The organism is Erythrobacter sp. S267, assembly GCF_057365045.1.
Window position 1 is genome coordinate 279,243 of record NZ_CP200298.1, and the last position, 57,671, is coordinate 336,913.

Genomic DNA, 57,671 nt, shown 5'->3' on the forward strand with positions numbered 1-57,671 from the left:
GATCTCGCCGAAAATGGCGGAGAACCCCTACCGGAGGCGCAAGCCCAATGAACGCTAGCATTGCAGGTAGTGCTGACGCAGTGGCTTCCTCTGAACAAAAGCTCCCCTTCGGACTGAAGCTGGGCTGGGCTACCGGAGCCTTTGGCGTAGCTGTTCTTATGAACGGTATCTCTGGCGTGATCCTGCTGTTCGCAGTGAGCATCCTTCGGATCGATCCGTGGCTTGCCGGTGCGGTGATCCTTGTCAGCAAGCTGTTCGATGTGGCGACCGACCCGATTGTCGGCCTGTGGAGCGACAGGCACAAGTCTGCCAAAGGTCGCCGCCGACCATTCCTAACCTGGGGAGCATTTGCCAGTGCGGCAAGCTTCGCCGCGATCTTTACAGCGCCGCAATTCGACAATCAGTATGTGACCGCAGCCTATCTGTTCGGCGCGCTTTGCCTCTATGCGTTCGGCTATACGCTCTACAACATTCCTTACCTTTCCATGCCTGCCGAAATGACCGACAATTACCATGAGCGGTCCTCGATCCATGCATTCCGCATGGTGTTCGTGGCGCTCGGCTCAATGGCTGCGGGCGCAGGCAGCAAAGCGCTGCTCGACTATCTTGGTATTGGTGAGGCAAGCAGTTGGGCGACCGTCGGTGTCATTGGCGGATCGATCATCTTCGTCAGCATGATGGTGAGCTATATCACCACTGCTAAGGCTCGCTTTACTGAGGCCGAAGAGGCTAGCACGGGGAGCAAGTTCGAACAGCTTGGCGGAGAGTTTGGCGCGGTCGTTGGCAATGCCCACTTCCTGCGCCTGATCGGTGTAAAGTTCTCGCAGCTAATGGGCGTGCAGACGATGGGCGCAGGCATGGCCTACTTCTTCCTGCAATATCTGGAGCGCGACTTCACCTATTTGGCGATGTTCTTCGTGGTCGTGTCGATCTCGACCATCATATTCTCGCCGATACTTGTCGCCTTCTCGAAGCGCTATGGGAAGAAAGCTGCCTATTACGTCGCCGCTGGCGTCAACATCCTTTATGCTTTGAGCTGGACGCTGGCAGGCCCGGAAGAGCCGCTGTGGTCGATCCTCGCCCGCGCTTCGATTGTCGGCATCGCCTTTGGCGGCAATGTCATCATGGCCATGAGCATGCTGACCGACATTATCAACGAAGACGCCAATAGAACCGGCGTGCGACGTGAAGGGGCGTTCACGGCGCTATACAGCTTCGTCGAAAAACTGACTGGAGCCGTTGGCCCGTTGATCGTCGGCGTGGCGCTCAGCTTTGTGGGCTTCAACAAGGATCTGCCGCCCGATGTCCCGCAAGGTGACGATGTTAGCACCGCTCTGCTGCTTGCCGTGTCGTGGCTGCCAGCGGTGTTTTACATCATCGCAGTCTTGTTGCTGTCCGGATACAAACTAACTGAAGAACAGATTAGACAATCGAAACCTGAAGAGACTTTTGCATGAATCAGCACATCAATGCCCCCGAATTGCGCCAGCGTGGCCGAGCCTCGGTCGATTTTCTGGTCCAAATGCTCAAATCGTCAGGCCCAATTTTGGCGCAGGTGAATGCGGAGATTGCGGAGAAACTGCCTGATCCTGCTGCACTACCTGACGATCTGGATGAGCGGCATGCAGCTATGGATGAGATATTGGCTGGCAGCGACGCCTTCGCCACCCAACGCCTGCTGGGCGATTGGCACGGTCGCATGCACGGGCGCGTTTCTGCCGAAGCGTTCGAGGAAATTGCCGATGACCTAGCACCGGTCATGGAAGCAACTTCCCAAGGGCCTGCCACCCTAGAACGCAATCCCGATATCGAATTTCCGGACTATTATGACGGCGTCAATTTCCACCGCACCACTGGCGGCTGGACCGAAAACGCGAACCAGGGCTTCATCCATGGCGAGCTGATCCACCGCAAGATGCTGGGAGTGACCTTCCCGGGCGGCATCTTCCAACAGCGTCTCAATGTCGCAGCGATGGCGCCAAAGGACAAATACGAGAACATTCTCGACATGGGCTGCTCGTCGGGCCACTTCACTTACGCGCTGCAAAAAACCTACCCCGATGCGCAGATCACCGGGATCGACTATGCCGCAGAGATGATGGAGCACGCCTGGCGCACCGCCAATGCCAATGGTTGGGGGTGGAAACTCTATCAACGCGGCGCTGAAGACACCGGGTTCGAGGAGGGCAGCTTTGACCTGGTGGCCAGCTATATCGTTCTCCACGAAATGCCTGAAGACGCCATCCGCCGCATGTTCGCAGAGGCCTTCCGCGTCTGTGCACCGGGCGGTGATGTGCTGATGTCTGACGTCACGCGCTATGCTGATCTCGATAAGCTGTCGGTCTGGAAAGCGGATCGCGGCGCGAAGTTTGGCGGAGAGCCGCATTGGCGCGAATCCGCGATGCTTGATCTGGCTGAAATTGCTCGCAGTGCCGGCTTCGTCGACGTCACCGCAGAGGGACAGTACCCCCATGTTGTGATGGGCCGGAAGCCCCAATGAGCACGTCTGATCCCAAGAGCTTCAATCTGCCCGAAGGGACCTTGCTGACTGAGGCGCAGATCGACAATCTGGGCCGTGCGCTGATCACCTTGATGCGCGAAGTGGTCGTCCTCAACGACAGGGTGCAGGTTATGGAGACCTTGCTCGACCAACAAGGCGTGGTGGCATCCGAAGCGATTGACACTTTCCAGCCTGATGAGGCCTTCAAGGCCGCAAGCGAGAAATCGATGAGCGCAATCATCGGCAATGTCATGGCTGCGCTGCAAGGCGCTGACGGCGAGACCTCAAAGTAGGGCGTAGGCGATTGCGCCCGCTACCAGAGCCAGCACTCCAAGTCCGATCAGCCGCATATTGCGTTCAGACCGGAGTTTTCGGCGCTCTATCTCAATATAGGAAAGCTCTAGATTTTGCGTCAGCAAGAAGGCGGGCTTGTCGACCAGAGACGGTGCGATTGTGTAGAGCAAGCGCTGAATGATGAACAGGATCGTCCAGCGCCGCGTGGCCCATTTGCGGGTCGCATATTGCTCTGGGAAAACGGTTTGCACGAGCCGGACGAGTGCCTTGGACTGAGGTAGCCGCGCTTTCGCGTAGGTCTCGACAGCTGAGGTCCAGTCATCCTCTTGCTCGAGTTCCTGTGCCAGCAATTCCAGGTCTTCGAGCGCCGAATTGACGCCGAGGCCCAAGTCGGGCGGGAAGGCATGAGCGGCGTCGCCTATCAGGACAAGCTTCGCTGCATTCTCGCCCGATCCCAAATCGGCTGAGAGGTTTGCGGCATATTGTGGCTCCGGGAATTTACCCGGGCGCATTTCGACAAAGTCCTCCGCCTCGCGCTTCGGGATCAGCGTGCGGATGTCGAGCTGGGGGTAAGATTGCTCCAGGAATTCGAGCAGGGCTTCGGGCTGCTTGATCGTCCAGATGTGATGGTCGCCCTCGCGAATGATGTTGAGGCTGCGCGGTTGGTCTTCGCCTGCCACCGGAAAGGCGAAGAGCGACCCGGTCTTTGTGAAGTCGCTAAAGGCGGAAGGGAAGATGTAGGCGCGGGTGGTGTCGTCAATTGCGACTGCTCCGCCTGCCGCCTCGAAAGCCGGAGGGAAGTTCAGCACTCGGTAGCGCATCTGAGCAGAAGGGGAGGGACACTGCGTCATTGCAAAGTGACCCTCCGGCACTTCGGCGCGCGCGCCTGCAGCCTTGCGCATGCTCGACACGAGGCCGTCACAGGCGAGGATCAGGTCGGGAGAAAACTCGCGCGAGCCTCCTGAGATTGCAGCGATAGAGACTTTGATGCGGCCTGTCTCAGCATCTTCGTTAAGCGCGCTAAATTCGTGGCCGTAGAGCAGCTTTATCCGCCCTGACCGCGACGCGCGCGCCGCATCCGCCAGCAGCGTGAGAAGATTGCGGCGCGTCGTCCAATAACATGTCGGTCGATCGGGATCGATGATCGGTGCCTGCATGGTTTTGGAGGTGCCATCCGGACTGACGATAGTGGCAGTGAAAGCATCATTCGCCACCCCGCAGGTCGGAAGCTGGTCGGCAAGACCCAGTCGCCGCAGAAGCATCTGACCGCGCCCGTCTATCTGATAGTTGAAAGACTTGTTCTTTTCGAAGTCGCTGGGCGATGCTCTGCGTTCGGCAAGGATGATTTCGTCCCAACCCAACTGATCGAACAAGAGGGCTGCAGCCAAACCGCTTGGACCACCCCCGGCTATGAAGACGCTGCGTTTTGTCATTCTTGAAGTATGCACTGTGACTTGCCAGGTGCTCGGCCCAACTCCGCTTTTGCCCAGCCTTCGGATAGTCTGGACCCTCGTGGCAGGGGAGCAATCTCCTTACCCAACAGTGTCACTCAGCCATGATTTCGGATCAAACACTCGTGCCGACGCGTTTGGATAATGCGTCTGTAGGGGCTGCTCGATTTCTCTGCACAATGGAGATTCTGGAGAAAATCGAGCGGTCAGGAGGTCTGTCTAACCGCCGACCGGATAAATGGGGGGAATTCCCTAGAGTACCATGCAGGCCACAATTCACGAAAGTGTCATCTGTTTAACCATGGAGGTGCCCACGATGGCAGGTACAATGAAATTCTCAAAAGCGACCCGGTTCTTGGCTACAACTGGAATGACGGTGGCGCTGCTGGGAGGCATGAGCACTGCCGCCTATGCTCAGGACGCAGAAGAAGCGACTGAGGCAGAGGACAGTGGCAACGTCATTATCGTGACCGCACGTTTTCGTGAGGAAAATCTGCAAGATGTTCCGCTGGCGATCACAGCTTTTGACGAAGAGGCCATTCAGGCTCGCGGCATCCAAGAGCTCGACGATGTGGCGCGCTTCACTCCGGGTTTCAGCTTTGAGGATTTCTCTGGCGGTTTCGCCCAACCAACCATTCGCGGTCAGGCGACCACGCGTGTGACGGCGTTGGAATTGAACGTCTCCACCTTCTTTGATGGCATCTACATTCCGCGCTCTTGGGCCGTTGATATTGGAACGACCAACCTGCAACGGGTTGAGATCGTCAAAGGTCCGCAAAGTGCACGTTATGGTCGCAACGCGTTCTCAGGTGCGATCAACTATATTCCGAAGAAGGCCGAAGCCACCGGAGAGATTTCGGGCACGATTGACGGCACCATTGGTACCGATGAGCGGCGCGATTTTGGGGCCTTCATCAACTTCTCGCCCGTGGACTATTTTGCCTTTGCTTTCAGCTATGATTCCTCCGAATTCGATGGCTCTTGGGAAAACCTCCACCCCTTCGCCGATTCGCTCAACCTAAACGGCGATCCCGGCACAGTCGGCAATGTCGGTGGCTGGAATAATGAGGCGGTTTCGGCGTCAGCGATTATCGAGTTCACCGATGGCATCACGCTTGAGGGCTCTTACAACCGTTTCGAAACAGAGAACGAAGCGCGCGCATCGCGCTATTTTGCCGACAGCACAGGCGGTATTCTCGATCCTGAAGCCAGCCTCGGCTTGACGCCGATCACCAATGGCGGCGCGACGCGCTTCGGCGCGTTTTTCCCGCTGGTCGTTGGCGAATTGCCTGACCCAGCGGACGTCGTTCTGACCGATCCTCGCAGTTTCGCAAACCAGGCTCAGACTGATATCTTCCGGTTGGAACTCAACGCAGAGCTGACTGACACGCTTACCTTCAACTACATCTTCGGTAAGGTTCAGGGTGATGTGAATATCGGCACCAGTGGTGAGCCTGATCCCATCAATTGCGGTACGGTGGTCAACATCGTCACGCCGCTCTGCAACTTCCAGCAGACCCCGGTTGGCGACATCGACTATGATACCCACGAAGCGCGATTGACGTTCGACAACGATACGATCCGCGCATCCGTCGGCGGTTTCTTGTCTGATGGCCGTGACCGCAACCGGTTCAGCTCGATTAACTTGGCGCCCATCACCGATGCGAACAATTTCGATCCGCTTATCGGAACGCCGGTTCCCAACCTCGATGTATTTGGCCCGTTCAATATCCTTCTCGCCAATGAAGACACCGAGACTGAGGTGGTCTCTGTCTTTGGTGAGCTGTTCTGGACATCGAGCGATGGCCGCCTGACGCTGGGCGCGGAAGGCCGCTATTCGGAAACCGAGATCACTGCAATCGACAATCGCCGAGCGATTACTTTGAACGACACGTTCAAGGAATTCACTCCGCGGTTCACCGTCGATTATGAGCTCAATCCCGATGTGCTGCTGTTCGGCTCGGTTGCGCGCGGCGCGAAGGCCGGTGGCTTCAACGTGACCGCACGCCAGGTTGAAGACTCGGTGTTCGATCCCGAGCAGAACTGGACCTATGAGCTCGGCTTCAAGAGCACGTTGATGAACGGTGACCTGATCTTCAACGCATCGGTATTCTACACCGATTGGACCGACATTCAGGTCAACGCAGCGGATGAGGATCCGGCAAACCCAGCCGATCCGAACGTGCCTTCGATCACGCTGAACCTAGGCAATGCCGAGGTCTACGGCTTCGAAGTTGCGACGCGCTGGCAAGCGTCCGACAACCTCAGCTTCGATGCGACCTTCAGCCACACTGAAGCTACCTACTCGGACGACACGGTCGACAGCCGCTTCAGCCGCGGTGTGCCAGGTGTGTCTGCTCCGTGCGATGACATTGTCTGCAACACCAACGGCAATATCGGTGGCAACGAGGTGGAGCGTCAGGCCCCGACCCAGGCTTCCTTTGGAGCACAATGGGATGGCGACTTTGGCTCCAACAACACCTACTTCGTGCGCGGTGATGCGAGCTGGCAGAGCGACTTCTTCGCGGATAGCGCCAATTTGGCAATCATCCCGTCGCGTTTCCTCGTCAATGCGAGTGCGGGGATTACCTTTGATGATCGCTACACCGTGCGCATTTGGGCGCGGAACTTGCTGGACGAGGCCTACACCTCGAATGCCTTCGTGGTGCTTCTGCCATTCGGCAACACTTACGGTCAGTTCTTCGGTGAGCGGCGGACCATGGGTGTGAGCGCCTCGGTCGACTTCTAGGGCTTATATCTGAGTTGGCGGGGGCTTCACCGGGACGTGAGCTCCCCCAGCCACCTCACACGAAGGCGCGGCGCACTTTTGTCTAGTGCGCCGCGCCTTTCTGTTGTGGTCGAGAGAGTTAGCTCGCGCGATGCTCATCAAAGCGGGTCTGGACGTGGTCAACCACCGCCGCGTTCTCGATCGTTTGCGGGATCATAAAAGCCGCCCCGTTGGTAATAGCGCGGAGCAAGTTGCGCAGGATCTTGCCCGAACGGGTCTTGGGTAGGGCATCCAGTGCGATGCAATCGCGCGGTGAAGCAATCGCGCTGATCTGAGAGCGCACAGCCTCGACGATCTCACGATCTGGTTGGTTTGTGCTTCCGGCCGCGGCAACGAAGAAGACGACCGGAACCTCTCCCTTCAAATCATCCGAGCCTCCGATAACGGCGCATTCGACAACGCTTGGACAGCCAGCGACGACTTCCTCAATCTGACCGGTCGAGAGGCGGTGTCCGGCGACGTTGATGATGTCATCAGTGCGCCCCATCACGCGGTATGCACCATCAGTGCCTCTCACACCCGCATCACCGGTCGCATACACGCCTTCAAAAGCGGAAAAGTATCCGTCAAATCCTGCCTTGTCCTGCCACAATGTGCGAAAGCTGCCGGGCGCGAGTGGTTTCCGGATAACCAGATTGCCGGTCGTCTCGGCCTCGACAGACTGCCCGCTTTCATCGAGCACATCGAAGGCAAAGCCGGGCACTGGGTATCCCGCTGCACCAATCGCTGCGGGCTCGCTACCAAGCCCAATGCAGGTGGCAAGCGCAGGCCAGCCGAGCTCGGTCTGCCACCAATGGTCGATCACGGGGCGTTCAAGTTGAGCACCGATCCACTCGACAGTGTCCGGATCAGCGCGCTCGCCCGCGAGGAACAGCGCGCGCAAGCAATCAGGCGCGGCCTTGGCCAACAACTCACCCTTCGGGTCGGCTGCGCGGATCGCTCGTATCGCGGTTGGGGCGGTGAAGAGCGTGCGGACATCGTGCTTGGCAACGATCTCCCAAAAGACGCCCGCGTCAGGCGTGCCCACCGGCTTACCCTCAAACAACACGGTCGCATTGCCGTTCAGCAGCGGTCCGTAGACGATGTAGGAATGCCCCACGACCCAGCCAATGTCGGAGGCTGCCCAATAGGTCTCGCCCGATTGCGCGCCGTAAATGTTGGGCATCGACCATGCGAGTGCAACGCCATAGCCACCAGTTTCGCGAACCACGCCTTTCGGCTTTCCGGTCGTGCCTGAGGTGTAGAGGATATAGAGCGGATGGTCGGACGCGACGTCTACGCAAGGAACGGGAGAGGCTTTTTCAAGCGCCGCTTGCCAAGACACATCTCGCTGGTCGGGCAGATCCACTTCGCACTGCTCGCGCTGCCATAACGCCACTTTCGGCCGCGCGCATTCGGCAAGATCCAGTGCCTCATCGATGATCGGTTTATAAGGGATCACACGCGATCCTTCGATCCCGCAAGCTGCGGTGAGGATGAGCACCGGTTCGCAATCGTCGATCCGTTTGGCGAGTTCAGCGGCAGAGAACCCTCCGAAAACGACCGAATGCACTGCACCGATCCGCGCGCAGGCGAGCATGGCAAAGACCGCTTGCGGGATCATCGGCATATAGATGATGACCCGCTCTCCCTTGGAAGCCCCAAGGTTGGTGAGCATTCCGGCGGTGCGCGCAACCTCGTCCTGAAGCTCTGCGAAAGAGTAGGTCGCGGCTGTGGCAGTGACGGGACTCTCATAGATCAGCGCCGTGTCATCTCCGCGACCCGCCGACACATGACGGTCCACCGCGTTGTGGCACAGATTGAGCGTTCCGTCGGCGAACCATGCGGCGTCGTGATGCTCGAGGCCAGTCGCGGGAAATTGGCTCCAGTCCAAAGCCTTGGCAGCGTCGAGCCAGAAGCCGCTCGGGTCATCAAGGCTGGCGCGATAGGTGGTGTCATAATTCATGGGGTTCATCCTCAATCCCGAATTCTCGCTGGATTCAGCTCTGATCTGACTTTGCGCAACATCATGCGGCAGGCCAAGCGGCCCGCGCTATTGTCCACCCCTCGGAGATTTGTCTGCATTGTCTCCCTTCGCAAGGAGGAGGCGGCAATATGCCGATGAGCGTTTTCACGATAAGGCGACCGCATGACCGAAATTGCATTCACCAAACCCGATCACAGCGAAGCCACCGGAGCCTTCCTGGCGCGCCAGAACTACGCCAACTTCATTGACGGCGAGTGGAAGCCGGCAGCCACGGGCGAGAGTTTTGCCACGTTGGACCCTGCGACCGGTGAAACGCTTGGGCACCTGCCGCGCTCGGGCGCTGCTGATATTGACGCCGCCGTCACCGCCGCGCGCCGCGCCTTTGACGATGGCCGCTGGTCGGGCATCACTCCGATGGAGCGTAGCAAGGTTCTCTGGAAAATCGCCGACCTGATCGAGGCCAATATTGATGAGCTGGCAGAGCTCGAAACGCTGGATCAGGGCAAGGCTCTCTATGTCGGGCGCTGGGCCGAGATCCCGGGCGCGGTCAACCAGTTCCGCTATTTCTCGGGCCTGGCGACGAAAATCGAAGGCGCGACGATCCCGACGTCGATCAACTACCAGCCCGAAGGCAAGGAAGTCTTCGCCTTCACGCAGAAAGAACCCATCGGCGTTGTCGGTGCGATTGTTCCTTGGAACTCGCCTTTGGTTCTGACTGCAATGAAGCTCGCACCCGCTCTTGCAGCGGGGTGCGCCGTCGTGCTGAAGCCGGCGGAGAACACCTCTCTAACGGCGGTGCGACTGGTTGAGTTGATGGCGGAAGCCGGGCTTCCCGATGGCGTCATCAACCTCGTTTGCGGTTATGGAGCGGAGGCCGGACAGGCGCTCGCCGAACATCCTCAGGTGGATAAGGTGGCTTTCACCGGATCGACCGCGACAGGCCGGCGGATCCTCGCTGCGGCCAAAGGCAACTTAAAGAAGGTAACTCTGGAGCTGGGCGGAAAATCCCCGGTCATCATCATGGATGACGCCGATGTCGAAGCCGCCATCCAGGGTGCGGCCAATGCCATCTTCTTCAACGGGGGCCAGGTCTGCATCGCCGGCTCGCGTCTCTATTGCCATGCAAACCTGTTCGACCGCGTGGTCGACGGCATCTCTACCATCGCGCAAGGGATCAAGCTTGGCCACGGCCTCGACCAGTCGACGCAGATGGGGCCGCTCGTCTCGAAGGAGCACTCGGCAAAGGTTGGCGAATTCATTCAAGGTGGCCGCAAGGCCGGGGCCAGCGTGCTTTGTGGGGGCAAAGTCGCTGGTCCCAACGACAGCTTTGTCACGCCGACTGTGCTGACCGATGTGGCACCCGACATGGAGATTGTTCGCGAGGAAGTGTTCGGCCCGGTGCTTGTGGCCAGCAAATTCAACGACCTTGATGAAGTGGTCGCAGCTGCAAATGACAGCGACTATGGCCTAGCTGCGGGCGTGTGGAGCGAAAGCCATTCCAACGCACTGCGCCTCGCCAACCGGATCAAGGCAGGGACGGTGTGGATCAACAGCCACGCCATGTATGATGCGTCGCTGCCGATTGGCGGAATGAAGCAGTCAGGCTGGGGCCGGGATAGCGGGCAAGCCGCGCTGGAGAACTATCTCGAGCTGAAGACGGTCTGCTCAATCTACTAGGTCAGGCTGTGCGCGCGCCGTCGATGGGGATCACTGTCCCAATGAGATAGCCAGGCGCATCGGTGAGCAACCAGCGTACAGTCTCGGCGATTTCGTCCATATCGCCGAACCGGCCGATGGGTGTCTCGGCGCGGAGATTCTCGAACACTTCGGGGATGCTCTTCTCGATTGCGACGAACTTTTCGGTCTGAGTGATGCCAGGTGCGATTGCGTTGATCCGAAGGCCTTGCGAGGCATATTCGATCGCGGCGGATTTGGTGAGGCCGATCAGCCCCCACTTCGCCGCCGAGTAATCTGCCATGCCCCGCGTGCCGCGCAGTCCTCCGGTCGAGGAATTGTTGACTATGGCTCCGCCGCCGCTCTTGATCAGCAGGGGGATCTCCCCACGCATCAGGAGGAACACCGCATCCAGATTGACAGCGAGGCTTGCGCGCCAGCGGTCGAGCGGCAGTTCATGCAGAGGGCCGTCGCCGATTGTATCACCGAGATTGTTGAATGCGCCGTTGAGCACTCCAAACTCGCTTTCGATCCACGCGATCAGGTCGGCGGCGGACTGCGCATCGGTGCCGTCAAAGGCTTGGGGCGAGGCGCTGCCGCCTGCTTCGGAAATCGCTTCAGCCACTTCAACGCAGGCCTCTTCACGGCGGGAGGCGACGATGACATGCGCGCCGTGTTTGGCGAGATAGTGCGCTGTGGCGCGGCCCATGCCGGAGCTGGCACCTGCTACGAGGTAGATGGGTTTATCCATGGTCCAACTCTGTCAGAAATTGCTCGATCGCTTGCGCTTTGGCTTGAGGGGTTGCGCAGTTTGGAACTGTCTTGGCTCCCGGCACCAATTCAGCCACTTCGGCAGTGGCGGGATCGAGGGCGCTTTCGTTGTCGCCGAGGATCAGAGTGGGGACGGTTAGACTTTTCAGAGCGGATCTGATGGTGTGGCGGAACACTGCTTCGTAGGGTTTGTGGTAGTGGGTTAGTTGATGAAGTACATCCGTGGTGAGGGTGTGAAGAAGCTGCGGATCGAGCGTCCCGCCTGCCCGCAAAGCATTGAAATCCTTATTATAATGCGGAAAGAAGAGCATCTGATCGCGGATGAAGCTCCACGCCCATGGAAATTGCGCTCCGTCCGGTTGGTAGGTTTTGTGCGGAGCATATTTCTCAAGGAATTCCGCGCGCGTCGCATCGTCCAGCAAAGCCACGCCATCCAGCACCAGCGCCTTCACCTGCTCAGGCCGAGCCAGCGCCCACTCCACCGCGATATGCGCGCCGGTATGCGTGCCATAGAGCGCCAAGCTCTCCAGTCCCTCCGCCTCAGCCCCGCGTGCCAGCATGTCGGCAAAGTCTGCCATCGCAGGCTCCGTCACTAGCGGCGCACAGGATTGCCCGTTGCACGGCGTGTCGAAGGCATAGAGCGGATGCGCGGCCCCAAGTGCCCCCAGCGCCTCCATCAGCGGTTCCAGCGACCGCGATGAGGCGGGCGAAGCATGCATCATGGCGAGCGGTAGGGCTGCTTCATCACCGGCTTGATAGCGCAGGTGCAACTGCCCCTCCGCTATTCGGACGTAAGCCTTATCAATGGCAGGGTCGATCGGCGGAGAAACCAAACCGTTCAACCTTTCCGCTAACCCAACTGACCCGGAAAATGGCTCTCGTGATTGTCGACATACCAGTCGGCAATCTCCTCTCGCGTGGCCCACCAGATCCCATCAAGCGTCTGCGCATATTCGATAAATTCGCGCAGAGCCCTGATCGTGTAAGCGCGGCCCGAGACATGCGGGTGCAGACCGACATTCATAATCCGCCCGCTGGTCGCACCTTCCTTATGCAGCACCGACAGCTCCTCGATCAGCAGATCGCGATATTCATCGGTCGTGCGCGCGTTGCGGGTCAGGATGGTGAAATCGTTGATGACGTTGGAATAGGGCGTCGCCACCATCGGGCCAGCATCGGTCCGGATCATGTAGGGCTGGTCATCATTCATGATGTCGCAATAGGCCTTGAACCCTTCCTCAACCAGGATGGTCGGCGTGTTGAGCGTTCCGCGTAAGGAACTCGACAACCAGACCTTCGGCTTGCGGCCGGTATGTTCCTCATACATTGCGACAGAGCGCTGAATGATGGAGCGTTCGGTGTCGATGTCGTCGTGGAAATCGGTCAGCAATTCGCCCTGCTCATAATTGTGAGCAATCAGCTCCCCGCCGCGTGTCAGACAGGCATCGGCCATTTCCTTGCGCCGCTCGAAAGTCACTGCATTGACGGTGCAAGCGGGTTTGACGCCCATTTCATCGAACATATCGAACATGCGCCACACGCCCACGCGCTGGCCGTATTCGCGCCAGGAATAGTTCGGATAATCCGGAATGCGGCCTGCGAGCGCGTTGGGAAGCAAAGCAGGGCCGCCCGCATAGTATGGCTTGTCCGTATCCTTGACGAGGTCCCAGGTCTCAAGATTGATGGTCATCATCAAAGCGACCTTTGCGCCGCCCGGCCATTTCAGCGGAGCGCGCTTCGAAATGGGCACATAATCATATTCAAACATGGAGATTGGGTCCTCTAGAATTCTTCAAGCAGGCGCCCGAAGCCATACACTCTATCTGTAATGCCGTTCTGCCGCAGAGCGTTCCAATAAGTCGCGGTGTTGATCGCGATGACCGGCTTGCCGAGATAGAGTTCCGCCGCCGCTGCCAACCGCGTCATTGACAGGTTGGTGCCGACTTGCACCAGCGCGTCAACGTCATCACCGTCCAGCTTGTGCAGCTCTTCGCGCAAGGTCGCGGTGGGCACTTGCGCGATGCTCGTCCAACTGGGGCATTTGAGGCAAGTGTCGCGCACGACCTCTATCCCGTGGTCGGACATGAAATGCGCGACCTGCGTATTGGCGCTGGGATAATAGGGGGAGAGGACGGCGATCTTTTTGATATTGCCGCCATAGGCATTGAAGGCTTCGATCAGCGATTGCGATCCGGTGCACAGCTTCAAGCCCGAAGCGCTTTCAATATTCTGCCGCCATTCCTCCGCGCCCTTCGCGCCGCCGTAAAAGGTAACGGCGGACATGCCCATGACGAGGTAATCGGGATTGCAGGTCAGCACGCCGCGCACTGCGTCGAGCGTGTTGCGGCTGATCTCCAAAGTCCCCGCCATAAAGGTTTCGTCAGAGATTGCCTGCGCATCATCGACGACAATGCGGCTGTAATGGTTGGTGACGCCGGGCACGCGCAGATCATCAAAGTCGGGCTGGACAATCGTGTTGGTCGAGGGGCCGAGCACGCCGAACAAGCGGCGGTGGCCCTGAACGTCAGGATTGGGTCGTGGCCATACGGACATCAGGCAATCGCTTTCTCATCTTCCAAACATTGGATCATGGCTTGGCGGCGCAGAAACTCGCGGCGTTTGACCGGGTCTTCCTTGATCGAGAGGAACTCTGCCTTGCGCTTTTCATGCAGCTTGCCCTGACCATCAGACAGGAACTCCATGTTCTTGATCGTCTGCGCCTGAATGAAATCATGCGTCGTCGTGCGCCGCTGGCGGTCGAACAGGCCCAGCCGTTCGCTTGCGTCCATGTTGTGGTTGAAGATACCGTCAAGCTTCTCGCATAGATTGAACGCGTCATGGATGCCGCTGTTCATGCCAAAGCCGCCGATGGGATTGTTGAGGTGGGCTGCATCGCCAATGATCGACACGCGTCTGTCGACAAAGCTTTTCGCCACGCGCTGGTGGACGCGGTAGATCGTGCGGTGAACGGTTTCCACCGCTTCACCATTGCCGAGCAGCCGGTCAAACACTTCGTTCTTTTTGGGGTCGGCGCGCAGCTCATCGTCCGACATCTCGTCCTTGGCAGGCACCAGAATGCGCCACAGCGAAGGCACGCGCAGCAACACCATCCATTCATCCGGGTCAGAGACGTAATTGACGTAAGACAGGTTGGGCAAATGCTCTTCCAGCGGCACTTTGGACGTGTAGCACAAGAAGCGCTCTGGATAGGTGAAGCCGTCAAAGCCGGTGCCCATCCATTTGCGCACCATGGAGTTCGATCCGTCCGCGCCGATCAGATATTGCGCGTTGATCTTCACGATCTCGGTCGGGCTTTCGACATAGACGTCAACGCCCTTCGCATCCTGTTCAAACCCCACGACACGGTGGTTGAACAGGACTTCTGCCCCGTCTTCATCGCGCACCGCTTCGGACAGCATGCGTGACAGGTGATACTGCTCGCACTGGACGCGGAAAGGGAAGGGGGTGAGGTCGGCAATTTCAGAGAGGTCAAAGTCGATCACCTCGCCCGATTTGCGCTCACGGAAGTGATAGACCGGCGCTTTCAGACCCATTTCGATCAGTTTCTCAGTGATCCCGAAGTCGTTGAGCATCTCCAAGGTCGGCGGGTGGAAGGTTGAGGCACGCAGGTCGAGAGCGCAATCCTCTTGCGCTTCGACGAGGACAACCTCGATCCCTTGTTGGGCAAGCAGATAGGCTGCCACTGTTCCGACCGGACCTGCGCCTGCGACAACGACTTTGGTCTGATACTCTTTCATTCAAAGCTCCGATTTGTATCCCGCCATCATCAATACGGGCGCGGCGGAGCATTCGGCGCGGAATTGGCCCGCGTCTCCGCTGTGCGGTAAGCGGAGGCGTCATTATCCGTTCGGTGGTTAGAATTGGGCGCTGAGCTTAAACATCAGCGGTGATGGCGTAGCTTTTGTGCGAATAAAGGAGCCTTTGAAAGATGCCTCGCAACACCTCGCCCCTTGTTGAGATCACGCAAGACGACATCGACACCTACAACCGCGACGGTGCGGTGTGCATTCGCAAGGTGCTCAATCAGGAATGGGTTGAGGCGCTGCTTGAGCAAGCGCGCGAAGTCATCGTCGAGAAGAAGGATGTGGGTCTGCTCCCGACCATTCCGGGCCGCTATATGGCGCGCTGCCTGCCGGACTATCGCAAGCTGATGTTCGAAGGGCCGGTGGCAGAGGCGGCGGGGAAGGTGCTCCAGTCGAAGGAAATTCGTTTCTTCTTCGATGAATTCTTCGCCAAGCCTCCGCAATCGGACGCCGCGACCCTGTGGCATTGCGACCGCATGGCTTTTCCGGTGGAGGGCAAGATGGTGCCTTCGCTCTGGATTCCGCTGACGCCGATAGTGGAGGAAAACTGCCTCGAAGTGCTCGCCGGTACGCAGAATGACGATGTGCCCTATTGGCTGTTCAGCCCCAATGCGCGCAAGATGATCAAGCCTGACGACCGCGTGCCGCACCCTGATATTGAGAGCCGCCGGGGTGAAGAGGGTCTGCGCTTCCTCAAATGGGAGATGGACCCCGGCGATATGCTGATCGTCCACCCCTGGGTGCTGCATTACTCAGCCGGCAATCCGACCGACGATTGGCGCGTTGCTATCTCTGAGCGCGTGTTCGGCGACGATATTCGCTGGGCCCCGCGCCCTGACTGCCTCAACATTGCAGGCGTCAGCTTTGACGAGATGCTCGACGGTGAAAAGCCCGAGGGCCCGCTCTTCCCGCTGCTTTGGTCCGAAGATGGCCGCCGCGACGACGACAGTGAGTATCCACGTGGCTTCGCAACCCGCTGGCCCAAGCGCGACATGGGCGGGGTCAACGAATACGACACCTTCAAGAAAATGAAGGAGAAGGAAGACGCAGGCGTCCTCTCCGCCAAAGACGTCTCCCCCGACCACAAGAAGGTCGGCGCGCACTGATCTCACCTGAAGGGAGGCCCCCGATGATGAAACTGTTCTACTCCCCATTCCACACCTTCATTCACAAGGTTCTGGTGACCGCGTATGAATGCGGGCTGTGGGAGGAGATCGACTTCATCGCGACCTTCCCGTTCAAGAATTTGGACGGGGAAGATCAGGGCGAGGCCTACTCCATCGCCGCGATCAACCCTTTGAGCAAAGTGCCCACTCTGGCCACGGATACCGGCCAAGTGATCTTCGGCAGCCAGGCAGTGTGCGAATATCTCGATGCGCATTCCAAGGCGGCGAAGATGTATCCCGACCCCGGTCCTGCACGCTGGGACGCGATCACGCGGCTTGCGATGGCGGACACGATCTTCGAAGGCACGGTGCAGATGGTCGCCGAGCAATGGCAGGAGCCTGAGCAGTGGAACCCCACAGTGTTTGAGCGGATGTGGCCCAAATTCATCCGCTCGCTCGACTGGATGGATGCAGAGGCCGCTAAGGGCTGGGACCGCTTCGATATCGGCCACGCGGCCATGCTGCACGCGATCAGCTATCTCGGTTTCCGCGCGGAGTTCTATGAGGCGAAAGACCCGCTCTACCCCAACTTCAACTGGCGCGAGGGCAGGGCGGCTTTGTCCGATTGGTATGACGAAGCCTGCGAGCGTCCTTCCGTCAAATCGCACTACAATGTCGACTTCACCGGCGACACTTCGGCGCAGCGGCTCCAGAACGCAGTGCAAGAAGTCCTCGCCGCGCAAAAGGCAAATGCCCAATGATCGATTTCTATTTCTGGCCGACGCCCAATGGGCACAAGATCTCCATAGCGCTGGAGGAGTTCGGGCTCGACTATCAGGTCAAACCGATCAACATCTTGCAGGGCGAACAGCACGACCCCGCTTTCATCGCGATCAGCCCCAACAACCGCGTGCCCGCCATTGTCGATCACGACGGGCCGGACGGGAAGCCGCACGAGGTCTTCGAAAGCGGCGCGATCCTGCTCTATCTCGCGCAAAAGACGCAGCAATTCTGGCCGGAGACCCTTGCGGAGCAATCCGTCCTCACCCAATGGGTCTTCTTCCAATGCGCCAATATCGGCCCGATGTTTGGCCAATGCGGCCATTTTCGCGGCTATGCGGATGAGCAAGTGCCCTATGCGATTGCGCGCTATTCGGGCGAGGTCCAGCGGCTATACGGCCTCGTCGACCGGCACCTTGGCGCAAACGATTGGATGACACCGGGACAGGACTTTGGCCTTGCCGACATGGCCACTTATCCGTGGATGGACGCCCGCCAGCAGGCGCTGCACGGGGTCGACATCGCGAAGTTCCCGAATGTCGCCGCGTGGATCGAGAAAGTCGAAGCGCGCCCGGGCGTCCAGCGCGGTATGGCAGTGCTGAAAGACGATATGAAGGTTGGCAATCCCAGTGAAGAGACCAAGAAGGCCTTCTTCAACCGCACCTGATCCGATCAGTCCAAAGCCCGCGTCAGCAGGTTCGGGATAACCGCATCGTCATATTGCAGATTGACCTCGCCAAAGCGCGCAATGACCAGTTCCCTAGAGGGGATCACATAAACGCGCTGCCCGCCAAAACCGTCAAAATAGACGATGTCGTCTGCCTCGAAAGGCTCACCATGCGGGATCTGGATCGGGTTCGCGGCAGAGTAAGCACGCCGCTGTGTGTAGGCGCCAGCGGTCCACACATGCAGACCATATTGCGGGTTTACCGCTGATGGTTTTGCCATCTCTGCGATCCATTCAGCCGGTACGATCTGCTTGCCATCGGCCATGCCATTATTGCGGATCAATTCTCCGATCCTGGCGTAGTCGACGAGCCCAGCATGCAGACCGGCATAGCCGCGTGCCTTGCCGGTTGAATCAACCCAAATATTCGCGTCACCGGCACCCAGTGGGCACCACAATTCATCCTGAAGATAGGCAAGGAAGTCGCCGCGCCCTGCCTTGATCAGCTGCCGGTCGAGCACATCGGTCAGCACCTTGGTGATTGCGTTGTTATAGGCAAATTCAGTGTCCGGTTCGCCAACCTTCTCCATCGCTAGTGCAACATCACCGATATTGGGCGCGAACAGGACCTGCATGAAATTGGTCTGTCCCAGTCCCGCCGACATGGTCAGCATCTGGCGAAGAGTGATATTGCCTCTCGGGTCGCTGTTCCACTCAGGTAGATAATCGCCGATCCGGTCATCGACCGAGCCAATCACACCATCCTCGATTGCCATGCCGTAAAGCAGGGCGACAACTGACTTCATCATTGATGCAGAGGCGCTGGGTGTGGTGCCATCGATGCCTTCTGGAAAGCCGTTGTGAATTTCTACCCCGCGATGCCACACGATGAGACCGAGCCCGCGCTGTTCATCCGAATAGGTCTGGGCCGCGGCAATGGCTTGAACCATGGTGCCCTGCGGCGCGCTGCTTGGGATTGGCGCGGTCTCACACGCCGTTAGCGCGAAAGAAGGGAGATATCGTTCAACCTCCAAAATGCTTGCTGTCTGCGGCAGGTCAGCGGGCGTCGCCGGATTGTCGAGGCCAGAATAGCGCGGATCGGTAAGGGCTGTGGGGCCCTTGGTCTCAACCGCTGTGGATTGTGCGGGTGGCATGCTGGCACAGCCTGCCAGCGCGCCAGCGGCGAGCAGCAGAGGTGCCAAGGAGCGATACAGCGTCGAATTGGTCATGATGCGTTGTCCTCAAGATTCTCACCGGGGATGGCAGGGCCTAAAGTGCAGGGCAGGGAAGCGCCATTGTGGCTTTCGATAAAGTGCAAACTGGTTGCGAGCGCTCGGGCGAAAAGCGCTTGATTGGTGGCACCCGGCGCGTCTTTCACTCGTCCGAGAATGCCGCCGAAATAGTGATCCACGCCGTCACCCACCCAAAGGGCAGCGCTGCCTTCGGGCGCGAAGTCGTAGCTTGCTTTGTGCGCCTGCCAATCGTCGATGAAGCCGGGCAGCACGTCAGCGGTGCCGGTCTGGGTGAGCGAGGGGACCGCCATGCTCGCCCATGTCTGCGCGTCGAGCCTGCCGGGAATTTCGCCCGGCGGTGACCACGAGACAACGGCGGCGACGCCCGCTTGACTGAGATCCAACCCGCTCTCACGCATATCGACCGAGCGCGCGCCGCCCGCAAACTGCGCCATCAGCGCGCCGAAACTGTGGCCCATGGCGATGGCGTTGCCGGTTTTGATGGTGATGCCTTGCTCAGCCAATGCCTCGTGGACGGCCTGCGGAGGTGCGAGAGCCAGCGCCATATCCTCATTTCGGGTGCGCCATTGTTCTTGCGGTGAGGGGCGCTCGGGCAGGCCGATCTCCTCACTATCGACATGCATCGGGGCGACGACGACATAGCCGCTCCCCGCGAGTGGTCCGAGCATTGCGGAATAGCGACCCGGCGCCGCGAAGGCCCCGTGGGAGAAAGCGATCAGAGGGTAGTTGCCCGGCTGGGAAGGCGCAAACACAGTGACGGGTATGGAGCGGCCTTCCGCCTCCAGCGTCAGCTCAATATTCTGGTGCTCGCCCGCAAGCCGCTCGCTGCATGTGGCGGCTTTGACGGAGGCGGGCTGCGCGCTGGTTGTGGGTGCAGGAGCCATGCAAGCGACAGCGCCGAGGGCCAGCGCTGATACGGCAAGGCACCGCAAGACGCTCATCCCAGCAAGTCCACTTCCACACCTGCATCCTCGACTTGCGCCATGCACCAGACGGCATGCCCTGCTGCCAAGTCCTGCGCCGCGACGCCGAGCGATTTGTACATCGTGATCTCGTCAGCGCTGGTGCGGCCTTGGACTGACCCTTGAGCCACCTCGCCGATCTCAGCGGCGATATGGGCTTCGGTCACAGTGCCGTCTTCGATGGCGTTGAGAAGTTCTCCCGCCGCTGCCATCGCGGCGGGGCGATAGTCGACCACAAAGCGGCTGCGCGCAACGGCTTCGTTGTCGACTTCAGCGCTGGTCGGGATGGCGGCTCCGACAAGGTTCACGTGCTGACCGGGTTTGAGGTCCGCGCCGAAGAGGATCGGCTCTTTGGCGGAGGTTGTGGTGCAGATGATGTCTGCCTCGGCCACGGCCTCTGCGACACTCGCATGGGCGCGGGTGGGTAGGCCCGTGAATTCGGCGGTAGCCTTGGCGAAGCTTTGCGCGCGCGCGGCATCTCGGCCCCAGACGTCGATCTGGCTGATCGGGCGCACCGCCATCATCGCGCTCACATGCCGCATCGCCTGCTCGCCATTGCCGATGATGGCGAGCCGGCTCGCATCTTCGCGCGCCATCAGCTGGGTGGCGAGCGCGCTGGCGGCAGAGGTGCGGATGGCGGTCAGGGACGAGCCTTCGATCATGGCCAGCGGCACGCCTTTGGCGCTGTCGAACAGCATGACCATGCCGACATGCGTGCCGAGCGGATCGGGCTTTCCATCAATCAGCGGGCGGTCATATTTGCACACCAGCTTGATGCCGAAGCTTGCGTCCGTGGCTGTGCCAGCCGTGCCAAGCGAGCCGGGCATGATCGCCATCTTACCGGACGCTCCGGGCACTGGCATGAACTGGCGGATGGGGAGCGAGACATCGCCTTGGCTGACCGCGATCATCGCCTCGCGCATAACGTCGACGCAAGGGCCGACCGGAAGCAGCCGCTCGACCGCAGATTGAGGGATAATCCGCATGGGCTCAGTCCGCATTCCGGGGAGGGAGGAAGCGCATCTTGTTCATCACGTCCTGCACATTATCGGGGCGGTCAAAGGGCTCAGGCATGGGCTCGCCCGGCGTGCGGTCGCGGCCAATGGCGTAGAACCAGTCTTCAAGACCCGGCGGGAAGAAGACCCAGAACATCTTCATGTCGGTCTCGCCGGTATTCTTGATCCAGTGGGTGCAATTCCTCGCAAAGAGGATCGTGGTGCCGGGGCCGAACTCGGTCTCTTCGCCGTCAATATCGACGACGCCCGTGCCTTCATAGACGAAGACCAGCTCGTGGTTCTGCTTGTGCCCATGCTCGCGCACCATGCAGCCGGGAGGCATAACCTGAATGCCGCTCGACCACGTGTCATAGGGCATGTTGTCGGCGGTGAGGTTGACGTTCACATAGCCACGGCTGGGCATGGGCTGCCATAGGGATCGGCCTTCGTCAGGGCCAACAATGACCGAGCGGCCCTTGGTGATGTGGCCAACCGGCGGGTGGACAGGATCGGACGCCATGACGTGTGTTCTCCTGAGGTTCTAGGCGGTTAGAAATTCGAGCACGCGCGGATTGTAGTCCACGGTCGCAGCGATGGGGGCAAAGTGGCCTCCGCGTTCCAGCAGATGGACCTCAGCCCCTTCGATCAGCTCACCCATTTCCTGCGTGAAGCCGGGGGGAGTGATGGAATTGTCCATCGCGCCGATGCAGAAAGTGGGGACGGTGATTTCGTGCAGGCGGCTGCGCAGATCGTGGGTGTAGACCGCGTTGATGCGCGAGAGCTCAACTTCAAGGCCGGGGAAGGCGGCGAGGCGCTCCTCCATGAACTTGCGCGCGCCATAATTGGGATCGCCCATCTGCGCCTGCAGGATGCTGGGCGGCATGGCGAGATAGGTTCCGGTGGTCAGATAAGCGAGCGGGCCGCAGCTGATGAGAATCTCGCGCCGGGTGCGGAACAGCTCTGTCAGATAGGTGTCCGGTCCCGCCCAGCTGCATGACAGCACCATCTTGGTAAGCCGCTCTGGCGCATCGAGAGCGATATGCTGGCCAATCGCGCCTCCTGTGGAGTGGCCGACAAAGTAAGCGCTCCCGATCCCCATCGCGTCCATCATGGCGAGCACATCGGTTGCCATATGCTCGGCGCCATAGACGACCTTGCCCGGCGTCGATTCCCCGCAGCCGCGATGGTCGAAGGTGATGACGCGGAAGTGTTTGGCGAAGGCTTGGACCTGATTGCTCCAGAACGCCCCGCGCCCGCCAAGGCCTGCGACCAGTAGCAAGTCCGGCCCGCTGCCTGTGGTTTCGACATGGATCTCCGCATCGCCAATGTCGACGCGCATGACCTCGGTAGGGATGGTGTCGTCGCTCATTGCGCCACTCACAGAGTTGTGAAGACCGACTTGGTCTGGAGATAAAGCTCCAGCCCGTCTCTGCCATTCTCGCGGCCCACGCCCGATTGTTTGTAGCCACCCAAAGGCACATCCCAATCCGCGCCGCTCGCATTGTTGATGCCGATAATGCCAGCGCGAATGCCGCGCGCCATGCGGTGGGCGGTCGAGACGTCTGATGTCCAGACAGAGCCTGCCAAGCCATAATCGCTGTCATTGGCGAGTGCGATGGCCTCTTCCTCGGTCTTGAAGGTCTGAGTGACCAGAACCGGACCGAAGATTTCCTCCCGCACAACGCGCATGTCATTGGTGGTGTTCGAGATGACAGTCGGCTCAATGAAGAAGCCCGAATTGCCGTGACGCTTGCCGCCGCTCGCAATCTCTGCCCCTTCGCTTGCGCCCAGTTCGATATAGTCCTGCACCTTGTCGAACTGTTTCTCCGAGACAATCGGGCCGATCTGCGTCTCTTCGTCGAGACCCGCACCCAGCTTGAGCGACTTGCCAACCGCAGCAACGCCCGCGATCACTTCGTCCTTGATGTCTTCATGGACATAAAGGCGCGAGGCGGCGGTGCAGGTCTGGCCGGTGTTCCAGAAGATGCTCATCGCGCTTGCCGGAATGGCCTTCTCAAGGTCAGCATCAGGCATGATGATATTGGGCGATTTACCGCCGAGTTCGAGGCTAACTTTCTTCAAGTTCTCAGCGGCTGCATGGGCGATGACCTTGCCTGTCACGGTAGAGCCAGTGAAGGCGATCTTGTCGATCCCCTTGTGGTGGATCAGTGCGTTACCGGTCGTCGCGCCATAGCCGGTGACGATGTTGAGCACGCCTTCAGGCAGCCCTGCTTCGAGGAACAACTCGCCCAGACGAAGCGCCGTGAGCGAGGTGTCTTCGGCAGGCTTGAGGATCGCGGTGCAGCCTGAGGCAAGGCACGGCCCCAGCTTCATCGCGGCCATCACAATCGGGTAGTTCCAAGGCACAACCAGAGCCGCGACGCCCACCGGCTCTTTCAGCGTGTAGACGTGGTGGTCGCCCGGCATGTTGATGTTGTGCGTCGTGCCGGTGATCTTGTCCGCCCAGCCTGCGTAGTACCGGATTGCTCCGATGGCGGCGAAGACCTCTCCGCGCGCCGAGTTAATCGGCTTGCCGGTGTCCAGTGTCTCCAGCTGAGCAAGCTCTTCATGGTGCGCAGCGATTTTGTCAGCGCAGGCATGGATCAGGGCTGCGCGCTCACCCGGCTTCATGCTGGGCCATGGGCCTTCATCGAACGCCTTGCGCGCTGCGGCCACGGCGCGGTCAACGTCAGCGGCGCTCGCATCTGCGATCAGGCCGAGCTGCGCGCCGTCTGAGGGGTTGATGACGCCGATTGGGTCTCCGCCCGACGCGTCCGACCAGTTGCCGCCAATCAGGATGCCTTTTGACTTGGCAACGAAACTGCTGGATGCGGGGAGCAGGTCAATAAGGGGCATTTCTAGGTGTCTCCATTGGTTTGGGCTTCAACCATCGCGCGGTAGGGGCGGATGGCGAGAAGGATGAGGAACGCGCCCGCTGCAATCGTCGCAGGCGGCGCAAAGGCGAGAGAGAGGTTGATGGCTTTTTCATCGCCAAACACATTGTCCGTCAGCCAGCCGATCAGCAGCGGCCCGGCGGAATAGCTTAAGAGATTGGCGATCAGCAGATAGACCGCCATGACCTGCGCGCGCATGCGGTTGGGGGTGATGAGAGGGAAGGTCGAGACGCCCGCTCCGAAGGGGATCGTGCCGAGCAGTACAACCACTCCAAGCAGTCCAAGCCCGACCATGGGTGAGCTCACCAGAGGAAAGGCGATGGCGGCGGGCAGAGCGAGGAGCGCTGCAAACATCGGCAGGCGCAAGGTCGCGTCAATCATCCCGCGCGCGAGCAGTCGTTCGGCGAGAAACCCTCCCGAGATCACGCCCAGCGGCCCAGCGACCATCAGCACGGGGCCGAACAATTGACCGACCTCTAACTGGGTCCACTCATGCACGCGGATAAAGTAGCTCGGCGCCCATGCGCCCAGCCCATATTGCGCCGCTGCAAGGCAGGAGAAACCGAGGAAGAGCGGCAGGAAGACGGCTGCATTCTTGGCCACGAACCCGGCGACTTCAAAGGCTGGCGGAGCCTCCTGCGCAGCGGCAGCGGCCTGCTCTGCGCTGTCCTTGCGCACGGGTTCCTTGATAAACAGCATCAACACGAACAAAGGCACGCTCAGCATAGCGACGCACATGAAAGTGAGTTGCCACGGCTGGAACGTGCCGAACGGCAGCGTCGTCGGCCCCATCTCAGCCAGCGTCGCATAGAGGTAACCGCCAAGGATCAGCGCGATGCCCGACCCGACAAAGCCGGAGCCTGTAAACACGCTGATCGGGCCGGGCAGCTTTTCCTTCGAGAAATAGTCGCTGATGATCGAGAAACCTGCGGGCGAAAGCGTCGCTTCGCCCACGCCGATAAACATGCGCGCGACAAACAAAGCGAGGAACACGCCCGCAAGCCCGCTCGCAAAAGTCGCCGCTGACCAGCAGACGAGGCCCACCAGAATGACCATTTTGCGATTGTGCCGGTCCGCGATCCAGGCAATCGGAATGGCGAGCACAGCGTAGAACAGCGCAAAGGAAATGCCCATCAGCAAGCCCATTTGCACATCGCTTGCGCCTAAGTCGGCCTTGATCGGCTCCACCAGCAGAGTGATGATCTGGCGGTCGATATAGGCAACAATCGCCGCGAGTGAGAGGACCGCGACGACGAACCACGGGCGGCTGCCTATGCCGGCCTTCACCTGAGGTGCTTTCGTGTCTGCAAACGCGGTTGCCATGATGCTGGTCTATCCCGCACTGGCGCTTGAGCCATGGCGAGAGGACCGTGTGACCGTCTATTGGATAGGCCCGCAGCGCTCGCTCGTTTCGGGGGGCGCTTTTGCTGATACAGTGGCGTTATGACGCAAGTTCCCGCGCAATCTGATGACACCCAACCTCTGGAAGTCCGAAACTCCTCTTTGGAACGTCTCAGGGTCGCTCTCGATCCCGCTTGCGTGATCGTGGACGAAGCGGAGCGGCGCTTTTTCAGCCAGGACCTGTTCTTTGAAGGTGATCTGCCCATCGCGGTGATCCGCCCGCGCAGCCGCGACGATGTGGTGGCGCTGGTGAAGGAATGCGGGGAGCTTGGCATTGCGATATTCCCGCGCGGTGGGGGCATGTCCTACACCGATGCGTTTCAGCCACGGGGCGAAAATGCCGTGGTGCTCGACACCGGTTCTCTCGACTGGATCGGAGAGGTCAGCGCCTCCCGCGACTATGTCACCGCCGGGGCGGGATGCACATGGGCGGCGCTCGACAAAGCGCTCGCCAAGGTCGGCATGCGCGCGCGGTTCTGGGGGCCGATGTCGGGCGGGACGGCGACTTTGGGCGGATCGCTCAGCCAGGGGTCGGTCACATTCGGGTCGGGTCAGACAGGCGCATCGGCCAACGCGGTCAAGAGCTTCGAGATTGTGACCGGCGCAGGCGAAGTGCTCCACACCGGATCGGACGGGTCGCAGGGCACCTCCGCATTCAACCGTCACTTTGGCCCCGATCTGACGGGCCTGTTCGCCAATGATGCGGGCGCTTTGGGGATCAAGACGGCGGTGACGCTGGAGATTGAGCCGCGCCCGGCGCAGGTCACGGGGCTGTCCTTTGCTTTCGACGATTTCGCTGCGATGGCGGCTCTGTTCGGAGAGGTCTCTCGCAGGCGGTTGGCGAGTGAGTTCACCGCGATGGACGCGGATTTCGCGCGCCAGAACGCAGGGCCGCCGGACTTGGCAAACGACCTCAAATCACTTTGGAAGGTCGGCGTGTCAGCGGGCAATCCGCTCGCGGCGCTCGGGCGGATGGCGCGGGTGGCGCTGGGCGGGCGCGGCTTTATGGACAAGGCGCGCTACACCGCGCATTTCGTCATCGAAGGGCGCGATGCAAAGGATGTGGCCAGCCGCGTCAAAGCTTTGCGTGCCCATGCCAAAGGCGGGAACGAGATCGTCAACACGGTTCCGCTGATGATGCGCGCTGATCCGTTCCCGGCTCTGCCCGTGACCCATCCCGATGGCCGCCGGATGGTTCCGGTCCACGGTATCTTCTCTCCCGATGCGATGGACGGCTTTCACGCCGAATATCTCGCATTGAAGCAGAAATACGCCGCCCAAATGGCGGATTGCGGAATGACGATTGCGGAGTTCTTTGCCGGCATTGCAGGCGCAGGCTTCCTCTATGAGCCGGTCTTCTACTGGCCCGACACGCGCTACGAATATCATGCGCGCATGACGCCCGATTACCTCGCGAACCTGCCGGAATATCCCGAGAATCTGGCGGGCCGAGAACTGGCGCGCACGATGATTGCCGAGATCATCGTCCTGATGCGAGAAGCTGGCGGCACGCATTTCCAGATCGGGAAGATGTACCCCTATGCGGAGACGAAATCGCAAGCCGTGCGCGACTTTGTGACTGACCTCAAAAAACGCCTCGACCCCCACCACATCATCAATCCCGGAGCGCTTGGACTTTGACAGAAGTGGCAATCATAGGCGGCGGCATTGGCGGGCTTGTGGCGGGCATTGCGCTAAAAAAAGCCGGCCAGAATGTGCGCATTTATGAGCGTGCCCCGGCCTTTGGCGAAGTGGGCGCTGGCATCTCCATGTCGCCCAACGCTGTGCTGGGTCTGCGCTCGCTAGGCCTTGGCGAGTGGCTGGAAGAGGTCGCGAACGAGCCAGTCGAACAGCAGCTATGGCATGGCTCCACCGGAGAGCTGCTCCAACCCATCGACCGCCGCAACACGCGTGAGCGTTACAAGGCACCCTATGTGCAGCTTCACCGCGCCGACCTGATGGGCGCTTTGGTCGACGCGTTCGGCGAAGAGAATTGCACGATGGGCGCTGACCTGTCGGCGATCCAATCGCGCGAGGATGGCGTGACGCTGACTTTCGCGGATGGCTCAATCGTCGAGGCCGATGCGGTGATTGCCGCCGATGGCTTGCGCTCCGTTGTGCGTGACGCTCTGTTCGAAACCGGCGCGCCGCAGTTCAGTGGCCATGTCGCCTATCGCGGGCTGATCCCGGCAGGCAAAGTCACGCCGCGCGCGGTCGAGCCCTACAACATCAATCACCTCGCCCATGGCCGCAACATCGTCAGCTACCCTGTACGGCAGGGCGAGCTGGTCAATGTCGTCGCGCTCTCCAAGGCCGATGGCTGGGTGGAAGAGGGCTGGGCGGTGAAGGCCGACAAGGCCGATCTGATCGCCAAATATGAAAGCTTCCCGCCTTATGTGCAGGAGCTGCTGCGTGAGATTCCAGAGGAGGAACTGTTCTGCTGGGGCCTGTTCATCCGGGAGCCTTTGTCGCAGTGGCGCAAGGGTCGCACGGTCCTGCTCGGCGACGCGGCTCACCCGATGCTGCCTTATATGGGGCAGGGCGCGTCCTGCGCGATTGAGGATGGCGTGATCCTGGGCCGGGCCATTGCGGAGTGCGATGGCCTAGACTCCGCACTCGATTGCTATGTCGCGACGCGGATTGAGCGTGCATCATTACTTCAGCGCGAGAGCAATCTGGGCGGGGAGCGTTTGCAGGCCATCGACCCGGACATGTTCCGCGACACGCCGATCAAGGACGAGGATGCGCTGGGCATCTTCGCCTATGATCCGGCGACCACGCCTTTGCTAGGGCTACCTGCCGATGCTTAAGCGCACCCGTTAGCCGGGCTTGCGCGCCACCAAGGATTGCAGGAATGCGTTGGTTAGGCCGGGGCCGGGCTCGACCACGAAACCGGCGTCCTCAAGAATGCCTTTGAAGTCCGATGCGACGAAAGCGGGCGAGTAGGGCTCGCAATTGTCGCGGCTGTCATTGTCGATCATGAAGCGGTGGCCGTCGCTGACCTTGATCGCGTCATTGTTGTTGGGGAATTCATAGATCGAGAAGACCCCGCCCGGGCGCAGCACGCGGAAGGTTTCGGCGATGATTTCCTTCATCTTTTTGACCGGCACTTCGTGGAACAGGATGTAGGATAGGACCATGTCGAACTGGCCATCTTCAAAGCCGCTATCCTCTGCCAGCGCCTGTTTGAAGTGGACGTCCTTGCCCCGCTCGGTTGCGCGCATATGGGCGTATTTGATCAGCGGCAGGCCAACATCCAGACCCCAGACCTCAGCGGTCGGGTAGAGGTCTTTCAGCACCGTCGTCGCCTGCCCGATGGAGCAGCCGATATCGAGGATGCTTTCAATCTTGCCATCTTCCGGCTTGGTCGCTTTCTCGGCCAGTTCGATGTGAAGCTCGTCCTGATCGTTGAAGCCTTCGTAGAAAATCTTGGTGCCGTAGTGAAACACCGGGCCGCCGATGGGATCGTCCGTGTAGCCGCCCGGCTGGCAGTGGATTTCGCAGCGAGTGTATTGCGGCGGCTCGAAATTCGGGTCGTAGTGAATATTGTCCGGGTTGGACTTTTCCGCTGCCTCCATCGCTTCGAGCAGCTCATCGCCCTTGCGCAGGAAGCTCTTGCGGGTGCCGCGCCACATCATCTCTTGCTGGGAGCGGACAAAGCGCTGCCAGGTCGGGGTCAGGGGCACCTTGGCGAAGACCTGCTTCACCTGATCGAGCGGAATGTCCGAGCCATCATCCGGGCGCACAACTTCGCCGGCTTCAACCGCGCGCTCCAGCTCTGCCTCACCATTGGCGGCCATCACGGGGAAGCCGCGCTGGATGGCGAATTTGCGGAACGAGGTCACAAATTCGAGATAGCTCTCATCAGCGAGAGTGGTCGGGCGGGGGAGGATTCCAATCGTACCGCGGTCCATTGTCTATTCCTGTTCCATATTGCCAGAGGGGATATCGGCGGCTGCGCCAAGCTTATGTGTCGGGCGACGCAGGAAGGCGCCGAACACTCGGTCAACAAACGCATCACGCTCCGCCGCGCGGCGAGCGATTTCGTCCTGGTCGGGCATGTGGGCTTCGATTTCGTCGGAGACCGAGATACCCTTTTCCTCAAGGATTTTCTCAAGCACCAGCACCCTGTCGTGATAGGTCCAGACGGAGGCGGACAGCTCCAACAGCGCGTCGAGAATATTGTCAGTCACAACACTGTCGAAATAGACGCGCCCGCGCCCCGTGATCTCTTCGCCCAGCTCTTGGGGGATTTTTTCGTCCATGACGGTGTTTTCCATCTTTCACAAAGCTCCGGCAAATCAACGGGTGAGAGAGTGATTGGTGCCCGGCCACAAATCGAGCCGCCTCGCCCGATTCATCCGCGTATTGGATAGCGATTGCCGCAAGTGAGCGGATTGCGGATCAGCGCGGCTATGTCAGTACTCATGGATAACACTGTGACCCCGGCTCAGATGCTGCGCAAGGCGCTTGATGGGCCCGAGATTATCGTTGCGCCGGGCATTTACGATCACATGAGCTTGCTGATGGCGAAGCGCGCTGGCTTTGGCGCTTTCTACGCCTCTGGCTATTGGAATGCGGCCTCTGCCTTGGGCGAGCCCGATGTCGGAATTGCTGGCGCGACCGACTTCCTGACCATCTTTGCGCGTTTTGCCGAGAAAGCGGGCGCGCCGATCATTGCCGATGCGGATACCGGCTTTGGCAGCCTCACTAATCTGGATCGTGCGGCAAAGGCCTATGCCCGCGCAGGCATCGCGGCGATGCAGATTGAGGATCAGGATTTTCCCAAGGTCTGCGGCCATGTCGGGCGCGCTTCCTCTGTGCCCACTGAGGAAATGGAGCGCCGTGTCCGTGTCGCTGTAGAGGCGCGCGAAGGCACCGATATGCGCATCATCGCCCGCACTGATGCAAGGCGCACTGAAGGCCTCGACGCAGCCATTGCGCGGCTGCAAGCCTATGACGCGGCGGGGGCGGATATCCTCTTCCTCGAAGGACCGCAGAGTGAGGACGAGATTGCCTCTGCTGCCAAGGCTCTGGGAAAGCCCCTGCTGCTCAACGCGGCCCATGGCGGGGTGACGCCGATCCTCTCGCCCGCTCGCTATCAGGAACTGGGCGTCAAGCTGGTGATCTATCCGGCCGGTGCTCCCCTGAGCGCGGCATGGGCAACGCAGCGCTTTTACGAGGGGCTTGCGTCCGGCGATCCCAACACCGACCATATCGACATGTTCGATTTTGCCGAGATCTCCAAGGCGCTGGGCATGGACGATGTGGTCGCCTTTCAGGACCGCCACGGAGCGCCCTGATGCCGAGGGACATTCTTGCTGCCATCTCTCCCGGAGCGGGCGCTCCGCCGCAGATTGAGCCGCTGATCCTGGATGATCCCGCTCCCGATGAGCTGGTGATCGCGGTCAAGGCGGCGGGCATCTGCCACACCGATATCGGCATTGCGAATTGGTCAACCGAGCCGCGCGTCTTTGGCCACGAGGGCGCGGGCGTGGTGGTCGAGGTCGGCTCGGACGTAACCGAGTTCGCAGTGGGCGACCGGGTGCTCGCCACCTTCGGCTTTTGCGGCGAATGCTCGGTCTGCGACAGCGGACGGCCCGCCTATTGCGTCGATGGCATCGCGCTCAACATTGAAGGCGCACGGGCGACGGATCGGCCTAGCCTCACGCGGCCAAACGGCGAAGCCATCGGCGGCGCGTTCTTCCAGCAGAGCTGCTTTGCGACCCATGCGATTGTGACCAAGCGCAATGTCATCAAGATCCCCGACAGCGTCAGTTTCATCCACGCCGCGCCCTTTGGCTGCGGGGTGCAGACAGGGGCAGGCGCAGTGTTCAACCAGTTGGGCTTGAAGCCGGGCTATCCGCTCGCCGTCATCGGTTGCGGCGCGGTGGGACTGTCGGCCATCATGGCGGGAAAGATACTCGGCTGCGATCCGATTATCGCCTTCGATCTGGTTGAGGAACGCTGCGTTTTGGCGCGCGAAATGGGCGCGACGCACGCTTTTCAGGGCGATGTCGCAGAATCGATCCGCTCCGTCGTGCCAGAGGGCGTTGCAGCGGTGCTCGACACGGCCGGTGTGCAGACCACTTTCGAGCAATCGCTCCACGCTTTGCGTCCCGGAGGTTCGCTCGGCGTGCTCACTCTGCCCGGTGAGTTCGAGGACCCAATCCCTCATCCCGGCGGGCTATCCTTTATGACGACCAACATTATCGGCATCATCGAAGGCGACAGCGTGCCGCATGAATTCCTGCCCTATCTGCTCGATCAGTTTGAGGCGGGCCATCTGCCGGTCGACCGCTTGATCGAAACCTTCCCTTTCGAAAATATCGCAGGCGCGTTTGAGGCGATGAAGACCTCCTCCGCGATCAAGCCTGTCCTCACTTTTGGAGCCTGACCCTAGCATGCCCGCCCCCGATCAGAGCGCGATTGAAGTCGTCCGCACCGACGCGGTTGAGACCATCATGGACATTCCCGTCATCGTCGTGGGCGGCGGCGGGACCGGCCTGTGCGCCGCGCTTGCCGTGCGCGATGCGGGGATTGATGTGCTGGTGGTTGAGCGGGATCGTCAGCCGCTGGGCACCACGTCGATGTCCACCGGCCTCATCCCCGCCTGCGGCAGCGCGATCCAGTGCGCGGCGGGCGTCGAGGACAGCGTCAACATCTTCGCCGGAGACATCGTTTCCAAGACGAAGGGTCAGGTCGACAAGGAAATGGTGGTCAGCATTGTCGAGCAATCCGCCGCCACCATCGACTGGCTGGTCGAGAAGCACGGGTTAGACCTCAGCCTCGTCGATGGCTTCACCTATCCCGGTCACTCGGTCCGGCGGATGCATGGCATGCCGAGCCGTTCGGGCGGAGAGCTGATGGGCGCATTGTTCGCTGCGTGTGAGACGGCGGGCGTAGACTTCTTCACCGAAAGCACCGTCAACCGCCTGTTTGTGAACGCAAAAGACCGCGTCATCGCGATCGGATGCACACGTCCCGATGGCTCCGAAGATGTGATCGGCTGCGATGCGCTGATCCTCGCCTGCTGCGGCTTTGCGGGCAATCAGGCGATGGTTGCCGACCTGATTCCGGAGCTGGAACATGCCACTTTCCACGGTCATCCCGGCAATAAGGGCCACGCGATTGAGTGGGGCCGCGAGCTGGACGCAGCGATGGCGGATATCAGCTCCTATCAGGGGCATGCAGGGCTGGCGGCAGGCTATGGCATCCCGATCCTGTGGCCGCTGATTGTCGAAGGGGGCGTGCAGGTGAACCGTGCAGGCGTGCGTTTCTCCAACGAGGCGGCAGGCTATTCAGAGCAAGCGGTCGAAGTGCTGCGGCAGGACGGCCATGTCGCATGGTCGATCTATGACGAACGCCGCCACAAGGTCATGGAGCAGTTTGACGACTACCAGCAGGCGCTCTCAGCCGGCTGCATCAAGAGCGCGGACACTCTGGAAGAGCTGGCCGAGATTCTCGGTGTGGATGCGGCGGGTCTTGCCGCTACGATCGAGGAAACCCACGCACTGGTCGAGAGCGGAGAACCGGACCGCTTTGGGCGCAGCTTTGAAGGCAAGGCCAAGCTTTCCGCGCCGTTCTATGGCGTCAAAGTCACCGGGGCTCTATTCCACACGCAAGGCGGGTTGGAAGTCGATGCCCATGCGCGCGTCCTCAAATCCGACCGCACGCCTTTCCCGAACCTTTATGCAGGCGGCGGCGCTGCGCGTGGGATTTCGGGGCCGGGGGCGGATGGTTATCTAGCGGGCAATGGCTTGATGACGGCAACGACCTTGGGCCGCCTGGCTGGCGAGCACTCCGCGGCGCAGATTTCTTAAGCGTATTCGCTGACGCTCAGACTGGCGCTGATCTCTTCGGCGGTGGCCTGCATCATCGGCAGAAACTCCGCCGCGGCCTCATTCGGTTTGATCGCCGAGGCAAAGTAGATGAGCGCCATGCAGCCGACCAATTGGCGTTCCTGATCGAACACCGGAACGGCGAGCGAGGACGTCTTGCCGGGTTCAAAATTGTGCTGATTGCGCGCTTGCAAGGCGTATCCGACTTTCTTGATATTATCGAGCGCCACGCCGTCGGACAGCAGCAGCAATCCGGTCTGCGCAGACTCGCTATCCGTTGCCTGCAGCGCGTCTTTGATCATGTCCCGCTCTGTATCGGCGCAATGGGCGAGATAGGCCTTGCCGGTCGCGCATTCGGCAATCGGCAGAGTGAAACCGGGATAGTAATTGGTGAAGGTCAGCGACGTCATCTTATGGGTCGATTCGCGCACCATCATCCGCGTGCCAACGCGCGTGGCGAGAGAGATCGGCCAGCCGACCTTCTGGCACAATTCCTCCATATGCGGACGCGCTTCTGCGGCGAGCAGGTCTTCCTGCTGGAACCCCGTGGCAAGCGACTGGACGAGAGCCGTCACGCGGTACTTCTTGCGCCCCGCCTCCCGCTCAATCAGACCTTCATGCATGAGAGTTTGGACGACACGGCAAGCGGTGGCGTAGGGCACATCGGCGCTGCGCGAGATACCCATCAGCGTGATCGGTCCGTCACGGCTCACCGCCGACAATACGGCGAAGCCACGACTGATTGCTCTGACCGGTACACCACGTTCCATAGAAGCCTCATCTAACCACTGTACGGTTAGGCGCAACTGGGTAAATGTACAAGCGCCGAGACGGTACAGACTGTCAATTTGTCTGGACTAATGCTCATTTTGCAACAGCGCGAAGGGGCGTCAGCGACCGCGCGCGGTCTTTGCGCAAATCTGCGCAAGCGTGCGGCTTTGCTCGTTCCCGACGATGCAAATCGCTTCGTCCACGCCCATGCCCGGCTTGGCGAGCATCATGTCCGCCTGCATGGCGAGCGCAATGTGGACGCAGGCGCGTGCCGACATGTCCGTCTCTGCGCTGGTGCCACCTGAATAGGCGCCGACGCCCGCTTGCTTGGCGTAGTCAATGGCGCGGGCTGTATCGAGCAGACTGCCCACATCCGGCGTCTTCACCTGGATCACATGGGCGGCCTTCGCATCGCAGAAATCGCGCACGTCTTTCAATGTGTTGCAGTGCTCATCCGCGACCACTTTGGCGCTGGTGCCGAGGCGTTCCATCTCTGCGACGATCTCAGCATAGAGGTCGATCTGCTTCGCCCGCTCACCATAGTCTACCGGACTTTCGATCTGGAGTGGGAACTGGGGCACACGCTCGGCAAGGTTGGCGATAAAGGCAGCGACTTTGGCCGGATCGTCGCTGTGGCCAAGCCCGACCCAGCCATAGAGGTCAAAGTGCAAAATCGGGCGGTAGTCTGCGCCGCCCAGCTCATCCGCGCGCTTCGCCACCCATTCGACATAGTCGATAAAGGTCGCGCCATCGGGGCCGAATTTCTCGGCGGAGTTGATGAGGCCATGGGGCAGGGCGCCCACGCGTTTGAGCACCATCTTGTCGACATTGATCCGCCGCTCATCCCCGCTTTGCGCGAAAATCGGGATTGGGGCGGAGGGCAGCGGCTGGTCGAAAATGTCGCAGATGATCTCTGCCAGAGTGCATTTGCGTACGCTCGCCGCGGCTTTGAGGAGCGCTTGGCTCATCCCATATTTGACCGCGATGGGAAGGGGGTCTCCCGCCTCCAGCAATTCCTCGCAATTCGTCTCGGCGGCGCTTGCATCGCGGCCGATCACTTGCGGGGCGAGGCGCTCTTTGACCAACGCTGCCATCTTATCGGGATCAAACAGCGGATCGCGGCCCGCAGCGCCTGAATATTGGACGCTGACCATGTCGCCCCACGCGACCGCCCCGTCGCTCAGAACCAGCCCGACGCTCAGCGCCGTCGCCGGTTGCCGGATGGAGGTAAAGCCGGGCGTGCGCGTCTCGCCGACATAGTTGAACCCGTCATGCTCCACCCCGGCGCGGATGGCGGCCTGGTCATCGTAGAAGAACGAGCCAAGCGCGGGGGCAAGGATGATGTCGGTGATACTGGTCATGGGGTCCCCCTAGATGCTCAGACAACGCCCTTATCGCGCAGCTGAGCGATGGCGTCTTGCGAATAGCCAAGCCCCGCCAGCACGTCGTCGCTATCCGCGCTGTGCAGCGGACCGGCGCGGTTGGGCGGGCGCTTGCCATTGATCTTGAGCGGGCTTGAAAGAATGTCGATCTTCTCTGCGTCCGGGTGGTTAATCGTCTCGCGCATGCCGATTGTCTCAACCCACGGATTGTCGAGCGCCGCGCCCAAAGTGTAGACCGGAGCCACCGGCACATGCCCGTCGAGCAGCGTGGTCCAATGCGCCATCGTCTGCTGGCTGAACTCAGCGTCGAGCACCCGCGTCAAAGCGTCGCGATTGGCGAGCCGGTCAGGATTGGTGCGGAAACGCGGGTCATCGCGCAGGTGCTCCAGACCCATCAGGCCGATCAGCTTGTCCCAGAACTTGGGCAGTTGGCACATCACGAACATCCAGCCATCGCTCGCGCGGAACATCTGGCTGGGCGTTGCATTGGGGTGAGCGCCGCGCGGGGTCGGGCCTTCCTCGTCCCCATGGTTCATGTACCAAAGGGCAGGGTAGCTGGTCTGATGGAGCGCTGCTGCGAACAGGTCGGTGTCCACGTCGCAGCCTTGCCCTGAGCGCTGCGCATCCATCATCGCGGCGAGCAACCCGATGGAGAAGATCGTCCCGGTCATGAAATCGACCATCGACAGGCCCATCCGCGTTGGCTCCCCGCCCGGAGTCCCCGTGACCGAGCAATAGCCCGCCTCTGCCTGCATCAGGAAGTCATATCCGGGCCGCGCCGCCCGTTCATTGTCGCGGCCATAGGCGGAAAGATGCGCGCAGACGATCGCAGGGTTCGAGCCCTTCAGCGCGTCATAGGTGAGACCCAGTTTCTCCGGCAGATCGCCGCGCAGATTGTTCGCCACGGCATGCGCGCTGGCGGTCAATTCATGCAGGATCTGCTGGCCTTCCTGCGACCTCAGATCGAGCGAAAGGGATTTCTTGTTGAGGTTGAAGGACTGGAAATAGAGGCTCTCATGCTCGCGCAGGAAATGCGGTCCTACCAGCCGCGCCGTGTCGCCGCCCGGTTGGCCGTCTTCCCGCGGAGGCTCGATTTTGATCACCTCCGCGCCCAATTGCGCCAGATGCATCGTGCCATAGGGGCCCGCACCATATTGCTCGGCACTGATGATGCGATATCCGGTGAGCGGCAGGCGCAAGGGGTCTCTTCCTGTTGGTGTGATCGGCTGATGTGGCCCGAGCCTTAGGGCGCAGCGCCGCATCCGGCTCTCACCGGCGATCAACTATCCAACAGATGAAGAGGGAGGGCGGCAGGTCTGCGCGTCACAGTCGCTTGGTGGTCAGGTCACAGCCGCGCGCTCGCGATATTCCGGGCGATCCCATTCGCGCGTCGCACAAACCTCGTAAAGGTGCTCGACCGCGCCGACGACATCGGCAAAGCGCAGATAGAGCGGCGTGAAGCCGAACCGCATGATGTCGGGCGCGCGGAAATCGCCGATGACACCGCGCGCGATCAGGGCCTGCATCATCTCATAGCCGTTGGGGTGCGCGTAGGAGACCTGACTGCCGCGTTCGGCGCTGTCTGCGGGGCTGGTCAGAGTAAAGCCAAACTCGCCGCAGCGGCTCTCCATACACTCGATAAAGAGCTGGGATAGAGCCAGTGATTTGCGCCGAATCTCTGCCATATCGGCGCGCAGTATCAGATCGACGCCACTCTCCAAAGCCGCCATGCCAAGGATGCCCGGAGTGCCGCATTGGAAGCGGTCAATGCCGGGCGCTGCGTCATACCCTTCCTCAAAGGCGAAGGGGCGGGCATGGCCGAACCAGCCGGAGAGGACAGGCTGCGCGTGATGGTGGCGCTTTGCGGCGTAGAGGAAGGCCGGGGCTCCGGGGCCACCGTTCAGATATTTGTACCCGCAGCCCACCGCGAAATCAGCATTGGCGTCGTTCAAGTCGACTTCAATCGCGCCCGCAGAATGGCTCAGATCCCACACGACCAGCACGCCTGCTTCATGGGCGCGCGCCGTGACCTGCGCCATGTCGCGCATCCGGCCGGTCTTGTAGTGGACCTGCGTCAACAGCAGCACGGCGACATCATCGCTGAGCTGGTCGAGCACGTCGTCTGGCCCCACAGCGCGGTGCGAGATCGCCCCGCCGCTAAACTGCGCAAGGCCCTGCATCATGTAGCTGTCCGTGGGGAAGTTGGTCGTCTCGGTCAGCAACACCGAGCGCCCCTTTTGCAGCGAAAGCGCCGCCGTCAGCGCCTTGAAAATGTTCACAGAGGTCGAATCCGCTGCAATCACTTCGCCCGGCGCAGCGCCGATCAGTCGCGCGATCTTGTCGCCCACGCGGCCCGGTGAATTGACCCAATCCGCGCCTACCCAGGATGTAATCAGACCCTCGCCCCATTGTTTGTGGATCGCGTCCTCCATCCGCGCGACCGTCGCCTTGGGCAGGGGCCCAAGCGAATTGCCATCGAGATAGATCAGCCCGTCTTTGAGGGCGAATTCATCGCGGAAGTGGCGCAAGGGGTCGCTTGCATCGAGATGTGCGGCCTTCTCCATCAGCGCGCTCATTGGGCAAGCTCCCGCAGGATGGCGCGAACGGGGCTTGCATCAGCCCCTTCGATGGCGAGGGGGAGGGCAATCAGCTCATATTCGCCTGCCATCACATCATCGAGCATCAGCCCCTCCAGAATACGCATATCGCCGCGCAGGATTTCGTGATGGGCGTCCATTGTCTTGGAGGTTTGCGGGTCGAGCGAGGGCGTGTCGGTGCCGATCAGGACCGCGCCCGCCTCTCGCAATCGCGCGATGACGCCAGGGGCGATGGCTTTGAAATTCTCGTCCCAGTGGTCGTGGGGGAAGGTGTCATAGGTGCGGAACAGGACGCGCACCGCGCCTTCAATCGCGGTCCAATCGCAGTCGTTTGTCTCCACCCGCTCACCCGCATGGCGGACATCTGCAACCACGCAGGGGCCGAGATAGGCGTCCAGCGGACTGTCCGCGCTCGCCACCCCGTCATTGCTGTAATGGAGCGGCGCATCGGCATGGGTGCCCGCATGCAGAGGGAAGGAGAGCGCTCCGATATTCACCGGGCATTCCGGGTCGATGTCAGCATGGCGGCTGAGTTTGATTTCAGGCTCGCCCGGCCACAGCGGCGTGCGGCTTCCCAAACGCTGCGAGATGTCCCAAATTCGGCGCGTCATCCCATCGGGCATCCTTGTTTCAATGCGCTCCCTTCACCGGGAACCGACATGCGGCTGCGCATCGTCCACAGCTCTGGGAAGAACTTAAGCTCAAGCGCTTTGACAAGATAGGTCACGCCTGACGATCCGCCAGTCCCCGGCTTGTGCCCGATGACGCGGGAGACGGTCTTCATGTGTTTGAAGCGCCATTCCTGGAAGTAATATTCCAGCGCCGTGACCTTCTCACCGAGGCTGTAGAGTTCCCAATATTTGTCGACGTCGGAGTATATCTCCAACCACGCATCCTCGACTGCATCGCTGGGCTGATAGGGCTGGGAAAAGTCCCTCTCCAGCACCTCATCAGGAATCGCAAACCCCTTGCGGTTGAGCAGGCGCAGGACTTCATCATAGAGCGAGGGTTCGGCAAGCACTTGCTCCAGCTTCTCGCGCTTGCCGCTGCCATCATTGTGGACCTTCACCAGCTCCGCGCGCTTCAGACCAAAGCGGAACTCGAGCGCGCGATATTGCTCTGACTGAAAGCCCGATGCCTTGCCCAGATAGCCTCTGAATGTGATGAAATCAGCAGGGCTCAGCGTCGCCAGCACCTCCCACGAATGGATCATGTGCTGCATGATCGTCGCAATCCGGTCGAGCGTCTTTTCCGCCTGCGCCAAGCGATCCGCGCGGATATGCGCCATCGCTTCATCACATTCGTGGAGCTGCAGTTTCAGCCACAGCTCCATCGTCTGGTGCATGATGATAAACAGCATCTCATCCGGCTTGTCCGACATCGGCACCTGCGTGCTGAGCAATTGGTCGGTTTGCAGGTGATGCGAATAGGTCAGGCCGCGATCCCAGCGGATACGCTCGCCTTCAATCGTGGTCTCAAAGGTCTCGACGCCGTCCTGGATTGTCGATGTGATTGTCACGCTTACTTCTCCTTGTGCGGCCGCCCGGATAGCATTTTCCCACGCGAACATTGTTTCGAAGTGTTGTGGAATTTGCCGGATGCCAAAACGAATATGTCTATATGGAGGAAAATGACAAACATTGTTCTGTCAATATGCCCTTTGGCCTGCTAATCATCCGTTCGCTCAGAATGGAGGACATCATGGACGCAATCGACTGGCGCATCTTGCAGGTGATGGAAGGGGACGGCCGGGTCTCGTTCGCGGAGCTGGGCGAAGAGGTCGGCCTGTCCAAATCCCCTTGCTGGAAGCGCGTGCGCGATCTGGAGGAGGCGGGCGTCATCCGCGGCTATGCGAGCCAGCTCGCCCCGGACAAGATCGGTCTTGGCGTGCTGTGCCAAATCTCAGTCACGATCCAGTTCGATGCCCATGCCGATTTCGAAGCCGCCGTGCTGGACCACCCCGCCATCGCCGAGTGCCACACGACCGCTGGCGACAGCGACTATCTGCTGCGCGTATATGCCCGTTCGGTCGAGCATCTGGATGAATTGCTACGCCACGAAATCGCAAAGCTGCCGGGCGTCACCAGCAGCTCGACCACGATCTGCCTGAAGACGATCAAGTCAGAGGCCAGCCTAGCGACATGGGCTGCGGCGAGCGCCTAATGCGGGGCGAGGCCCTGCTCCAGACCCGTGCGGTCCTCCAGCGCAAAGCGATCCACCAGATCAGCGCTCGCAGTGTTCAGCCCGACGATCCGCGTGTGGCGGCCATTGCGGCGCATCCGCTCAACCGCTTTCTCAAGCGCTCCGATGGCGGAGATGTCCCAGAAATGCGCTTCGCTCACATCAATCACGACATGGTGCGCGGGGTCCTCTTGCTGGCTTTCTGGCCCAAGCATCTGCTGGAACTTGTCCGCGCTGGCAAAGAACAGCTCGCCCTTGACGATATAGACCGCCGAATGCGGACGCCGCACCCGCTCCACAGTGAACAGCGAGCGGACTTTGTTGGCGAAGAAGATACCCGACAGCAGCACCCCGATCAGCACGCCAAGCGCGAGATTATGCGTCCACACCACGACCACGACAGTGGCGATCATCACGACCGAGCTGGAGGGCGGGTGGATGCGCAGATTGGGGATCGAGTTCCAGCTGAAGGTCCCGATGCTGACCATGATCATCACCGCGACGAGAGCCGGCATCGGCACTTGGCCCACATAGGGCCCCAGCACGGTGAGCAGGAACAATAGGAACGCGCCTGCAACAAAGGTCGACAGACGCCCGCGACCGCCGCTTGCAATGTTGATCACCGACTGCCCGATCATCGCACAGCCGCCCATCCCGCCAAAGCAGGCCGCAACGACATTGGCGACGCCTTGCCCGGCGCTTTCACGCCGTTTGTTGCTTTCGGTGTGGGTCATGTCGTCGACGATTTGGGCTGTGAGGAGGCTTTCCAGCAGGCCCACCGCCGCCATCGCGGCCGAGTAAGGCGCGATGATCTTCAGCGTCTCCCAAGTCAGCGGCACGTCGGGCAGAGCGAAAGTCGGCAAGCCATCGGGCAACGTTCCTTCGCCCGCGACATTGTTCACCGGCAGGCCCCAATAGACCGCCGCCGCTGTCAGCAGCACGATCGCGACGAGAGGGCTCGGCACAGCCTTGGTGATGCGCGGGAAAAGGTAGATGATCCCAAGACCGACAGCGACCATCACATAGGTCTCAACCCCCACGCCCTCGTTCCACGGATTAAGCTGCGGGATCTGCGCCATGAAGATAAGGATCGCGAGCGCGTTGACGAAGCCAGTGATCACCGAACGCGAGACGAACTGCATCAGCAAATCGAGCCTCAGGACAGCCGCTATCCCTTGGAATATGCCCATCAGGATGGTGGCGGCGAAAAGGTAGTCGACCCCATGCTCTTTCACGAGCGGGATCACCACCACCGCCACCGCCGCTGTCGCCGCAGAGATCATCCCCGGACGCCCGCCTGTAAACGCGATCACCATGGCAATCGCGACGGAAGCATAGAGCCCAACGCTGGGATCAACGCCCGCAATCAGAGCAAAACCAATCGCCTCAGGGATCAACGCCAGCGCAACGACAATGCCGGCCAGGATGTCGGCACGCGGCTGCGCAAACCAGTCGCGTTTGAAGTCCTGCTTCCAGTCGCTGGTAGTTTCGCTGGGCGCGGCAACTGCCGCCGCCGGAGCGCTGTCATCAGCCATAGGGCCTGTGTCCTGATTGTGTGCTGACGGGCATAGCAAAACACCCGCATGGAGAGAGAGGAAAAGCGCCTAGGGGCTATTGCGGTGCGGGGCAAGGGTGGGGGAGGGTGAGCCGAGCAAGCTGATTACAACAAGCAGGGAAAGGCTATTTCCGCCTGCGCTGGTTATATCGTCGCCTTAGCTCACTGTCATTTGACTGGAGTCCTCGCTCTTCCAGAAACGACAGCGACCGATCAATCGAATTGGTCTTCTGTTCATCAAGCCCCACGTCGCTGAAGAGGAACTGCCAATAGGAAAATCCCATGCCCTCGCCGAGACGAGTAAAATACTCAGTTGGACTTAGATAAACCTCGATCTTTTCCTTGAGGTCCGTCAGAAAGAGCCGCTCTGGATCATCCGAAGGGTTAAATATGACGAAATAGGGACCAACGCTGCGGGGCGTTTGGTCAAGCACGCAGAAGTTATCGAATTCTGTTTCGACAGAGTTAGGGTGATCGAACATGGTCCTGATTGGCTGAGAGAATGTTGTAATACAGTCTCTTAAGAATATCTCGCCTTTTACTTCATCAGACATCCAATAGAGATGTAGATCGGCTGCGATTGTGAAAAGGGGAAGGAAGCTATCTGGACAACGGTATTTGAACTGGAACTCGAAAAGCTCTTGCATGAAGCCAAGGTCAGCGGTCTCTAGGTTAGCAATGAGAAACTGCCAGTCGGGCTCAACTTTGCAATCCGTGCCCGTGATCGTTGAGAATTCTTGAAGTCTAACGAGAGTTTTCTTTATCGCCATCCTATCTTGGCCCCCACTCTATCCTGCGGGCGGCAATAGATCGGGTCACACGGGTCATATTTGTCATGATGTCAGCTCGGCTTGATTGAAGGTCAGTACGAGCTAGCATTCGATTGACGAAGTCTTGGTTACTCTGGAAGGCTCCGTTCCGCCTCTCTGAAATCATGTCGCGCGCAAATCGCAAAGTCACCTGACTGTGGCGCGCTAAGAGGTCCTCGCCAATGACATTGGCGTTGTGCACGTACGAGCCGGAGAAGTCGGGAGGATCTAGGCTTATCCTAGCGGTCACGAGCGCATTCGGATCTTTTGTCCAGTTATTATTGGCAAAAAAGTAGATGCCTCCAAGGAATTCAACGCCTTGCGCGAATGTTGAGCCGTCATATTGGTTGTTGCCAGTATTGATTCCAGGATGGAAACCGGTCGTGCGCGTCTCTAACCAAATCACCGAGCGGCGCGCTGTCAACGATGCAAAGAGGTGGGTAGCTCTTCGCACTGGACCCGGCCGATGTCCTCCGGGCGCATTTGGGTCGCCATAAAGCGTTTGCTCGACTCTTTGCTCGAAGTCCCGGACTTCACCTCCAGTGTTGATCCCTCCGGGAGCCGGAAGAAGATTTCCATCAACATCTTGGCCACCATATGCTGCTGAAATCATGTGCATCCTTACCCAGCGGCCATTGCGTTCAGTAAGGGTGTTCCTTTCAATTAGATCCCAGCCTTTCGGATTTCCTCTATCGGCATCTCGTCCGCCTCTGCTGGTCCTATTACTTAACTTATCAGCTTTGGAGTATTGCGGGCCTCCAGGATCAAATTCTGCCGGTGGGAAGGCTTGTGCAGCTGTCGGTTCAATTGCCCGCAGCATAGTGGAGAACTGGTCTATATTGGCCGAGACAGCAGCGATAAGCGTAGGATGACGTTGGTTGGCTTCATTCGCTGTCATATTTTCAATTGGTTTCAAGTTGGCGGTATAGAAGTCTAGTGCGGCTTGGATTGCTGGCCGCATAGTCGGATCAAGATCGCCGTCCGCTAGCGCTTCATTCAAGTGGTCCTCAACCGGCTTTGGTGTCGATGCCAAGAAGAGCCGAGCTCCTCGTTCGCCACCTTCGAAACTTAGGGTGTGCGGGTCGCCATTCGAAAGGCTGACTCTCTTACGCGTCCGCCACCAGCTGACAACGCGCTGCACGCCGCTCCTGACCGCTCCCATGAACCGCCGCGCTTGGACGACGATCCAGTCGATCAGCCTGTCGATCGCCTGATCTATCGGCCTTCTCAAACGCTCGATCAGGTTTGTGATCGCGGTGGCGACATTGCCTAGACCGACGAGCCTCGCGAGGAAGCTGATGACCAGTGACAGCAGGCCGACCATGGTCTGCTCGACCTTTTGGGCTGCGCCGTCGATCTTGCCTGCGGCGATGTCGGCGATGGAATCGATAAAGGCGGCGGCGACCTGGCCGATTTGGGTCAGGCGCTCCACGAAGAACATTATCGTGTTGTAGATCGCGATGATCGCTTGCAGCAGCGCGCCAGCGGGGTTGAGGAAGCTCACCAGCTTGATAACCGCCTGCTCGATCACGCGGCTGGTCACGAAACTGATGATCTGCTCGATCACCATATCGCGCAGGTTCCCGATCATCTCGACGATCTGCTGCCAGGCGGCCGCCGGGCCTTCGGTGACTAGGGTCGTGACCAGTTCGAAGCCGGTCTCCAGCGCGATGACGGCGTTCTCGCCCATGACGCGGACCAGTTTGGGGCGGATGTTTTCCCATGTGAGGCCCAGCACGGAGAGGACGAATTTGAGGATTTCCTTCAGCGTGAAGGCCTGCGGGATATGGATGTTCGCCCCCGCCATCGCGCCGGTCAGCCACTGGATCAAAGCGCCGCGCAGATTGGGGATGAAATTCTCGAAAAACAGCTGGAAGCCGCGCTTGGCCGCGCGCACCAGATTGCCGACAAAGCCAATCGGATCGTTGATGATCGTGTCGAAGGCTTTGCCTGCCTTTTCCAGGTAGGGGATGACGCCCGGCGCGACGACTTCGACGATGATCTTCATCAGCGTGAAGACGGTGTTCAGCACCCATGTGCCGAAGTCGAGGACGATCCCTCCGAACACGCCCAGCACCTTGGCAATGGCGGCGGGCAGGTCGAGGAATTCGGTGATTTCAATCGTGGCGAAGGCTTCGACGAAGCGATCCGGGATCGACACGACCAGCGCGATCAGGCTGTCGATGGCCGTGAAGAACCATTCGCCGATGCGTTCGAGCGCATTCGCTTCCTGGATGTTCCGCCACAGCTCTTCCTGCCCTGCGAGGGTCAACAGGCTGCCGATGATGACGCCAACATCACGCTCAACCGCTTCGCCGGTGATTGGGTCGAAGCCGAGGACCTGGCGCAACAGATTGTAGCCCTCGGTCGGCTCCACCAGAGCGGCGAGCGGGGCGAGGACGGCTTGCTGAACGAACTCCAGAACCTTGTCGAACAGCCCGCCGATAAAGGTCATGATCCGGTCGATAGGGTCGGTGAAGATGCTCTTCGCCCGCTCCCACACGCCGTCTAGATCGAAGATGTCGCTCCAGCTGAGCCCATCGAGGAATTCATTGATCGCCGCGCGGATTGAGGCGCCAGAAATGCCCAGCGTCTCCATCTGCTCCTCGATGAAGGCGCCGACATCTTCGAACACCCCATACATGTCGAGGACGGTGGTGATCAGCCGGCCGCCGGGGAGGAATTCGACAATCGCGCGCAGGATGTTGGCGGCGCTGCGCTCGACCTCGCTCATATTGATCGGGTTCACGCCAAGGATGATCGTGAACATCCGGTAGCCGGGGATGTTGTATGCGGCATCCGCAAAGAAATCGAGCGCGTCGCTGACGCCCAGACGGCTTGCTTGCGGCCCGGTGCGCTCGCCCACTTTGGCGCCGCCTGTCGCCTTGCGCTGGACGGTCGCGCGTTGCTGGATCGTGTGGGTTAGCTCGTGCGCGAGCAGATGCTGGCCGGCGGCGGTGTCGGGTTGGTATTGCCCTTCATTGAAGAAGATGTGCTTGCCATAGGCGAAAGCGCGCGCGCCGATGCGGTTGGAGAGCTGGGCCGCCTGCGCATCGTCATGGATGCGGACCGCGCGGAAGTCTGCTCCGAAGCGTGGTTCGAGCAGCGCGCGGGTTTTCTTGGAGAGCGGCTTTCCGCCCACCGCTGCGGCTTTGATCCGGGCTTCTGTGTCCCTATCGTTTGCTGGTGAAGAGCCTCCACCACCGCCACCCGCCATGCGCTGCACGCCGGTCGCCACGCGCTGGACCGTTGCCCCGCCGCTGCCTGTGACGGCATCGGCTACCCTGTCGGCCTCGCGCTCGCTTGCATCTTCGGGGGAGGAGACGAAGCCCGCTTTCTGGATTTTGACGCCGGAGCCTGCATCATTGATCTTCTTCGCCTCATCAATCTCGGCCTCTTGCAGCGTCATGCGCTGGACCATCAGCTTGGCTTGGACCCCGCCGCCCAGCAAAGTTGTCTTGCGGTCCGCAGCCTCGTCCTGGTCAGGCTTGGCCTTGCGTTGGACGCTGGGCTTGGCGCGTGCAGCGGAGGGTTTGGCGCGCCGGGCGGCCTTGGGCTCTTCTGCCTTACGGACCGCCGCCTGCGCCACCTTTATCCGACCTTGGCCAAAACAGGCCTAAGCGGGCAATGCTCGCTCGATTTGCGATATTCGCGCTCGACCGATTTGATGAGGTGCGCATCGGAGATCGGGCACTCTTCGGACAGAGCCAGCAGCCGCGCATGCAGCACGATATTGCGCAATTGCCCGCCGGAGAAATTGCACTTGCATGCGATTTCATCGATCAATTGCCCGGAGACCGCATGCTCGCCCAATTGCAGGCTGAGGATTTCCTGACGGCGCAGTTGGTCGGGCAGGCGGAAGGGCAGGATCGCATCCATCCGGCGGCGGAAAGCGCCGTCAATCCGCTCCGCATCATTGGTGGTGACGACGATGATTCCGCGAAACGCTTCGAGCCGTTGCAACAGGAAGTTCGTCTCCATATTGGCATAGCGGTCGGTCGATGAGCCGACATCGGTTCGCTTGCCAAGCAGCGCGTCGCCTTCATCAAGCAGCAGGACTATGTCGAGCTCCTCTGCCGCCGCCAGCGCTTGCTCAAGGTTCTTCTCGGTCTCGCCAATATATTTGTTGACCGTCGCGGAAAGGTCGATGCGGTAGAGCGGGCGGCCCAGTTCACGGGCAAGATGCTTGGCCGCCAAGGTTTTACCGCTGCCGCTCGGGCCGCTCAGCAGCGCCTTGACCCCGGCCTCGCTTGAGGCGTGCAATTGCTCGCGCAGGCGGCATCGAAGAGCGAGATTGTCGAGCTCTTCGCGGTCGTCCTTGTCGAGCACCAAGGTATCGAGGCTTGCGTCCAGCTCGACCCTCTGTGCAGTTGCCTCCAGCCGGGGGTCGCGCAAGGATTGGAGCGTAGCTTCTATGGCCCTCTGCGCTTCCTTGCGCGTCTTGCGCTCGCTGCCTTTGGCAATGCGGTGAATGTGACCGGAGGTGAGGACGCGCTCGGACAGGGTTTGCGCCTCCTGCCTCCATCCCGCTGCGCGCCAATGCGCGATGCGCGCTTGTTGATCGGGGCGGGGCATGTCGATGGCGAAGAAGGCGGCTGAGGGGCGTGCATGGTCAATGCTCGCCGAGTTAGTTGTGACCAATGCCAGATGGGGCGCTTCGACAGGTGCTGGGGGGATGGTGACGCGCTCTCCGGGAGCAGGCGCGCACTCCACGATCAGCAAAGCGCCGTGAAGCCCGGCAACCAGATTGGCTTCTTGCCACAGATCGGTCTGAGTGATCGCAGCGCCGCTGACTTGGACCACTGGCAGCCCCGCCTCGCCCGCCGCCATGCGCGCGAAGGTCTTGCGGCCATTGTGCCCGTCGCCGCGGATCAGAGTGGTGGATGCGGGGAGCTCAGCCAGACGCTTTGCATGGGCGTTGGGGGTTTCGCTGTCCTTGTGGGGCGCAATCCATCCCTTGGCGCGGGGCAGGGCTGTGTGAGGTATGATTGAGAGGTGATCCCGTTCACACGCCGCACCGCTAAGCACTTCAAAGCCCGCGCGGCTCATGCGCAAGGTCCACTCGACCCTTGGCCGGTCCTGCTGGCCCAGCACGCACAGGCCCTTGGCGACAAGGTCAAACAGCTGCTCCCGGATTGCGCCGGTGCTGGCCTGTGGGAACAGGTCGCTGAGCAGCACCGTCATCCCGCCCAGCGTCGGCGCGCCGCCTTCGGCCTCGACCAGCAGAGCAAATCGGGGGTCCTCCTCAATCGCACAGATCAGCACACTCGCGGTCATCGCAATCGGATCAGGGTTGACCTTTGCGAGGTTCACGAGCGGAAGGGAGCCGTGTGGCTTCCGCCATGCCTCCACCGCTGCGCGCCATTCGCGTGGGCGGGGCAGCTTCTCAGCCCCCCACAGCGCTTCAACCCGATCGCCATAGCTTTTGAAAAAGCCGAAATGGTCGAGGAATTCCTCCAGCTGCCCGTCTCGCCTCTCCCGGTCGAGCATGTCTAGCACCACGCCCAGCAGCGCGAGGCGGAAGTGTTCTTGCGCGTTGACCGGGATGAAGGCGAAGCGGTTGGGCGTGCTCATGTGTAGATAAAGGCGAGCGAGCGCCCCTCCTCTTTGATCCAGCCCGGATCACGGTCGATCCCTGCTGCGCGTGCTGCAAAAGGCAGGTCGGCAAGGTCGAAATGGGCGGTGATGTGGCCATCGGCGATGCGCATTTGCCCCGCGAGGCGCAGGTCATTGGGCGTCAGGTCAAAGTCGGCGCTGCGGCGCTTCATCTCGTGGGTGAGGCATTGTGCAAGCGCGCTGATCCACCGGCGCCGTCCCTGGCGGGGAAGGCGCTGATCGGGCGCAGGGCGAACCGCTCTTGCCTTTGAGAACGCCGCTCGGCCGATGCTCTTTACTAGCGCCTCTGCGGTGCGGGAGCGGGCGCGGGCGGGGCGGTCAAACAGGGGAAAGCCTGCGCGATGCCAGACTGTCAGCCGCGGGCCGTCGCTCACCAGGCGGCAACTGCCATCGGCAGGTCTGTCATTTTCGAGCAGGGGATGCGTGAAGTCTTGGGGAACCCAGCGCCGCGCCGCTTCGCTCGCTAGCCACACATGCAAGGAGGAGGCGCGATATTCCGCCCCGAACCATAGCTGTCCGACCGCGTCGATCAGCTCAAACGGGGCAAGCGTTGGATCGGCGCGCTGCTCCATCCCGAAATCGGCGACAAAGCCAAGATCACGCAGGATATTGGTCAGGAACAGCAGACCGCAAAAGGGGCTGTTGAAGGTGCAAATTCCCTCAGGCCAAGAGGTGATCTCTTGCTCAGACTGGATGGAGGGTTGGGAGCGTAGCGCGGATGGCGGCCCAGCGGGAGCCTTGGCTTGCAGGGCCTCCAACAGCTGATCTGGATCGCCGCGAAGGGGCCGCTCAGCGCGGTCTTCAACGCTTGGTCGATGGCTCGACGTGTGCGGCTGGCTGGCGGGTGGTGAAGCGGTGAATTCGTCCTGTTCAGCGGCACGGTCAAAGTGAGCGGTTTTCTCTTCGGACATCGCTGCGGCTGGCACGGATACAGGCGGAGGCGGAGGCTCTACCACTTGAGCCACAAATTGGCGCAGGAGGTCCCCTCGCGCAGCGCTTGGCTGCGTCCCAACAAAGGCCAAGGCCGCAACCACTCGCTTGGCGCGCGGCGTCATGGCGGCGTGCAGGAAGTTGCGTGCGAGCTGGGCCTTGAGCGCGCTGAACCTTCGCGCTTTCGGATCAGCCTTGGTCGTCATGGTGGGCGATGCAGGAGCAGCCCGATATGCGGATGTGTCGACCTGCGAAGCGACGCCGAAGTGCTGCTCTAGCCCTCTCTCAAGCACGCCCAAATCGCTCGGCGTAAGGGTCGCCAGCCATTGTCCGAATTGCCCGCGTTCAAGCAGAATGCGCGCGGTCTGTGCAGCCGCCGGGGTATCTGGCAGCACAGTTTCTGCGATCCAGTCGCGCGCAGTCCTGGCGCCCGGCAAATCGGCAATCAGTCCCGCCACATAAGGTGCGCTAGCGAGGGGTTCTCCGATCAGCCATGCGGCAAGGCGCGGCAGGCTGGAGAAGCGAACGGCCCGCCCATTTGCGACCGGCCCGCTCGGATCAAGCTCAGCCTTGTCGAGGCAGTCTCGCAACGCCTGCGAGAATGTGCGGGAGAAAGCGCGGTTAAGCCCGCCGGCCTCCACCCGCTCCTCGACCGTAAGCCGCGCAACGAGCAAATACTCACCCTGCCCAAGACCAAGGCCATCCAGCGGGCTGCTCGCCAGCGCACGCTGCAAGCCGCGCTTCAGCGCCTGAGGCCCATCCACCCCGCCAGCCTCCCGCCCCGACGCGCGCACAATGGCACGGTCGATGACGAGGGGAGGGGTGCTGGACAGAGCTTGGGCAAGGGCCATCGCGCGCGCCTTTAGGCCCTAGGGCTGATGCCAAGCAGACCGGCGAGGAGGGCTGCTGGAATGGCGATAAGGCCGATCAGCAGGCCAAGACAGCCGCCTTTCTCTTCACCGCTAGACCCGCCAGTACCAATGCCGGGACGGCCACCGCCGCGCCCTTGTTTGGGCAGTTCCTTCAACCGCGGCAGGTTGCGGCTGACGTCGCCGGACGGCGCACCGGGGTCTGCTTGGAGGCGGATCCCGATACGAGTGACGCCGTTATGTGGGACTTTGAGGCCGTACAAGCCGGGAGAGAATTGCCCCATCTTTGGTCCCGAGAATTCCCAGCTTAACGGATCGTTTAGCCCCTCATGGCGAGCGACGATTCCAAAAGCGCCGGGCCCGTGATCAACCACTGGATAGGTCGTACCGTTGACGCGCAGCACACGGTTGGTCATCCGGTAACCTTCGGTGATCCACAGATGTACCGCTGTATTGGCGTATTGCGGTGTTCTTCGCCTTACCGCCGCGACGTTATGCGAAGCGACTTCGTTGACGAAGTCTCTGCCATCATCATTGTCGTCATCGCGGGGACCTCCGGTTGCCAGGATCGCATTCGTCGCGAGCGCCATAGATAGCGGGTCAGCCCCCTTCGGATTTTCTGCAAGGTTGCGGACAATGATTTTCCTTGTCACCGTCTGCAGCAGGAAATCGTGCTCGCCAGTGCCGTTGGCCGGTTCAGGATAGCCCTTGCCGCTGACTTCTGCCTCGTCTTTCAGCTCTGAAAGCTCGTGGAAATTCATGTTCCGCCGAACGCTTGACTGCCCAAAGTTTACAGTCGAGCTGGCGTTCAACTGCGCCCACATACATTGGTGATCGTCATGGTACTCGATTGGAACCAGGTTCATCGGCCAATTTGAGATTAGCTCAGTGGGGCCGGGAGAGGTTGGCGTTGGTAGGTCCACGGTTAAAGGAGTCGTAGGATTTGGGCTGAGATTTGGCGGTGCAGCCCAGAACGCGAAGTCCCCGGATCCAAGGCCCCAGTTTGAGAAGCGGAATTCCGCAGTGACGCCAGTGGCCGCCGTCGTGCCGTCATTTCGCAAGAGCGCAACGATCTCGTTGTCGTTTCCATCACCGCCACCGGTACTTCCAGTCTCAATCCAGCTGGATAGGGTTGTGGCGGAGGAGCCTGCCGCCCGCCTCCCAATTCCCATAGCGCCGTTTTCAAACGAGACGCCTGTCGGGGTTGCCGGAATGGCGCTTGCTTTGAGGCCATGCCCGAACACGGGTGGCTCGTAAGTGATGATGTCCGAATCGTCCAAAGAGCTAGTCAGATCGGGTGAGTTCAAAGGAAAGACATATTCAGCGCATGCGCTGTTGTCCGGGTCCTCGCCAACGATCTTGCCCACACGGAAGTGGATGCCGAAATCATCGCCGATATCCATCCAGTTGCCGCTGGTATCTGAGGTTTCAATCTCGACCTCGATACTCCACGCATGGTCGGAAGGCGCTGAAGAACCTGCGAGGTGCTCCCAGGATCGTACTTGAATGCTTACTTCCGTGATCGAACCGCTGATTTCGGTAGGGTTCCACTCGTTTGGACCGGTACCCGTGCCCGCGAAGATGTCGACTTGCCTGGCATTCCGCCCAGTCCGTACATTGTTCGGGATAAGGGCCGGATCGGTTGGGTTGCCTCCATCTGCACCGCCGCTTCCAACCGGATAAATGTTGATCTTGCGCCAGGACGACCGGTTGTTGTTGCCAAATGTCGGCTTGAGGACAATCGACACGAAATGATCCTCGCTGAAAGCCGTATTGATGCGGCCCAAAAATGCCAGCATCAGGTTGCCATTCGACGCGTGGCGAATGCCTCTGAAAAGGACCGGCGGGATCACGCCGTGTTCGAAGCTCACCTGAGCGCCTCTGACATAGCCAGTTTCAGGCACTTCACCGGTTGTCTCTAGCATGTCGAGATCGAAGAAGCCGTCCAAGTCAGGATAGCCTGTGACGCTGCCAGAGTGATTGTTGAAGATGAGTGTGTCTTGGTCGCTCATTTTTGTTCCCCCTTTCGGAATGCCTCAGACGAGCTGAAGCGGAATGATTGCAAAGGATGTGAAGGCTTCGAGGTTGTCGTCGCTGGACACCCTTGTTTGCTGTGCTTCAACCCGCAGGAAAGTGACCCGGCCCGCTGGGCCGCCTGTGTTCTCGACATCAAGTGAAACGGGTTGATCCGCGCCGTCGCCAGCAAGGTCGAAACTATCGGGATTTATGTTGCTGATTGACCAGTCGTCTGTGTCGCTTTCAGCAACGACGCTGATGCGGAACGAGGAGGTCACATCGCTGGCCGTGTCATCACCATTGGTCAGTCGCATCTTGATCCTGCCGGTGGCACCAGTAGGGACTTGAACCCCATGATATGTTGCGCCCGCGACCACCATATCAACAACTTCAGTGATCGGGCCCACGACCTCGTCTATCTCAAAGACAGCGCGGGTGCTGGTGGCCTCTATAGGAGAGCCATTGCGCCAGAATATCGGCTGGGTTGACCGCCCGGTTGCGATATTTCCTTTGCCCGCAACGACGAGCGACAGATCCGCCGTTTCAGCGGTGTCTGGCGGCTTGATTTGCGCGGTCACTTTGATGATCTGGCCCGCATTAATCGCTGCCGGTGGAACAGGATCGAAGTCGACCGTCCATTGCGCTGCATCGACAGATCCGGTGTTTTGAATGTCTAGCTTAAGATCGATCTCGTCAGCCTGACCCGTATCAGCAAACACAGTCCAACTTACGAAGAAGGTTGACCCACCTGCCATCGTGGAGGTGGGGACGTTTGACAGCTCTACCTCGAACTTACCTGACTGTGAGAATTCGATCTCGCCAACCGTCACCTGCATAGTGTTTGATAGGGCTCCTTCGTTTTCGACCTGGAGATCAACCGAAGCTGGCAGGCTGTCCCAGTCAATTGGCACAGCGAAGGCAATTGAGGTTTCAGACCCGTTTCTCAGAGGTTGGATCCGGCGGCCACCAAGAATGATCGTGTTTGCGCGCGATTCCCGGTTGAAGTTGCGCCCTGTGATATTCACGATGGTGTTGGGTCGCAGATCGCCGGAAGGGATGGTTCCGATAATCACCGGAGCCCCAGCCTCCCCCTCCAGCGCCGCGACCCGCAGTTTCAACGAGTTGATGTCGCTCAAGATCTGGTTGAAAAGCTCGGCTGTGATAAGGTCTCCCGGGGCCACGCCATTGGCCCTTACATCGATCAACTCAGTCATCAGCGCCTGGCGCTCTGCCTCGCTCAGCACTCCTTTGAGCGCTTCGAGGATGCTGGCCATGGTGACGACCGATCCTTCGGTTATCTGGTTCATCTCTTGGTCCTTTCTCCAGCCTTCATGGCGGCTGGAATTGATCCATCAGGTCAGCGCGTAATTGGCGTAGTCCCAGCGGTGGAGGTTGAAGCGGGCGTTGCCTCTGTATGCGAGGTCGCCGCGGGCGAAGATGAGGTAGGGGTCGGCTCTGTCCGGGTCTTGGCCTGCGACCACGCCCGCCATGCGATTGGCGGCAACGGCGTAGAGCCACACGACCTCGTTATCGGCGCTGCGCAGGGCCGGGGCAGACAGGCTTTCGCGCAGCAGTGGTTCGACTTGCGGGCCGTTGATGTGCACGGGGCCGCGAATGGTCATGCCGCCGAAGAACTCTTTCGCTTGGTCTTCGGAGAAATTGGCGAGCACACCGGCAGGCGGCAGGAAGGGGAAGTGCGTGCGCGCGCGCACAGCGCCCAGATTGACCGGCGACCCGACTTCGGCGTGAAGGTGATCCTGAAACTGGCGCAACATCGCCATGCCGCTTGCCAGACGATAGGGTTCGACCAGCGAGCCGATGCGGTCGCCGCTATCGTCCTGCACCAGCGGACGGCGCACCGCCCAACTGTCGATGAATTCGATCCGGTCGGTGCCGGTATAGGCGAGGATGCCGAGCGGCACTTCCTGTTCGCCAAGGCCATTGGCGGCCATCTCTTCCAGCAGGTCGCTGCCTCGGGGGCCTCGCGCCAAAAGATGCGTGACCCAGTCCGCCTTCACCCCTTCGCCAAAGCAGCGATAGGCGATCTGGTTGCGGAAATCGGCGGCTGTGGCTGGGAGCGAACCGTAGAGGCTCGCAGGCACTTCGAGCAGCCGGAACTGGACCGTTTCGACCAGCTGATCGGTGTTGCAGGAGACAGCCGCCCCGGCGATCCCGTTGCTGGGCGCGCGGCCTGATCGGATCTGCGCCGGTGCGATGGTCAGGATATAGAGCCCTTGGCCCGCCACGTAGGTGCCCGGCGTCAGCGGCTCGCACGCCCCAAACGGTCCGCAACCGCTCGCAAAACTGCCATCATTGGCCGCAGGCGGCCGGGTGAGCTGGATCTGTTGGCGCGACTTCAGCCGCATCGCCTGACCCAGCGCGTTCACCGCCAAGCCGGGCTCGACGATGATCGGTCGCCCGAGGGAGACGCCATCTTCCTCGCGGACGATCTCTAGCCCTTCTTTGAGCGTTAGGCCGGTGGCAACACCTGCGCCCATTGCTTGGCCAAGACGTTCGTCACCCTCTGCCCGCGCGGCCTGTTCGCGGGCGAAGTCAGAGCCTTCGAGCAATCGGCCGTTGAAGAAGTTGGTCGCCTCCAAGCCGCCATCGGCCACTGCCTGTTCAAGCTGGATTGTGCTGTCTGCCATATCAGCCTCCAGCCCGTTTGATGCTGCGGATGACGGCCCAATTGTTGCCGCGACCGGCGCGCAGATGGACCTCGGAAATCCCATCGAGCGAGAGGTTGTCTTCGCCCGCGATAGTGCCGCCTGCCGGGCTGACGCTGCCGGTCGTTACGCTCGCCAGCCTGATGACAAGCATGTCGCCGCGATTGGCGGTGGAAGCGCCGGGAATGGTGAGCGGCACAGGGTCTTCTCCCACCACGATGATGTATCCATTGCTGATCGCGGAGGCGTATGCTGCATCGCCCGGTGCCAGCAGGCTCGCATGCACCAGTTCCAGCTGTTCCTCATATCCGCTGTCGGACAGGGCCACACCGCCGGGCGTCTGCGCCATGTTCGAGGCAAGCAGCAGCGGGCGGTCTGATTGGTCGAGCCGCCAGTCGACTCCGTCGATCTCACCATCGGTGTCGAGATTGGCGACCACCCAATTGCTGTCCGTCAGGATGACCCGAATGTCGATCCGGGCGAGCATCACGCAATCATCGGCTTCGTGGGTGAGCGTGTTGCATTTGACCGCCATGACGCGTGGTCGCCAGCGTGTGATCCACAGCCGCTTGATCGCCGCGAAGAAGGCGGGCGCGAGGTTGGGCACGAATGTGAGCGGTGCAAAGACGCTCGGCACGACAGGTTCAGCGTCGATATCCGCACTCGGGAAGATTGCGTCCAATTGCGCAGTCGCGGTGCCGATCAGGCCTTGAAGGTCGTCGTCCTCTGCCCCGTCTCCCTCGCCCACGATCAGCATGTTCATCCAGGCGTTGAGCTTGGTGATTGCCTCGGCCTCGACCATGGCGGGCGGGGCGAGCGCAAAGGAAAGCGAGTAATCGTCCGCAATGCGCGAGGGGACCATCAGCTCTTCATCGCTGCGGCATGGCTCTCCGGGGACAGGGACCGGCGCGACGGCGCAATCCTTATAGCAAAGTACCAGCCAGATCGGCAGTTGCAGGCTGCCCGGATCGCCAGCGTCCCGGTCCATCGCGTCGAGCGCTGCGTCAATCTCTTCAGTGGCAAGCCATTGGTTGACCCCGCCGCATTGCTCGCGACCGACACAGATCAATTGGCCGCTGGGCGCTGCCGCAGAACCCGGCGTGACGCGCACAACCGGCCCTTTCTCAGCATCGACTTCTGGCGAAACTTCCAGCCCCGAAATCGTGCCATAGCCATCGAGTTCGCGCACCACGCGTTTGATGCGCTCAGCCAGATAGGTGTGGCCCTGGAGGTAATCCTCCGCGCCCAAAACCATGCCGGTGGTGAAGTTCACATAGCGGCCCGGATCGAGGCGCATTGTGGTCGAAGTTGCTGAAAAGCTGGTGCAACATCCCATCAGAATTCTCCTGCTGGAGCGGGTGAGAAAAAGTGTGTGTGGTTCAACATGCGATCAGCTCCCTGCCTGCTGGCGCGCTCTGGTCGCCGCCGACAAAGCTTGCGCCGATGGTGCTGCGGCCCAGAATGCTGGGCGGGACGAGCTGCTGCGCGCGGCTGCCTTCGCCGATTTCGGTGTCGCGTCCGATGCGCGCTTCGCCCACGCGGTTCATCGCCCAGAACAGCCGCACGTCGAAGACGGTGTGGGCGGGTTTTTCGAGCCGGATGATCCGTTCAGCCAGCTTCATCGCTTGCGCCTCGGCATCGGGATCAAAGGCGGTCGATTGGCGCGGGATCAGGACCGAGAAGCGGTGCGCAGAGCCATGGATCGGAGCCAGCGCACCTTCGAAATCGAGCCAATCGCGTGTCGGTGCTTCGCGCGATGGAGCACGGTGGGGGAGGGGGATGTCGTCGAAAGACAGCCAGTCGCTCGCCCAAGCGAGGTTGAGGTTGGCGATCGTGGCGTAACGTTCAATCAGCAAGTCGCGCCACAGCGCGCGGCGCGGATCAGCAATGGCGACAAAGCCTTGCCACGCAGCCCCGTTACCCTCGCTGCCCGATGATGGGATTGGATGCGGCTCAAGCCCCTGGCTTGCGCAATAGGCCTCCCACCGCGCGCGCTCCTCTGCGCCGATGCTGGGGGCAAAGCCGATCTGGTTTTGCATGAAGCCCGCCCATTCGGACGGCACATCATAATCGGCGGCCACCAGCGAGAACGGCGCGGAGCGTTCCTCAGGCGCGGCTGCCTCTTGTCCGCGAGCCCATGCCCACCGCTCGATCAACCCGCTGCGCGCTTCGCTGGGATGCCACAGCCCTTCGCGGTCCAACAGAGCGTGGATGCCGCTGCTCGCCGACGGCGCGGGCGGGAACTCGCGCGCGGCTTTGCGGGTGCGGAAATGTTCGAGGATGCGGATGCCCGAATGGCCAGTTACAGGCGGGGAGGGCAGCGCGAAATCCTCCTCCTCAATGCACTCATCAAAGGCGAGCGATAGCGCCAGTTGCAGGCCCGGAAGCGTCCCGCGCCAGCCGAAGAACTTGGCCGCATGGGTGATGAAAAGCCGCCGCCGCCGCTCATCCCATGCAGGGTCAAGCGCCACGTCGAACCAGTCTGCCAGCCAGTCGAGCGCTTCGGCGGGGACCGTGCGCGGGTCGATCAGCAGATGCGCGGCGGCGATTCGGTCTTCGAGCGCTGTGTTGACGCCTTCATTGCTCGCCAGGAAACGGTCGGTGAAGTCGCCTGCCACGGGGTCTTGCGAATAGACCTGCGGCAGGAAATTGCGCGCATAGGAATAGCGCGGATACCACAGGCGCAAGGCCGATATTGCGGGCGACTGACGGCCATCACCGACCAGCGTCACCCGCAACTGCGCATAGCGCCCCTGAACGTTCTGCAGGAGAACGTCCCAGCATTTCTTGACCTCATCCTCCTCGCCCGCCTGCCGTGGCAGCGCGAGAGCAGGCAGCTCTGCGCGGTCACCGTTGGAATAGGGGGCGGGTTGGACCTGCCATCCGGCTTCGGGGTCAATGTCGAATTGGGTTTTGTCGTCATAGCTGCGCGCTTCGATCCTGACTTCGCAGCCTGCTGGAATGCGGCCATCAAAGCGGATGCGATCCCACACGCATTGGAAGAGGTCGCTGTCATAGACCGGGGTGGCGAAAGTGGAGCTTTCAGCAAAGCGGCAACGATGCTTCACCCCTATCCCGACCCAGCGCATTGGCTCTCCGCTGTCGTAATGCG

47 protein-coding genes (2 of these 47 cut by a window edge) are annotated in these 57,671 nt (G+C 60.6%); 15 read left to right on the forward strand and 32 right to left on the reverse strand.

Going from position 1 to position 57,671, the window contains the following annotated elements; translation table 11 throughout:
- The 4 genes in view from AC0V6X_RS01215 to AC0V6X_RS01230 are tightly spaced (each overlapping or abutting the next) and all read left to right on the forward strand, a layout consistent with a single transcriptional unit that may run on beyond the window.
- A protein-coding gene (locus AC0V6X_RS01215; protein ID WP_486182768.1) for a serine hydrolase domain-containing protein crosses the window boundary here: on the forward strand, positions 1-51 show its 3' end. It extends 1,257 nt beyond the left edge of the window; only the last 51 of its 1,308 coding nucleotides appear in the window; the start codon falls outside the window, past its left edge; the stop codon is at positions 49-51.
- The gene (locus tag AC0V6X_RS01220) at positions 48-1,457 is read left to right on the forward strand and encodes an MFS transporter (protein WP_486182769.1); all 1,410 of its coding nucleotides are present in this window, start codon (positions 48-50) and stop codon (positions 1,455-1,457) included. Before AC0V6X_RS01215 ends, AC0V6X_RS01220 begins: the two co-directional genes overlap by 4 nt.
- Positions 1,454-2,500: a class I SAM-dependent methyltransferase gene (locus tag AC0V6X_RS01225; RefSeq protein ID WP_486182770.1), complete on the forward strand. Its 1,047-nt coding sequence runs from the start codon at positions 1,454-1,456 to the stop codon at positions 2,498-2,500. Before AC0V6X_RS01220 ends, AC0V6X_RS01225 begins: the two co-directional genes overlap by 4 nt.
- Positions 2,497-2,793 (forward strand): hypothetical protein, encoded by a 297-nt coding sequence (locus tag AC0V6X_RS01230; protein ID WP_486182771.1) that lies wholly within the window; start codon positions 2,497-2,499, stop codon positions 2,791-2,793. Before AC0V6X_RS01225 ends, AC0V6X_RS01230 begins: the two co-directional genes overlap by 4 nt.
- Here the strand turns inward: AC0V6X_RS01230 and AC0V6X_RS01235 are convergent.
- Entirely contained in the window at positions 2,785-4,227 is a 1,443-nt protein-coding gene (locus AC0V6X_RS01235; protein WP_486182772.1) for an FAD-dependent oxidoreductase, read from the reverse strand. The genes AC0V6X_RS01230 and AC0V6X_RS01235 overlap by 9 nt on opposite strands.
- Before the next feature lie 373 nt (positions 4,228-4,600).
- Between AC0V6X_RS01235 and AC0V6X_RS01240 the strand changes: the two genes are divergently transcribed.
- Positions 4,601-6,994, forward strand: coding sequence for a TonB-dependent receptor (locus AC0V6X_RS01240; protein ID WP_486182773.1), 2,394 nt, complete (start codon positions 4,601-4,603; stop codon positions 6,992-6,994).
- A 118-nt stretch (positions 6,995-7,112) separates the two neighbouring features.
- On the opposite strand, the gene AC0V6X_RS01245 is transcribed toward AC0V6X_RS01240, so the two are convergent.
- On the reverse strand, positions 7,113-8,978 hold the full coding sequence (locus AC0V6X_RS01245) for an AMP-binding protein (RefSeq protein WP_486182774.1): 1,866 nt from the start codon (positions 8,976-8,978) through the stop codon (positions 7,113-7,115).
- A 183-nt stretch (positions 8,979-9,161) separates the two neighbouring features.
- On the opposite strand from AC0V6X_RS01245, the gene AC0V6X_RS01250 reads away from it, so the two are divergent.
- Positions 9,162-10,676 (forward strand): aldehyde dehydrogenase family protein, encoded by a 1,515-nt coding sequence (locus AC0V6X_RS01250; protein ID WP_486182775.1) that lies wholly within the window; start codon positions 9,162-9,164, stop codon positions 10,674-10,676.
- A 1-nt stretch (position 10,677) separates the two neighbouring features.
- On the opposite strand, the gene AC0V6X_RS01255 is transcribed toward AC0V6X_RS01250, so the two are convergent.
- From AC0V6X_RS01255 to AC0V6X_RS01275, 5 genes are read right to left on the reverse strand one after another with little or no spacing between them, the layout of a single operon-like run.
- A complete protein-coding gene (locus AC0V6X_RS01255; protein WP_486182776.1) occupies positions 10,678-11,424 on the reverse strand; it encodes an SDR family NAD(P)-dependent oxidoreductase in 747 nt (248 codons plus the stop codon).
- Positions 11,417-12,286 (reverse strand): alpha/beta fold hydrolase, encoded by an 870-nt coding sequence (locus tag AC0V6X_RS01260; RefSeq protein WP_486182777.1) that lies wholly within the window; start codon positions 12,284-12,286, stop codon positions 11,417-11,419. The genes AC0V6X_RS01255 and AC0V6X_RS01260 overlap by 8 nt, the downstream gene beginning before the upstream one ends.
- Positions 12,287-12,294: 8 nt before the next feature.
- The gene (locus AC0V6X_RS01265) at positions 12,295-13,212 is read right to left on the reverse strand and encodes a polysaccharide deacetylase family protein (protein ID WP_486182778.1); all 918 of its coding nucleotides are present in this window, start codon (positions 13,210-13,212) and stop codon (positions 12,295-12,297) included.
- A 14-nt stretch (positions 13,213-13,226) separates the two neighbouring features.
- A complete protein-coding gene (locus AC0V6X_RS01270) occupies positions 13,227-13,997 on the reverse strand; it encodes a maleate cis-trans isomerase family protein (RefSeq protein WP_486182779.1) in 771 nt (256 codons plus the stop codon).
- On the reverse strand, positions 13,997-15,202 hold the full coding sequence (locus AC0V6X_RS01275; RefSeq protein ID WP_486182780.1) for an FAD-dependent oxidoreductase: 1,206 nt from the start codon (positions 15,200-15,202) through the stop codon (positions 13,997-13,999). The genes AC0V6X_RS01270 and AC0V6X_RS01275 overlap by 1 nt, the downstream gene beginning before the upstream one ends.
- Before the next feature lie 191 nt (positions 15,203-15,393).
- On the opposite strand from AC0V6X_RS01275, the gene AC0V6X_RS01280 reads away from it, so the two are divergent.
- Genes AC0V6X_RS01280 through AC0V6X_RS01290 form a run of 3 tightly spaced genes read left to right on the forward strand, consistent with a single transcriptional unit; the run spans position 15,394 to position 17,821 of the window.
- Entirely contained in the window at positions 15,394-16,374 is a 981-nt protein-coding gene (locus tag AC0V6X_RS01280) for a phytanoyl-CoA dioxygenase family protein (protein ID WP_486182781.1), read from the forward strand.
- 23 nt (positions 16,375-16,397) lie between these two features.
- Entirely contained in the window at positions 16,398-17,135 is a 738-nt protein-coding gene (locus tag AC0V6X_RS01285; RefSeq protein WP_486182782.1) for a glutathione S-transferase family protein, read from the forward strand.
- On the forward strand, positions 17,132-17,821 hold the full coding sequence (locus AC0V6X_RS01290; RefSeq protein ID WP_486182783.1) for a glutathione S-transferase N-terminal domain-containing protein: 690 nt from the start codon (positions 17,132-17,134) through the stop codon (positions 17,819-17,821). Before AC0V6X_RS01285 ends, AC0V6X_RS01290 begins: the two co-directional genes overlap by 4 nt.
- 5 nt (positions 17,822-17,826) lie before the next feature.
- Here AC0V6X_RS01290 and AC0V6X_RS01295 read toward each other — a convergent pair whose 3' ends face one another.
- The 7 genes from AC0V6X_RS01295 to AC0V6X_RS01325 are packed head-to-tail and all read right to left on the reverse strand — an operon-like array spanning position 17,827 to position 25,248.
- A complete protein-coding gene (locus AC0V6X_RS01295; protein WP_486182784.1) occupies positions 17,827-19,050 on the reverse strand; it encodes a serine hydrolase domain-containing protein in 1,224 nt (407 codons plus the stop codon).
- Positions 19,047-19,958, reverse strand: a complete 912-nt coding sequence (locus tag AC0V6X_RS01300) for an alpha/beta hydrolase family protein (RefSeq protein WP_486182785.1) — start codon at positions 19,956-19,958, stop codon at positions 19,047-19,049. The genes AC0V6X_RS01295 and AC0V6X_RS01300 overlap by 4 nt, the downstream gene beginning before the upstream one ends.
- A 53-nt stretch (positions 19,959-20,011) precedes the next feature.
- A complete protein-coding gene (locus AC0V6X_RS01305) occupies positions 20,012-21,022 on the reverse strand; it encodes an ornithine cyclodeaminase family protein (RefSeq protein ID WP_486182786.1) in 1,011 nt (336 codons plus the stop codon).
- Between the two features lie 4 nt (positions 21,023-21,026).
- Positions 21,027-21,551 (reverse strand): cupin domain-containing protein, encoded by a 525-nt coding sequence (locus tag AC0V6X_RS01310; protein ID WP_486182787.1) that lies wholly within the window; start codon positions 21,549-21,551, stop codon positions 21,027-21,029.
- 21 nt (positions 21,552-21,572) lie between these two features.
- A complete protein-coding gene (locus tag AC0V6X_RS01315) occupies positions 21,573-22,400 on the reverse strand; it encodes an alpha/beta fold hydrolase (protein ID WP_486182788.1) in 828 nt (275 codons plus the stop codon).
- Positions 22,401-22,408: 8 nt separating this feature from the next.
- Positions 22,409-23,887: an aldehyde dehydrogenase family protein gene (locus tag AC0V6X_RS01320; protein ID WP_486182789.1), complete on the reverse strand. Its 1,479-nt coding sequence runs from the start codon at positions 23,885-23,887 to the stop codon at positions 22,409-22,411.
- A gap of 2 nt (positions 23,888-23,889) precedes the next feature.
- Complete coding sequence (locus tag AC0V6X_RS01325) at positions 23,890-25,248, reverse strand: MFS transporter (RefSeq protein WP_486182790.1); 1,359 nt, start codon at positions 25,246-25,248, stop codon at positions 23,890-23,892.
- 120 nt (positions 25,249-25,368) lie between these two features.
- Between AC0V6X_RS01325 and AC0V6X_RS01330 the strand changes: the two genes are divergently transcribed.
- On the forward strand, positions 25,369-26,967 hold the full coding sequence (locus AC0V6X_RS01330; RefSeq protein WP_486182791.1) for an FAD-binding oxidoreductase: 1,599 nt from the start codon (positions 25,369-25,371) through the stop codon (positions 26,965-26,967).
- Positions 26,968-26,972: 5 nt separating this feature from the next.
- The gene (locus tag AC0V6X_RS01335; RefSeq protein ID WP_486182792.1) at positions 26,973-28,136 is read left to right on the forward strand and encodes an FAD-dependent monooxygenase; all 1,164 of its coding nucleotides are present in this window, start codon (positions 26,973-26,975) and stop codon (positions 28,134-28,136) included.
- 9 nt (positions 28,137-28,145) lie between these two features.
- On the opposite strand, the gene AC0V6X_RS01340 is transcribed toward AC0V6X_RS01335, so the two are convergent.
- Together AC0V6X_RS01340 and AC0V6X_RS01345 are read right to left on the reverse strand one after the other, a co-directional pair.
- Positions 28,146-29,240 (reverse strand): class I SAM-dependent methyltransferase, encoded by a 1,095-nt coding sequence (locus AC0V6X_RS01340; RefSeq protein WP_486182793.1) that lies wholly within the window; start codon positions 29,238-29,240, stop codon positions 28,146-28,148.
- A gap of 3 nt (positions 29,241-29,243) precedes the next feature.
- On the reverse strand, positions 29,244-29,591 hold the full coding sequence (locus AC0V6X_RS01345; RefSeq protein ID WP_486182794.1) for a hypothetical protein: 348 nt from the start codon (positions 29,589-29,591) through the stop codon (positions 29,244-29,246).
- 150 nt (positions 29,592-29,741) lie between these two features.
- On the opposite strand from AC0V6X_RS01345, the gene AC0V6X_RS01350 reads away from it, so the two are divergent.
- Genes AC0V6X_RS01350 through AC0V6X_RS01360 form a run of 3 tightly spaced genes read left to right on the forward strand, consistent with a single transcriptional unit; the run spans position 29,742 to position 33,149 of the window.
- On the forward strand, positions 29,742-30,629 hold the full coding sequence (locus tag AC0V6X_RS01350) for an isocitrate lyase/PEP mutase family protein (protein WP_486182795.1): 888 nt from the start codon (positions 29,742-29,744) through the stop codon (positions 30,627-30,629).
- Positions 30,629-31,723 (forward strand): NAD(P)-dependent alcohol dehydrogenase, encoded by a 1,095-nt coding sequence (locus tag AC0V6X_RS01355; protein ID WP_486182796.1) that lies wholly within the window; start codon positions 30,629-30,631, stop codon positions 31,721-31,723. Before AC0V6X_RS01350 ends, AC0V6X_RS01355 begins: the two co-directional genes overlap by 1 nt.
- A gap of 7 nt (positions 31,724-31,730) precedes the next feature.
- Positions 31,731-33,149: an FAD-dependent oxidoreductase gene (locus tag AC0V6X_RS01360; protein ID WP_486182797.1), complete on the forward strand. Its 1,419-nt coding sequence runs from the start codon at positions 31,731-31,733 to the stop codon at positions 33,147-33,149.
- Here the strand turns inward: AC0V6X_RS01360 and AC0V6X_RS01365 are convergent.
- The 6 genes from AC0V6X_RS01365 to AC0V6X_RS01390 form a co-directional block, all read right to left on the reverse strand.
- A complete protein-coding gene (locus tag AC0V6X_RS01365) occupies positions 33,146-33,937 on the reverse strand; it encodes an IclR family transcriptional regulator domain-containing protein (RefSeq protein ID WP_486182798.1) in 792 nt (263 codons plus the stop codon). The genes AC0V6X_RS01360 and AC0V6X_RS01365 overlap by 4 nt on opposite strands.
- Before the next feature lie 120 nt (positions 33,938-34,057).
- On the reverse strand, positions 34,058-35,299 hold the full coding sequence (locus tag AC0V6X_RS01370; protein WP_486182799.1) for a methylaspartate ammonia-lyase: 1,242 nt from the start codon (positions 35,297-35,299) through the stop codon (positions 34,058-34,060).
- Positions 35,300-35,316: 17 nt separating this feature from the next.
- The gene (locus AC0V6X_RS01375) at positions 35,317-36,519 is read right to left on the reverse strand and encodes a CaiB/BaiF CoA transferase family protein (protein WP_486182800.1); all 1,203 of its coding nucleotides are present in this window, start codon (positions 36,517-36,519) and stop codon (positions 35,317-35,319) included.
- 141 nt (positions 36,520-36,660) lie between these two features.
- Positions 36,661-37,896 carry a kynureninase gene (kynU, locus tag AC0V6X_RS01380; protein WP_486182801.1) on the reverse strand — a complete coding sequence of 412 codons (1,236 nt, stop codon included), beginning with the start codon at positions 37,894-37,896 and terminating at the stop codon, positions 36,661-36,663.
- On the reverse strand, positions 37,893-38,528 hold the full coding sequence (gene kynB / locus AC0V6X_RS01385) for an arylformamidase (protein ID WP_486182802.1): 636 nt from the start codon (positions 38,526-38,528) through the stop codon (positions 37,893-37,895). Before kynB ends, kynU begins: the two co-directional genes overlap by 4 nt.
- Positions 38,525-39,436 carry a tryptophan 2,3-dioxygenase gene (locus AC0V6X_RS01390; protein ID WP_486182803.1) on the reverse strand — a complete coding sequence of 304 codons (912 nt, stop codon included), beginning with the start codon at positions 39,434-39,436 and terminating at the stop codon, positions 38,525-38,527. Before AC0V6X_RS01390 ends, kynB begins: the two co-directional genes overlap by 4 nt.
- Positions 39,437-39,618: 182 nt before the next feature.
- Here AC0V6X_RS01390 and AC0V6X_RS01395 point away from each other — a divergent pair, with 182 nt between their 5' ends.
- On the forward strand, positions 39,619-40,080 hold the full coding sequence (locus AC0V6X_RS01395) for an Lrp/AsnC family transcriptional regulator (RefSeq protein WP_486182804.1): 462 nt from the start codon (positions 39,619-39,621) through the stop codon (positions 40,078-40,080).
- On the opposite strand, the gene AC0V6X_RS01400 is transcribed toward AC0V6X_RS01395, so the two are convergent.
- The 10 genes from AC0V6X_RS01400 to AC0V6X_RS01445 form a co-directional block, all read right to left on the reverse strand.
- Entirely contained in the window at positions 40,077-41,633 is a 1,557-nt protein-coding gene (locus AC0V6X_RS01400; protein WP_486182805.1) for a SulP family inorganic anion transporter, read from the reverse strand. The genes AC0V6X_RS01395 and AC0V6X_RS01400 overlap by 4 nt on opposite strands.
- A 145-nt stretch (positions 41,634-41,778) precedes the next feature.
- Positions 41,779-42,423, reverse strand: a complete 645-nt coding sequence (locus AC0V6X_RS01405; protein ID WP_486182806.1) for a hypothetical protein — start codon at positions 42,421-42,423, stop codon at positions 41,779-41,781.
- 1 nt (position 42,424) lies between these two features.
- Entirely contained in the window at positions 42,425-46,051 is a 3,627-nt protein-coding gene (locus tag AC0V6X_RS01410) for an eCIS core domain-containing protein (RefSeq protein WP_486182807.1), read from the reverse strand.
- Between the two features lie 2 nt (positions 46,052-46,053).
- Complete coding sequence (locus AC0V6X_RS01415) at positions 46,054-48,036, reverse strand: ATP-binding protein (protein ID WP_486182808.1); 1,983 nt, start codon at positions 48,034-48,036, stop codon at positions 46,054-46,056.
- The gene (locus AC0V6X_RS01420) at positions 48,033-49,859 is read right to left on the reverse strand and encodes a hypothetical protein (protein WP_486182809.1); all 1,827 of its coding nucleotides are present in this window, start codon (positions 49,857-49,859) and stop codon (positions 48,033-48,035) included. Before AC0V6X_RS01420 ends, AC0V6X_RS01415 begins: the two co-directional genes overlap by 4 nt.
- An 11-nt stretch (positions 49,860-49,870) precedes the next feature.
- The gene (locus AC0V6X_RS01425) at positions 49,871-51,889 is read right to left on the reverse strand and encodes a hypothetical protein (RefSeq protein WP_486182810.1); all 2,019 of its coding nucleotides are present in this window, start codon (positions 51,887-51,889) and stop codon (positions 49,871-49,873) included.
- Between the two features lie 24 nt (positions 51,890-51,913).
- Entirely contained in the window at positions 51,914-53,200 is a 1,287-nt protein-coding gene (locus tag AC0V6X_RS01430) for an IPT/TIG domain-containing protein (RefSeq protein WP_486182811.1), read from the reverse strand.
- Between the two features lie 45 nt (positions 53,201-53,245).
- The gene (locus AC0V6X_RS01435) at positions 53,246-54,541 is read right to left on the reverse strand and encodes a hypothetical protein (protein ID WP_486182812.1); all 1,296 of its coding nucleotides are present in this window, start codon (positions 54,539-54,541) and stop codon (positions 53,246-53,248) included.
- A gap of 1 nt (position 54,542) precedes the next feature.
- On the reverse strand, positions 54,543-55,895 hold the full coding sequence (locus AC0V6X_RS01440; protein ID WP_486182813.1) for a hypothetical protein: 1,353 nt from the start codon (positions 55,893-55,895) through the stop codon (positions 54,543-54,545).
- 43 nt (positions 55,896-55,938) lie between these two features.
- Positions 55,939-57,671, reverse strand: the 3' portion of a protein-coding gene (locus tag AC0V6X_RS01445) for a phage tail protein (protein WP_486182814.1). 1,096 nt of this gene lie beyond the right edge of the window; only the last 1,733 of its 2,829 coding nucleotides appear in the window; the start codon falls outside the window, past its right edge — the gene reads right to left on this strand; it ends in the stop codon at positions 55,939-55,941.

Bases quoted from the DNA above. Each gene is read 5' to 3' on its own strand.
- AC0V6X_RS01220 (WP_486182769.1), top strand. From the start codon at position 48: ATGAACGCTAGCATTGCAGGTAGTGCTGACGCAGTGGCTTCCTCTGAA.
- AC0V6X_RS01225 (WP_486182770.1), top strand. From the start codon at position 1,454: ATGAATCAGCACATCAATGCCCCCGAATTGCGCCAGCGTGGCCGAGCC.
- AC0V6X_RS01230 (WP_486182771.1), top strand. From the start codon at position 2,497: ATGAGCACGTCTGATCCCAAGAGCTTCAATCTGCCCGAAGGGACCTTG.
- AC0V6X_RS01235 (WP_486182772.1), bottom strand. From the start codon at position 4,227: ATGACAAAACGCAGCGTCTTCATAGCCGGGGGTGGTCCAAGCGGTTTG.
- AC0V6X_RS01245 (WP_486182774.1), bottom strand. From the start codon at position 8,978: ATGAATTATGACACCACCTATCGCGCCAGCCTTGATGACCCGAGCGGC.
- AC0V6X_RS01250 (WP_486182775.1), top strand. From the start codon at position 9,162: ATGACCGAAATTGCATTCACCAAACCCGATCACAGCGAAGCCACCGGA.
- AC0V6X_RS01255 (WP_486182776.1), bottom strand. From the start codon at position 11,424: ATGGATAAACCCATCTACCTCGTAGCAGGTGCCAGCTCCGGCATGGGC.
- AC0V6X_RS01265 (WP_486182778.1), bottom strand. From the start codon at position 13,212: ATGTTTGAATATGATTATGTGCCCATTTCGAAGCGCGCTCCGCTGAAA.
- AC0V6X_RS01270 (WP_486182779.1), bottom strand. From the start codon at position 13,997: ATGTCCGTATGGCCACGACCCAATCCTGACGTTCAGGGCCACCGCCGC.
- AC0V6X_RS01275 (WP_486182780.1), bottom strand. From the start codon at position 15,202: ATGAAAGAGTATCAGACCAAAGTCGTTGTCGCAGGCGCAGGTCCGGTC.
- AC0V6X_RS01280 (WP_486182781.1), top strand. From the start codon at position 15,394: ATGCCTCGCAACACCTCGCCCCTTGTTGAGATCACGCAAGACGACATC.
- AC0V6X_RS01285 (WP_486182782.1), top strand. From the start codon at position 16,398: ATGATGAAACTGTTCTACTCCCCATTCCACACCTTCATTCACAAGGTT.
- AC0V6X_RS01290 (WP_486182783.1), top strand. From the start codon at position 17,132: ATGATCGATTTCTATTTCTGGCCGACGCCCAATGGGCACAAGATCTCC.
- AC0V6X_RS01295 (WP_486182784.1), bottom strand. From the start codon at position 19,050: ATGACCAATTCGACGCTGTATCGCTCCTTGGCACCTCTGCTGCTCGCC.
- AC0V6X_RS01300 (WP_486182785.1), bottom strand. From the start codon at position 19,958: ATGGCTCCTGCACCCACAACCAGCGCGCAGCCCGCCTCCGTCAAAGCC.
- AC0V6X_RS01305 (WP_486182786.1), bottom strand. From the start codon at position 21,022: ATGCGGATTATCCCTCAATCTGCGGTCGAGCGGCTGCTTCCGGTCGGC.
- AC0V6X_RS01310 (WP_486182787.1), bottom strand. From the start codon at position 21,551: ATGGCGTCCGATCCTGTCCACCCGCCGGTTGGCCACATCACCAAGGGC.
- AC0V6X_RS01315 (WP_486182788.1), bottom strand. From the start codon at position 22,400: ATGAGCGACGACACCATCCCTACCGAGGTCATGCGCGTCGACATTGGC.
- AC0V6X_RS01320 (WP_486182789.1), bottom strand. From the start codon at position 23,887: ATGCCCCTTATTGACCTGCTCCCCGCATCCAGCAGTTTCGTTGCCAAG.
- AC0V6X_RS01325 (WP_486182790.1), bottom strand. From the start codon at position 25,248: ATGGCAACCGCGTTTGCAGACACGAAAGCACCTCAGGTGAAGGCCGGC.
- AC0V6X_RS01330 (WP_486182791.1), top strand. From the start codon at position 25,369: ATGACGCAAGTTCCCGCGCAATCTGATGACACCCAACCTCTGGAAGTC.
- AC0V6X_RS01340 (WP_486182793.1), bottom strand. From the start codon at position 29,240: ATGGACCGCGGTACGATTGGAATCCTCCCCCGCCCGACCACTCTCGCT.
- AC0V6X_RS01345 (WP_486182794.1), bottom strand. From the start codon at position 29,591: ATGGACGAAAAAATCCCCCAAGAGCTGGGCGAAGAGATCACGGGGCGC.
- AC0V6X_RS01350 (WP_486182795.1), top strand. From the start codon at position 29,742: ATGTCAGTACTCATGGATAACACTGTGACCCCGGCTCAGATGCTGCGC.
- AC0V6X_RS01355 (WP_486182796.1), top strand. From the start codon at position 30,629: ATGCCGAGGGACATTCTTGCTGCCATCTCTCCCGGAGCGGGCGCTCCG.
- AC0V6X_RS01360 (WP_486182797.1), top strand. From the start codon at position 31,731: ATGCCCGCCCCCGATCAGAGCGCGATTGAAGTCGTCCGCACCGACGCG.
- AC0V6X_RS01365 (WP_486182798.1), bottom strand. From the start codon at position 33,937: ATGGAACGTGGTGTACCGGTCAGAGCAATCAGTCGTGGCTTCGCCGTA.
- AC0V6X_RS01370 (WP_486182799.1), bottom strand. From the start codon at position 35,299: ATGACCAGTATCACCGACATCATCCTTGCCCCCGCGCTTGGCTCGTTC.
- kynU (WP_486182801.1), bottom strand. From the start codon at position 37,896: ATGAGCGCGCTGATGGAGAAGGCCGCACATCTCGATGCAAGCGACCCC.
- kynB (WP_486182802.1), bottom strand. From the start codon at position 38,528: ATGACGCGCCGAATTTGGGACATCTCGCAGCGTTTGGGAAGCCGCACG.
- AC0V6X_RS01395 (WP_486182804.1), top strand. From the start codon at position 39,619: ATGGACGCAATCGACTGGCGCATCTTGCAGGTGATGGAAGGGGACGGC.
- AC0V6X_RS01400 (WP_486182805.1), bottom strand. From the start codon at position 41,633: ATGGCTGATGACAGCGCTCCGGCGGCGGCAGTTGCCGCGCCCAGCGAA.
- AC0V6X_RS01405 (WP_486182806.1), bottom strand. From the start codon at position 42,423: ATGGCGATAAAGAAAACTCTCGTTAGACTTCAAGAATTCTCAACGATC.
- AC0V6X_RS01415 (WP_486182808.1), bottom strand. From the start codon at position 48,036: ATGAGCACGCCCAACCGCTTCGCCTTCATCCCGGTCAACGCGCAAGAA.
- AC0V6X_RS01420 (WP_486182809.1), bottom strand. From the start codon at position 49,859: ATGGCCCTTGCCCAAGCTCTGTCCAGCACCCCTCCCCTCGTCATCGAC.
- AC0V6X_RS01425 (WP_486182810.1), bottom strand. From the start codon at position 51,889: ATGAGCGACCAAGACACACTCATCTTCAACAATCACTCTGGCAGCGTC.
- AC0V6X_RS01430 (WP_486182811.1), bottom strand. From the start codon at position 53,200: ATGAACCAGATAACCGAAGGATCGGTCGTCACCATGGCCAGCATCCTC.
- AC0V6X_RS01435 (WP_486182812.1), bottom strand. From the start codon at position 54,541: ATGGCAGACAGCACAATCCAGCTTGAACAGGCAGTGGCCGATGGCGGC.
- AC0V6X_RS01440 (WP_486182813.1), bottom strand. From the start codon at position 55,895: ATGGGATGTTGCACCAGCTTTTCAGCAACTTCGACCACAATGCGCCTC.